The 46,929-nt window shown below is 66.1% G+C and carries 49 protein-coding genes, 4 tRNA genes, 1 other RNA gene and 1 pseudogene (1 of these 55 only partly in view); 27 read left to right on the top strand and 28 right to left on the bottom strand.

Annotation, left to right across the window (positions count from 1 at the left end):
• Positions 1-699: the 3' portion of a 16S rRNA (cytosine(967)-C(5))-methyltransferase gene (locus KBZ14_RS06575; protein ID WP_399219603.1), read on the top strand. 657 nt of this gene lie to the left of the window's left edge; only the last 699 of its 1,356 coding nucleotides appear in the window; its start codon lies beyond the left edge, outside the window; it ends in the stop codon at positions 697-699.
• Here KBZ14_RS06575 and KBZ14_RS06580 read toward each other — a convergent pair.
• The 3 genes from KBZ14_RS06580 to petP are packed head-to-tail and all read right to left on the bottom strand — an operon-like array spanning position 696 to position 4,005.
• On the bottom strand, positions 696-2,792 hold the full coding sequence (locus KBZ14_RS06580; RefSeq protein ID WP_399210702.1) for a transglycosylase domain-containing protein: 2,097 nt from the start codon (positions 2,790-2,792) through the stop codon (positions 696-698). The genes KBZ14_RS06575 and KBZ14_RS06580 overlap by 4 nt on opposite strands.
• On the bottom strand, positions 2,789-3,736 hold the full coding sequence (gene chlG / locus KBZ14_RS06585) for a chlorophyll synthase ChlG (protein ID WP_399210732.1): 948 nt from the start codon (positions 3,734-3,736) through the stop codon (positions 2,789-2,791). Before chlG ends, KBZ14_RS06580 begins: the two co-directional genes overlap by 4 nt.
• 56 nt (positions 3,737-3,792) lie before the next feature.
• Positions 3,793-4,005, bottom strand: coding sequence for a cytochrome b6f subunit PetP (petP, locus tag KBZ14_RS06590; protein ID WP_255117524.1), 213 nt, complete (start codon positions 4,003-4,005; stop codon positions 3,793-3,795).
• A 56-nt stretch (positions 4,006-4,061) separates the two neighbouring features.
• Between petP and hisF the strand changes: the two genes are divergently transcribed.
• The 4 genes from hisF (at position 4,062) to glyQ (ending at position 6,950) form a co-directional block, all read left to right on the top strand.
• The gene (gene hisF, locus KBZ14_RS06595; RefSeq protein ID WP_255117525.1) at positions 4,062-4,853 is read left to right on the top strand and encodes an imidazole glycerol phosphate synthase subunit HisF; all 792 of its coding nucleotides are present in this window, start codon (positions 4,062-4,064) and stop codon (positions 4,851-4,853) included.
• A gap of 65 nt (positions 4,854-4,918) precedes the next feature.
• Positions 4,919-5,245 (top strand): hypothetical protein, encoded by a 327-nt coding sequence (locus tag KBZ14_RS06600; RefSeq protein ID WP_255117526.1) that lies wholly within the window; start codon positions 4,919-4,921, stop codon positions 5,243-5,245.
• Entirely contained in the window at positions 5,220-5,936 is a 717-nt protein-coding gene (ubiE, locus tag KBZ14_RS06605) for a bifunctional demethylmenaquinone methyltransferase/2-methoxy-6-polyprenyl-1,4-benzoquinol methylase UbiE (protein WP_255117527.1), read from the top strand. Before KBZ14_RS06600 ends, ubiE begins: the two co-directional genes overlap by 26 nt.
• A gap of 150 nt (positions 5,937-6,086) precedes the next feature.
• Positions 6,087-6,950 (top strand): glycine--tRNA ligase subunit alpha, encoded by an 864-nt coding sequence (gene glyQ / locus KBZ14_RS06610; RefSeq protein ID WP_255117528.1) that lies wholly within the window; start codon positions 6,087-6,089, stop codon positions 6,948-6,950.
• Here the strand turns inward: glyQ and KBZ14_RS06615 are convergent.
• Positions 6,947-7,594: a LysM peptidoglycan-binding domain-containing protein gene (locus KBZ14_RS06615; protein WP_255117529.1), complete on the bottom strand. Its 648-nt coding sequence runs from the start codon at positions 7,592-7,594 to the stop codon at positions 6,947-6,949. The two genes, glyQ and KBZ14_RS06615, sit on opposite strands and share 4 nt — an antisense overlap.
• Before the next feature lie 58 nt (positions 7,595-7,652).
• Here KBZ14_RS06615 and KBZ14_RS06620 point away from each other — a divergent pair, with 58 nt between their 5' ends.
• From KBZ14_RS06620 to KBZ14_RS06630, 3 genes and pseudogenes are all read left to right on the top strand, one after another.
• Positions 7,653-9,641 (top strand): ComEC/Rec2 family competence protein, encoded by a 1,989-nt coding sequence (locus tag KBZ14_RS06620; protein ID WP_255117530.1) that lies wholly within the window; start codon positions 7,653-7,655, stop codon positions 9,639-9,641.
• A 37-nt stretch (positions 9,642-9,678) separates the two neighbouring features.
• A tRNA-Ser gene (locus KBZ14_RS06625) sits at positions 9,679-9,763 on the top strand.
• 377 nt (positions 9,764-10,140) lie between these two features.
• Positions 10,141-11,070: pseudogene (locus KBZ14_RS06630) on the top strand (IS5 family transposase); the annotation flags it as partial.
• Positions 11,071-11,318: 248 nt separating this feature from the next.
• Here KBZ14_RS06630 and KBZ14_RS15980 read toward each other — a convergent pair.
• On the bottom strand, positions 11,319-11,399 hold the full coding sequence (locus tag KBZ14_RS15980) for a hypothetical protein (RefSeq protein WP_488657335.1): 81 nt from the start codon (positions 11,397-11,399) through the stop codon (positions 11,319-11,321).
• Positions 11,400-13,558: 2,159 nt separating this feature from the next.
• Here KBZ14_RS15980 and KBZ14_RS06635 point away from each other — a divergent pair.
• The gene (locus KBZ14_RS06635) at positions 13,559-13,762 is read left to right on the top strand and encodes a hypothetical protein (protein ID WP_255117531.1); all 204 of its coding nucleotides are present in this window, start codon (positions 13,559-13,561) and stop codon (positions 13,760-13,762) included.
• A gap of 179 nt (positions 13,763-13,941) precedes the next feature.
• Here the strand turns inward: KBZ14_RS06635 and KBZ14_RS15985 are convergent, their stop codons facing one another.
• Positions 13,942-14,112: a hypothetical protein gene (locus KBZ14_RS15985; RefSeq protein WP_488657334.1), complete on the bottom strand. Its 171-nt coding sequence runs from the start codon at positions 14,110-14,112 to the stop codon at positions 13,942-13,944.
• 62 nt (positions 14,113-14,174) lie between these two features.
• Positions 14,175-14,474 carry a DUF8643 family protein gene (locus KBZ14_RS06640; RefSeq protein ID WP_255117532.1) on the bottom strand — a complete coding sequence of 100 codons (300 nt, stop codon included), beginning with the start codon at positions 14,472-14,474 and terminating at the stop codon, positions 14,175-14,177.
• Between KBZ14_RS06640 and KBZ14_RS15930 the strand changes: the two genes are divergently transcribed.
• On the top strand, positions 14,361-14,807 hold the full coding sequence (locus KBZ14_RS15930) for a ribbon-helix-helix domain-containing protein (protein WP_399219605.1): 447 nt from the start codon (positions 14,361-14,363) through the stop codon (positions 14,805-14,807). The two genes, KBZ14_RS06640 and KBZ14_RS15930, sit on opposite strands and share 114 nt — an antisense overlap.
• On the opposite strand, the gene KBZ14_RS06645 is transcribed toward KBZ14_RS15930, so the two are convergent.
• From KBZ14_RS06645 to KBZ14_RS06655, 3 genes are all read right to left on the bottom strand, one after another.
• Entirely contained in the window at positions 14,712-15,005 is a 294-nt protein-coding gene (locus tag KBZ14_RS06645; RefSeq protein ID WP_255117533.1) for a hypothetical protein, read from the bottom strand. The genes KBZ14_RS15930 and KBZ14_RS06645 overlap by 96 nt on opposite strands.
• Positions 15,006-15,239: 234 nt before the next feature.
• Positions 15,240-15,650: a low affinity iron permease family protein gene (locus KBZ14_RS06650; RefSeq protein ID WP_255117534.1), complete on the bottom strand. Its 411-nt coding sequence runs from the start codon at positions 15,648-15,650 to the stop codon at positions 15,240-15,242.
• A 35-nt stretch (positions 15,651-15,685) separates the two neighbouring features.
• On the bottom strand, positions 15,686-15,928 hold the full coding sequence (locus tag KBZ14_RS06655) for a DUF8674 family protein (protein WP_255117535.1): 243 nt from the start codon (positions 15,926-15,928) through the stop codon (positions 15,686-15,688).
• 116 nt (positions 15,929-16,044) lie between these two features.
• On the opposite strand from KBZ14_RS06655, the gene KBZ14_RS06660 reads away from it, so the two are divergent.
• Together KBZ14_RS06660 and KBZ14_RS06665 are read left to right on the top strand one after the other, a co-directional pair.
• Positions 16,045-17,241 (top strand): glycosyltransferase, encoded by a 1,197-nt coding sequence (locus tag KBZ14_RS06660; RefSeq protein WP_255117536.1) that lies wholly within the window; start codon positions 16,045-16,047, stop codon positions 17,239-17,241.
• Positions 17,242-17,317: 76 nt separating this feature from the next.
• The gene (locus KBZ14_RS06665) at positions 17,318-18,001 is read left to right on the top strand and encodes an undecaprenyl-phosphate galactose phosphotransferase family protein (RefSeq protein WP_255117537.1); all 684 of its coding nucleotides are present in this window, start codon (positions 17,318-17,320) and stop codon (positions 17,999-18,001) included.
• On the opposite strand, the gene cbiB is transcribed toward KBZ14_RS06665, so the two are convergent.
• The 5 genes from cbiB to KBZ14_RS06690 form a co-directional block, all read right to left on the bottom strand.
• On the bottom strand, positions 17,995-18,987 hold the full coding sequence (cbiB, locus tag KBZ14_RS06670; protein WP_399210730.1) for an adenosylcobinamide-phosphate synthase CbiB: 993 nt from the start codon (positions 18,985-18,987) through the stop codon (positions 17,995-17,997). The two genes, KBZ14_RS06665 and cbiB, sit on opposite strands and share 7 nt — an antisense overlap.
• 49 nt (positions 18,988-19,036) lie before the next feature.
• Positions 19,037-20,032, bottom strand: a complete 996-nt coding sequence (ilvC, locus tag KBZ14_RS06675) for a ketol-acid reductoisomerase (protein ID WP_255117539.1) — start codon at positions 20,030-20,032, stop codon at positions 19,037-19,039.
• Between the two features lie 61 nt (positions 20,033-20,093).
• The gene (locus KBZ14_RS06680; RefSeq protein WP_255117540.1) at positions 20,094-20,696 is read right to left on the bottom strand and encodes an ATP-dependent Clp protease proteolytic subunit; all 603 of its coding nucleotides are present in this window, start codon (positions 20,694-20,696) and stop codon (positions 20,094-20,096) included.
• A gap of 36 nt (positions 20,697-20,732) precedes the next feature.
• On the bottom strand, positions 20,733-21,440 hold the full coding sequence (locus tag KBZ14_RS06685) for an ATP-dependent Clp protease proteolytic subunit (RefSeq protein ID WP_255117541.1): 708 nt from the start codon (positions 21,438-21,440) through the stop codon (positions 20,733-20,735).
• Between the two features lie 31 nt (positions 21,441-21,471).
• Positions 21,472-22,665 (bottom strand): PIN/TRAM domain-containing protein, encoded by a 1,194-nt coding sequence (locus KBZ14_RS06690; RefSeq protein WP_255117542.1) that lies wholly within the window; start codon positions 22,663-22,665, stop codon positions 21,472-21,474.
• Here KBZ14_RS06690 and hemW point away from each other — a divergent pair.
• Positions 22,664-23,989 carry a radical SAM family heme chaperone HemW gene (gene hemW, locus KBZ14_RS06695; RefSeq protein ID WP_255117543.1) on the top strand — a complete coding sequence of 442 codons (1,326 nt, stop codon included), beginning with the start codon at positions 22,664-22,666 and terminating at the stop codon, positions 23,987-23,989. The genes KBZ14_RS06690 and hemW overlap by 2 nt on opposite strands.
• On the opposite strand, the gene panB is transcribed toward hemW, so the two are convergent.
• Positions 23,910-24,728 carry a 3-methyl-2-oxobutanoate hydroxymethyltransferase gene (panB, locus tag KBZ14_RS06700; RefSeq protein ID WP_255117544.1) on the bottom strand — a complete coding sequence of 273 codons (819 nt, stop codon included), beginning with the start codon at positions 24,726-24,728 and terminating at the stop codon, positions 23,910-23,912. The genes hemW and panB overlap by 80 nt on opposite strands.
• A gap of 45 nt (positions 24,729-24,773) precedes the next feature.
• On the opposite strand from panB, the gene ffs reads away from it, so the two are divergent.
• Positions 24,774-24,870: signal recognition particle sRNA small type (gene ffs / locus KBZ14_RS06705), an RNA gene on the top strand.
• A 91-nt stretch (positions 24,871-24,961) separates the two neighbouring features.
• Here the strand turns inward: ffs and ftsZ are convergent.
• The 5 genes from ftsZ to miaB form a co-directional block, all read right to left on the bottom strand.
• The gene (gene ftsZ / locus KBZ14_RS06710) at positions 24,962-26,080 is read right to left on the bottom strand and encodes a cell division protein FtsZ (protein WP_255117545.1); all 1,119 of its coding nucleotides are present in this window, start codon (positions 26,078-26,080) and stop codon (positions 24,962-24,964) included.
• Between the two features lie 128 nt (positions 26,081-26,208).
• Positions 26,209-27,063 carry a cell division protein FtsQ/DivIB gene (locus tag KBZ14_RS06715; protein WP_255117546.1) on the bottom strand — a complete coding sequence of 285 codons (855 nt, stop codon included), beginning with the start codon at positions 27,061-27,063 and terminating at the stop codon, positions 26,209-26,211.
• Entirely contained in the window at positions 27,060-27,470 is a 411-nt protein-coding gene (locus tag KBZ14_RS06720) for a hypothetical protein (RefSeq protein ID WP_255117547.1), read from the bottom strand. Before KBZ14_RS06720 ends, KBZ14_RS06715 begins: the two co-directional genes overlap by 4 nt.
• Positions 27,467-28,558, bottom strand: a complete 1,092-nt coding sequence (locus KBZ14_RS06725) for a D-alanine--D-alanine ligase family protein (protein ID WP_255117548.1) — start codon at positions 28,556-28,558, stop codon at positions 27,467-27,469. The genes KBZ14_RS06720 and KBZ14_RS06725 overlap by 4 nt, the downstream gene beginning before the upstream one ends.
• Before the next feature lie 74 nt (positions 28,559-28,632).
• Complete coding sequence (gene miaB / locus KBZ14_RS06730) at positions 28,633-30,042, bottom strand: tRNA (N6-isopentenyl adenosine(37)-C2)-methylthiotransferase MiaB (RefSeq protein WP_255117549.1); 1,410 nt, start codon at positions 30,040-30,042, stop codon at positions 28,633-28,635.
• Between the two features lie 134 nt (positions 30,043-30,176).
• Between miaB and KBZ14_RS06735 the strand changes: the two genes are divergently transcribed.
• The gene (locus tag KBZ14_RS06735) at positions 30,177-31,247 is read left to right on the top strand and encodes a dipeptide epimerase (protein ID WP_255117550.1); all 1,071 of its coding nucleotides are present in this window, start codon (positions 30,177-30,179) and stop codon (positions 31,245-31,247) included.
• A complete protein-coding gene (locus KBZ14_RS06740; RefSeq protein WP_255117551.1) occupies positions 31,247-32,311 on the top strand; it encodes an N-acetyltransferase DgcN family protein in 1,065 nt (354 codons plus the stop codon). The genes KBZ14_RS06735 and KBZ14_RS06740 overlap by 1 nt, the downstream gene beginning before the upstream one ends.
• 50 nt (positions 32,312-32,361) lie before the next feature.
• Here KBZ14_RS06740 and KBZ14_RS06745 read toward each other — a convergent pair.
• Positions 32,362-32,434 (bottom strand) — tRNA-His (locus KBZ14_RS06745).
• A gap of 40 nt (positions 32,435-32,474) precedes the next feature.
• Here KBZ14_RS06745 and KBZ14_RS06750 point away from each other — a divergent pair.
• The 3 genes from KBZ14_RS06750 to KBZ14_RS06760 are packed head-to-tail and all read left to right on the top strand — an operon-like array spanning position 32,475 to position 35,574.
• Positions 32,475-32,891 carry a DUF4359 domain-containing protein gene (locus KBZ14_RS06750; protein ID WP_255117552.1) on the top strand — a complete coding sequence of 139 codons (417 nt, stop codon included), beginning with the start codon at positions 32,475-32,477 and terminating at the stop codon, positions 32,889-32,891.
• Positions 32,892-32,899: 8 nt separating this feature from the next.
• Positions 32,900-34,171, top strand: coding sequence for an amidohydrolase family protein (locus tag KBZ14_RS06755; RefSeq protein ID WP_255117553.1), 1,272 nt, complete (start codon positions 32,900-32,902; stop codon positions 34,169-34,171).
• A complete protein-coding gene (locus tag KBZ14_RS06760) occupies positions 34,171-35,574 on the top strand; it encodes an FAD-binding oxidoreductase (RefSeq protein WP_255117554.1) in 1,404 nt (467 codons plus the stop codon). Before KBZ14_RS06755 ends, KBZ14_RS06760 begins: the two co-directional genes overlap by 1 nt.
• On the opposite strand, the gene KBZ14_RS06765 is transcribed toward KBZ14_RS06760, so the two are convergent.
• The 5 genes from KBZ14_RS06765 to murA all read right to left on the bottom strand — a co-directional run bounded on the left by KBZ14_RS06765 (position 35,571) and on the right by murA (position 39,987).
• Positions 35,571-36,113, bottom strand: a complete 543-nt coding sequence (locus tag KBZ14_RS06765; protein WP_255117555.1) for a pentapeptide repeat-containing protein — start codon at positions 36,111-36,113, stop codon at positions 35,571-35,573. The genes KBZ14_RS06760 and KBZ14_RS06765 overlap by 4 nt on opposite strands.
• Before the next feature lie 25 nt (positions 36,114-36,138).
• On the bottom strand, positions 36,139-37,365 hold the full coding sequence (locus KBZ14_RS06770; protein ID WP_255117556.1) for a bifunctional folylpolyglutamate synthase/dihydrofolate synthase: 1,227 nt from the start codon (positions 37,363-37,365) through the stop codon (positions 36,139-36,141).
• Entirely contained in the window at positions 37,335-38,549 is a 1,215-nt protein-coding gene (locus KBZ14_RS06775) for an aspartate aminotransferase family protein (RefSeq protein WP_255117570.1), read from the bottom strand. The genes KBZ14_RS06770 and KBZ14_RS06775 overlap by 31 nt, the downstream gene beginning before the upstream one ends.
• 41 nt (positions 38,550-38,590) lie before the next feature.
• A tRNA-Leu gene (locus KBZ14_RS06780) sits at positions 38,591-38,672 on the bottom strand.
• Positions 38,673-38,691: 19 nt separating this feature from the next.
• Positions 38,692-39,987, bottom strand: a complete 1,296-nt coding sequence (gene murA, locus KBZ14_RS06785; RefSeq protein ID WP_255117557.1) for a UDP-N-acetylglucosamine 1-carboxyvinyltransferase — start codon at positions 39,985-39,987, stop codon at positions 38,692-38,694.
• 176 nt (positions 39,988-40,163) lie between these two features.
• Between murA and KBZ14_RS06790 the strand changes: the two genes are divergently transcribed.
• From KBZ14_RS06790 to trpC, 5 genes are all read left to right on the top strand, one after another.
• Positions 40,164-40,247, top strand: a tRNA-Leu gene (locus KBZ14_RS06790).
• 96 nt (positions 40,248-40,343) lie between these two features.
• Positions 40,344-40,592: a DUF8653 family protein gene (locus KBZ14_RS06795; protein ID WP_255117558.1), complete on the top strand. Its 249-nt coding sequence runs from the start codon at positions 40,344-40,346 to the stop codon at positions 40,590-40,592.
• On the top strand, positions 40,567-41,418 hold the full coding sequence (locus KBZ14_RS06800) for a TrmH family RNA methyltransferase (protein ID WP_255117559.1): 852 nt from the start codon (positions 40,567-40,569) through the stop codon (positions 41,416-41,418). The genes KBZ14_RS06795 and KBZ14_RS06800 overlap by 26 nt, the downstream gene beginning before the upstream one ends.
• A 73-nt stretch (positions 41,419-41,491) precedes the next feature.
• Entirely contained in the window at positions 41,492-42,931 is a 1,440-nt protein-coding gene (lpdA, locus tag KBZ14_RS06805) for a dihydrolipoyl dehydrogenase (protein WP_255117560.1), read from the top strand.
• 1 nt (position 42,932) lies between these two features.
• Positions 42,933-43,817 carry an indole-3-glycerol phosphate synthase TrpC gene (gene trpC, locus KBZ14_RS06810; protein ID WP_255117561.1) on the top strand — a complete coding sequence of 295 codons (885 nt, stop codon included), beginning with the start codon at positions 42,933-42,935 and terminating at the stop codon, positions 43,815-43,817.
• 97 nt (positions 43,818-43,914) lie between these two features.
• Here trpC and rpsD read toward each other — a convergent pair whose 3' ends face one another.
• On the bottom strand, positions 43,915-44,523 hold the full coding sequence (rpsD, locus tag KBZ14_RS06815) for a 30S ribosomal protein S4 (protein WP_255117562.1): 609 nt from the start codon (positions 44,521-44,523) through the stop codon (positions 43,915-43,917).
• A gap of 96 nt (positions 44,524-44,619) precedes the next feature.
• On the opposite strand from rpsD, the gene yidD reads away from it, so the two are divergent.
• From yidD to KBZ14_RS06830, 3 genes are read left to right on the top strand one after another with little or no spacing between them, the layout of a single operon-like run.
• On the top strand, positions 44,620-44,844 hold the full coding sequence (gene yidD / locus KBZ14_RS06820; protein WP_255117563.1) for a membrane protein insertion efficiency factor YidD: 225 nt from the start codon (positions 44,620-44,622) through the stop codon (positions 44,842-44,844).
• The gene (locus KBZ14_RS06825; RefSeq protein WP_255117564.1) at positions 44,844-45,125 is read left to right on the top strand and encodes a glutaredoxin family protein; all 282 of its coding nucleotides are present in this window, start codon (positions 44,844-44,846) and stop codon (positions 45,123-45,125) included. The genes yidD and KBZ14_RS06825 overlap by 1 nt, the downstream gene beginning before the upstream one ends.
• A gap of 30 nt (positions 45,126-45,155) precedes the next feature.
• Positions 45,156-46,673, top strand: a complete 1,518-nt coding sequence (locus tag KBZ14_RS06830; RefSeq protein ID WP_255117565.1) for a UDP-N-acetylmuramoyl-L-alanyl-D-glutamate--2,6-diaminopimelate ligase — start codon at positions 45,156-45,158, stop codon at positions 46,671-46,673.
• The last annotated feature ends 256 nt before the right edge of the window (positions 46,674-46,929 follow it).

Here is a 46,929-nt window from a genome sequence, read left to right on the forward strand (position 1 = left end):
GTGGCGGCCGAGCCGATCGAGCATCTGCCCATGGGGATCAGCCTCACGGGCCGCAGCGGTGATCTGCGCCAGTTGCCGGGCTACGAGCAGGGCCACTGGTGCGTGCAGGACCGGGCGGCTCAGCGCATTGCCCCGCTGCTGGATCCGCAGCCAGGTGAGCGCATCCTTGATGCCTGCGCAGCCCCGGGTGGCAAGAGCACCCATCTGGCCGAGCTGATGAACAACGAGGGCACCGTGGTGGCCCTGGATCGCGCTGAAGCGCGGCTGCGACGGGTAGCCCGCAACAGTGAGCGGCTGGGCCTTCCCTGCATCCACCCCCGCCACGGTGATGCCGCCACCCTGGTGGAGCGTATGCCGGAGTGGCGGGGCAGCTTCGATCGCATCCTGGTGGATGCCCCCTGCTCAGGTCTGGGCACCCTGGCGCGCCATGCCGATGCCCGCTGGCGCATCGAGCCGACGGCCATTGATGGGTTGGTGCTGTTGCAGCGGCAGCTGCTGGAGGGATTGCTGCCTCTGCTCAAGCCCGGCGGGCGGCTGGTGTATGCCACCTGCACGGTGCATCCCCGCGAAAACAGCGAGGTGATCGCCGCATTCCTGGCGGACCATCCCAGCTGGACACTGCTGGAGAACTGGCAGCTCTGGCCGGGATCCTCATCGGGCGGCGATGGCTTTTTTGCGGCGGCCCTCGCGGCTGGTTAGGGCAACGGGGGTGGCGGAGCCACGGGCGGCGGCGGTACCGGAGGTGCGGCCACTGGTACCGGTGGTGGCGAGGCCGGCGTTGCCGGTGCCGACTGAACGGGTGCGGGAGTTACGGCGCTCGGCGGTGTGCCCCTTGTGTTGCCTGGTGCCGGTGCTGTTGGCTCTGTCCGCGCGCCGGAGTCAAGCGGCTGCCCTTGCCATTCGTTGGGCCGGCGGATGTCGGCCTCTGGGTTGGCCCCAGTTTGCCTCCGCGGCTTGAGCGAGAGGGGGTTGAACTTGCCGGTGAGCACGGGCTTGGGCGGGAACTGGCGCACCGGCAGGTCTTGGGTGATCGGTGCCATGTAGGCCTGCCAGGCGGCCACGGCTGTGGCGCTGGTGCTGTTGGTGGTGCGGCTGTTGTCGTACCCCAGCCACAGGGCGGTGGTGAGCTGGGGGATCGAGCCGATGAACCACAGGTCGCGCCCCCCCTCGGAGGTGCCGGTTTTGCCGGCTACGGGGCGGTTGGGCAGGGCAGCACCGGCACCGGTGCCACCCCGCACCACCTGCTCCAGCATCCAAACCATGGCGTCGGCGATGTCGCTGGGCACCACCCTGCGGCCCGTATCGCCATCCACGCGGCGGCTCCACAGCAGGTCACCGTTGGGGCCGAGGATGTCCTCGAACGGCGTGGGTTTCACATACACGCCCCGGTTCGTGATGCCGGCGTAGGCGGCCGCCATGTCCAGTACCGTCTGCTCGGTGGCGCCCACCGCCAGGGGGTAGAAGCGCCCCAGCTCGCGGCTGATACCAAGGCTCTGTGCGGTGGCAATCACCTTGTCGAAGCCGAGTTTCTGCAACAGATCCACGGCCACGGTGTTGAGCGAGTTCTGCAGCGCCACCCACATGGGCACGCTGCCCATGTAGCGACCACCGAAGTTCTTGGGGCAGTAGCCGGCGAAGCAGCGGGCGGAATCCCGCATGATGTCTTCGGGTTTCATGCTCTCTTTCAGGGCCGTGAGATAGATAAACAGCTTGAACGTGGAGCCGGGTGAGCGCAGGGCCTGAACGGCCCGGTTGAACTGGCTGGTTTCAAAGTCATTGCCGCCCACCATGGCCCGCACCAGCCCGGTGCCGGGCTCCATGGACACGATCGCGCCCTCCATGTCGCCTGGGGCGTAGGCATCGATGGTTTTCTGAGCCTGCTCCTGCCAGCTGAGATTGAGGCTGGTGCGGATGGTGAGGCCGCCCACTTCCAGTTCCTCAGGGTTCAGTACCTTGGGCAGCTCCTGGGCCACCCAGCTCGTGAAGTAGGGGGCACGGCTGGTCCAATACTTGGGTTCAGCCGGTTTCAGCTGCAGGGGCGCGGCATTGGCCTGCTCCTGTTGGAGATCGTCGATGAAGCCGGCTTCGCGCATGCGCCGCAGCACCGTGGCCCGGCGCTCCAGTGCCAGATCGGGATTCACCAGCGGTGAATACACCGAGGGTGCCGGCGGCAGCCCGGCGATCAGGGCCGCTTCAGGCAGGGTGAGTTGCGCTGGTGTCTTGGAGAAATAGATCCAGGCCGCATCGGCCACGCCGTAGGCGCTGGAGCCTAGATACACAACATTGAGGTATTCCTCAAGGATCTGTTGCTTGCTGAGCTGGCGTTCCAGCTTCCCGGCCAGGGCGGCCTCCTTCAGCTTGCGGATGATGGTGCGGTCCTGGCTCAGGAACACCGTGCGGGCCAGCTGTTGGGTGATTGTGCTGGCGCCCTCCTCAACGGAGCCCTGTCTGAGGTTGCGCAGCATCGCCCGGGCGATGCCCGTGGGATCGATGCCGTCGTGTTGATAGAAGCGACGATCTTCGGCGGCGATGAAGGCCCGCTCCACCAGCTGCGGCATCTGGCCACTGGCCACTTTCTCGCGGGTGGCAGGGCCAAGCTTCTGAATGACCTGGCCATCGGCCGATAGCACCGTCACGGTGCCCGGCCGGTTGTACGCCTTCAATCGCTGCACATTGGGGAGCAGGGCATCACTTGCCTGCACCAGCAACAACTGAGCCCCAGCCACAACAACACCTGCGCCAGCACCGATCAGGCCTGCGATTAGCAGATGGCGGCGGCGCCGTTGTCTCACATCGTCAGGGGCAAGGCGCCTGCGGAGGTCACCAAGTCACTGTGGCCAATGGCAAGGGCTGTCACGAGCATTCCCAGCACCAGGAATGGCTGGGCGCTGGCCTGGTATTTCACATCGAAGGCAACGGGATCCCGTAGTAACCAGATGTCTTGAAAGGTGATCTGGGGAATGATCAACAGCACCAGTAGCACCGCGGCGAAATGCTGACCGATCGCGATCAGCACGGCAACCATGGCGAGTTGGAAAAGATCGATCATTCCGGCACTGATCCAGCTCGCTGTCTCGATGCCGAAGGCCACTGGCAGGCTCTGCAGCCCGAGGGCCCGATCCCCTTCCACGCTCTTGAAATCATTCACCACCGCAATGCCTAGGCCCGCCAGGGAGTAGGCCAGCGTCAGCAAGGCCGTGGTCCAGGTGAGCTGCCCGAACAGGGCTTGACCGGCCCACCAGGGCAGGGCGATGTAGCTGGCGCCGAGGGCGTAGTTGCCCAACCAGCCATTCTGCTTGAGTTTTAGCGGTGGCGCTGAATAGATGAAGCTCACGAAGGAGCCCCCCAGGGCCAGCAGGAACAGAACCGGCGTGGCGTGGCCGGCCCAGACATCGAGGCCATAGGCCACACCGAGGCCGGCGAGCAGTAGCACCCAGATCTGCACTTTAACCTGCCAGAGCGGAATCGCACCGGAGGGAATGGGCCGGTAGGGCTCGTTGATCGCGTCAATCTCGCGGTCGTAGTAGTCGTTGATGGTCTGGGTGTAGCCCGCCAGTAGGGGGCCGCTCATCAGCATGCAGGCGATCGAAGCGCCCACTTCCGGAAGGGTCCAGTGGAAGTTGCCGGAGGCCGCAGCACCGCAGAGCACTCCCCAGATCAGGGGAATCCAGGTCACCGGTTTCATGAGCTGAAGCCGGATCTTCCAAATGTTGGAGGTGCCGCTGGCACCTTTCATGCCCAGCAGCTGGCGGGCCCCACCACCCGAGGCGGCGGTGGGATTAGGGGAATCGCTCACGCTGCGGTGATCTCGTCGTCGAAGAACCAGGTGGTGGTCCCGTTGGCGAGCTCCACCACCACGCCGATGCCCTTGCCGTCGGTCACCTTGAAGTCCTTCACCGTGCCGGTGGCGTCGGCCTGGAGGGCCGTCACCAGATCAGCGGGAATGCGGTCGCGCACCCGGGTGACCCGCACCTTCGAGCCGATGGTGATGGCAGCCTGGGACATGTCCGGCGCAACTAGAAAAGTGGCGCAAGGCTAACCCGCTGCCAGCCCGTTCTTCCATGGTCGCCAAACGGATCATTCCCTGTCTTGATGTGGCCGATGGCCGGGTGGTGAAGGGGGTCAATTTCGTGGGCCTGCGCGATGCCGGTGACCCGGTGGAGCTGGCCTGTCGCTACAGCGCTTCCGGGGCCGATGAGCTGGTGTTTCTGGACATCGCCGCCAGCCACCAGGGCCGCGGCACCCTGGTGGAGCTGGTGCAGCGCACCGCTGAGGCGGTGACGATCCCCTTCACTGTTGGGGGGGGGATCAGCAGCGTGGAGGGCATCACCGAGCTGCTGCGGGCCGGTGCCGACAAGGTGAGCCTCAACTCCTCGGCCGTGCGCGATCCCGGCCTGGTAGCCAGGGGGGCCGAGCGCTTCGGCTGCCAGTGCATCGTGGTGGCCATTGATGCCCGTCGCCGCGAGGGGTCAGAGCCCGGCTGGGACGTGTATGTGAAGGGAGGGCGCGAGAACACAGGACTCGATGCGGTGGCCTGGGCCCAGCGGGTGGTGGCCCTGGGCGCCGGAGAGATCCTGCTCACCTCCATGGACGGCGATGGCACCCAGGCGGGTTACGAGCTCAACCTCACCCGTGCGGTGGCGGAAGCCGTGGAGGTGCCGGTGATTGCCTCCGGTGGGGCTGGCAGCATCGACCACATCGCCCAGGCGCTCCAACACGGCAAGGCGTCCGCGGCGCTGCTGGCGTCGTTGCTGCACGACGGCGTGTTGACGGTGGAACAGATCAAGGCCGACTTGCTCGGCCGTGGCCTGAACCTGCGTCCGCTGGATCCGGGGCTGCAAGCGGTGGGCTGAGTCGCGTCTGCCCGTTACCTCCCGTTACATTGGGCTCAGTTTCACCCGCTGCTTCAGCCCTGGCCGTGCCGGCGTTGCTCCAGACCCACTCCACTGCCTTGGCCGTTGTCCTGGTGGTCACCGTGGTGGCGATGGTGGCCTGGGCTTTGCAGCTGATGCAGGCCGCTGTCGACCGCAAGGAGTTCTCGCTCATGCTGGCCGGCTGCATGGTGTGTTCGGCCGCAGTGGGTCTGGCCACGGTGATGCTGATCACCTTCACCAGTGCCGATCGGCTCCAGGCCCAGGGCTATTTGAGTGGTGGTGAATCAGGCGCAGTGGAGTTGGCCTCGGGGGGTGTCAGTCTCGATTCCATTTCCCTCCCCTGGGATGCCAGCTTCCATTCGTCCCGGTGATCCCGATCAGGTCCGTGATCTATTCGATCAGATCGCTCCTGCCTACGACCGCCTCAACGACACCTTGAGCCTCGGCCTCCATCGCCTCTGGAAGCGCCAGGCGGTGGCGTGGCTAGACCCCGCCCCTGGCCAGAGGCTTCTGGACCTGTGCTGCGGTACCGGAGACCTGGCCCTAGTGCTGGCCCAAAAAGTGCGCCCCGGCGGGTTGGTGCTGGGCCTGGATGCGGCGGCGGCGCCCCTTGGTCAGGCCCGGCGCCGGGCCGCCAGTCAGCCCTGGTTGCCGCTGGAGTTTCGCCAGGGTGATGCCCAGGCCACCGGCTTGGCGGCGGGCTGGGCCGATGGCGCTGTGATGGCCTACGGACTGCGCAATCTCCAGGATCCCGCCGCGGGGTTGCAGGAGCTGCGGCGGCTGCTCAAGCCCGGCGCCCGGGCAGCGGTACTTGATTTCAACCGCCCCGTCGATGGGGCTGGCTTCACGGCGGGTTTCCAGCGGTTCTACCTGCGGCAGCTGGTGGTGCCCTTAGCCCGTAGGGCGGGTCTGGAGCCCCAGTACGCCTATCTGGAGGAGAGTCTGCGGCGCTTCCCCACGGGAGCACAGCAGGAGCAGCTGGCCCAGTCTGCCGGCTTCGCCCAGGCTCGCCACCGCCGGTTGGCTGCTGGGCAGATGGGCCTGCTGCAACTGGTGGCTTGAGGGGCGGGGCCTTGGGGCTTGGCGGGGTGGCGCTCCAGCACTCTCCTGAAACCTGCGCAGCCTGTACGGATTTCAGGAGGCGCCTCGGCAGACCCTCTCCGCTCCGGACCCGCCGCCATCGACAATGGCGCCACGAGCGGCCAGCCCCCAGTGCATTTTCAGGACATCATCCAGACCCTTAACCGCTTCTGGGCCGAGCGGGGCTGCCTGATCCTGCAGCCCTACGACACCGAAAAGGGCGCTGGCACCATGAGCCCCCACACGGTGCTGCGGGCGATCGGGCCGGAGCCCTGGGCTGTGGCTTACCCCGAGCCCTGCCGCCGGCCCACGGATGGCCGCTATGGCGATAACCCCAACCGGGCCCAGCACTATTTCCAGTACCAGGTGCTGATCAAGCCCAGTCCTGATGCCATCCAGGAGACCTATCTGGCTTCGCTGGAAGCCCTCGGCATCCAAGCCAAGGACCATGACATTCGCTTCGTGGAGGACAACTGGGAATCCCCCACCCTCGGCGCCTGGGGCGTGGGCTGGGAGGTGTGGCTCGATGGCATGGAAGTGACCCAGTTCACCTACTTCCAGCAATGCGGCGGCCTCGATTGCCGGCCGGTGTCGATCGAGATCACCTATGGCCTGGAACGCCTGGCCATGTACCTGCAGGACGTGGAGAGCATCTGGGACCTCAGCTGGGACGGCAACCGCTCCTACGGCGACATCTGGCTGCCCTTTGAAAAGGGCCAGTGCACTTATAACTTCGAGGCCTCAAACCCCGAACGGCTCAAACAGCTGTTTGCCATTTATGAGGCCGAGGCCGCCGATCTGGTGGCCCAGAAGCTGCCCGCCCCAGCCCTGGACTTTGTACTCAAGTGCAGCCACACCTTCAACCTGCTGGAGGCTCGCGGTGTGATCTCGGTGACCGAGCGCACCGCCACCATCGGCCGCATCCGCAACCTCGCCCGCCAAGTGGCTGAAGCCTGGCTGGCCGAGCGTGAGGCCCTGGGTTTCCCCCTGCTCTAAGGCGCGGGCGGTACGGGCACGGCGGGTCCATCGAGGGTGTTGCTGCAGAGGTCGAGCACGATCCGCTGGGGAACGGAACCCGGTAGGGGTGTTTCCCATGGCTGCCATTGGCCATTGATGCGCCAGGTTTGGCGCAGGCTCTCGCACTGCACCGCCACGGCGGAGGCGGCTGATCCACGCACGCCGAGGTCGGCCGCGGATGCTTTCACCAGCGTGATGCGCACACCGCCGGGGTGGAGTTTCCAGCCGGCCCAGTCCACCGCCGTGGTGTTGAACCATTTCCAGCGAGCCTGGCCCGAGAGCTCCCGCAGTTCAAGCTCGGCCCGGTCTCTGCGTTCGGCTGGGCTCAGCAGCAGGGCCGCGGAGGCATCACCGCTGCTACCTGGGGGTGGCGGTGGCGCCAGTTCCGCTGTCGGTTTGCCGGGCAGCGTGAGGATCTGACCCACCTGCAGCAGGGTTGGGTCCTTGATGCCGTTGATGCGGATCAAGGCCTCAAGGCTCACCCCATGCCGGATGGCGAGTTGCTCCAGCGTGTCGCCCTCCGCCACGGCGATGCTGCTGGCCCGGGCTGCGGGGTACGGGGCCAGCAGAACAGCGCTCAGCACCAGGCAGCTCAGCAGTCCAGGGGTGGCGGAGTGGCGCACGGTAGTGGGGAGCGCGGCCGAACCCTAGGGGAACCCTCAGGGCACCGCCTGGCCATCCATGCCCGCTGCCCTGGTGTCCCTGCTGGTGATCGCCCTGGCCATCGGGGTGCTGCCCCTCCCCTGGCCTCTGCAGTGGGCGGCTCTGGTGGGTCTGCTTCTGCTGGCGGTGCTATTGGCTCGCCGCTGGGGGCTGGTTCTGCTGTTGGTGCTGCCCATCCTGTTCGGCTGGGGACTGCTGGCCCAGCCCCAGGCAGGACCTACCGATCCCGTGCGTCTGATTCCGGCGGGTGCGGTTTCGGCGCCCGTGCAGGTGCGCGGCCAGCTGCTCTCGGATCCCACGCTCGACCCCTCAGGTGCCAGCTGCCGGGTTGTGCTGCAGAGCAGGGCGGGTCGCACGGAGCTGCGCTTTCAGCCCTGCCCGCGGCTCCAGCAGGGCTGGCGGCTGCAGGTGAGTGGGGTCCTGGGGCGTCCACGGGCGGCGGCCCATCCCTTGCTTTCTGGCTCGGCCGAACGCTTGGCCCGGCAGGGGGTGTGGAGCCAGTTGCGCGTGCAGCAGTGGCAGGTGTTGGAGCGTCCGGCTACGCCCATGGCCGATCTGCGCCGTCGCATGGCGGCCGCCCTGTTGGCGGTGGGGGGGGCGGATGCAGGCGGGGTGCTGGCCGCGCTGGTGTTGGGCAGTGCCGTGGTGCCAGTTCCCATGGCAGTGCGCGAGGCCTTTCGGGTGGCGGGGCTCTCCCACGCCCTGGCGGCCAGCGGTTTTCATCTCACCGTGTTGCTTGGCGCTGTGATGGCCCTTGGCCGCTCCGCACCGAAGCCCGTGCGCTGGCTGCTCGCCCTGGGGGCGATGCTGTTGTTCCTGCTGTTGGCCGGGCCGCAGCCCTCCGTGGTGCGGGCTGTGCTGATGGGGGCCGTTGCCTTTGTGGTGCAGGAGAGCGGCCGGCGTGCCAGGCCCCTCGGCGTGTTGTTGCTTTGCCTGCTGCTGATCCTGCTGGTAGCGCCTGCCTGGCTCCTGGACGTGGGCTTTCAGCTCAGCGTGGCCGCCACCGCTGGCCTGATGCTCACGGCGCGGCCGCTGGAGCAGGCCCTGGCGCGGTGGCCGTGGCCCACCTGGGCAGCGGCAGGCATCGCCGTGCCCTTGGCCGCGTCCCTCTGGACCTTGCCCCTGCAGTTGCTGCATTTCGGCGCCCTGCCCCTCTATGCCGTGCCCGCGAATCTGGTGGTGGCGCCACTGCTGTCGCCCCTCACCCTCGGGGCGATGGCCATGGCGGTGGCGGCTGTCACGTTCACACCGTTGGTGACGCTGCTGGGCTGGGCGCTGGTGCCCCTCACCCGGATGTTCCTCTGGTTGGCGGCGTTCTTCTCAAGCCTGCCTATGGCCCAGTGGCAGCTGGGCAAGGTACAGCCGTTGTTGGTACTGGTGTTTGGCCTGGGGCTGTTGCCATGGCTGTTGCTGGAGCAGGCCTGCGGCCGCCGCTGGCGCTCCTGGGGGATGGCAGCGATGGCGGCCGTGATGGCGGTGCACCTGGGGTTGCTGCATGGCGATCAGCTGTTGCTGGTGCGCGAGGCGCCGCGGGATTGGCTCGTGGCGCGCCATGGCGGCCGGGCAGCTCTGATCACCAGCGCCGCCGATGGCCTCAGCTGCAGCCGGGCGCGTCAGCTGGCCGTGGGTTTGGGTATCCAGCGTTACGACTGGGCTTTGCTGCTCGATCCCGTGGCCGCCGAGGGGGCCAGTTGCTGGCAGGCGCTCACCCCCACCCTGGTCGAGGGGCTGCAGCTGGGGCAGCGGCTGGCCAGCCCTGGCCTGCAGGTGGAGCCTTTGGCGGAGGACAGCCAGGCGCTGCTGTTGCAAGCTGGCCGCCTGCAGTGGGGATTGCTGCCGGATCGTCAGGCCTGGTGGAGCTGGCAGCGTCAGCCGCAGCGGAGGGTGGATGGCCTGTGGCTGGGATTTGAGCCGGGCCGCCGCGAGCGCCAGGCCCTTCCATCACTGCCAGCCAACCGCCTGTGGTTCCCTGCTGCCGGTTCACCCAGCGGTTGGCGCCAGGCCTGAAGCCTGCCCCTCCATCCGTACACTGGATGGGTCTCCTGGAGAGGTGGCTGAGTGGTCGAAAGCGAACGACTCGAAATCGTTTGAAGGGAAACCTTCCGTGGGTTCGAATCCCACCCTCTCCGTATCAAGCACGTCCCACGAGGACTACTCAAGTCCCACTTCCCTTGCGGCAGTGGGATTTTTGCTATGCGGACGGCCTGGGTTTGTCCACCGCTGATTCATGGTGTCTGCACCTTGTGCTGTTGGATTGCCTTGATGGCATCACGGGTGTGGTTTAGGGGAAGGGATGTCAGTACTTCGGAATGGATTTCGCGAGTCTTCCAATTCTGGTTCTTTTGATCTAGGGAGACTCTGGAGAACCAGCACCTTTCGCGGGAGAATGATCCTGTGATCGCAGGCCAGAACTGGGGTGATGGGCAGCAAGTAACTCGGCTTCTCGGATTACGAGCTCACCACCGCCCCTACCTCGACCAACGGTCGAGCGTGGCGGAGCCACTAGAAGCAGACCAAACGGGAGACGTTTCTCTCTGAGATGGAGGCGGTGGTGCCCTGGCAGGCGCTGATCGAGCTAATCGAGCCCCACGACCCCAAAGCGAGTCAGAAAGGAGGCCGGCCTCCCTATCCACTGGCCACGATGCTGCGGGTTCATCTCCTGCAGCAGTGGTCTTCGCTCAGCGACCCGGCGATGGAAGAGGCCCTGATCGAGGTGCCCAGCATGCGCTGTTTTGCTGGCATCGAGCTGATCAGTGACCGGATCCCTGATGAGACGACGATCCTGACCTTCCGCCACCTGCTGGAGAAGCACGATCTAGGGGAGCAGATCTTTGAGACTGTCAAAACCCACCTCAGTGCTCGGGGCATGACGATGCGGCAGGGCACGATCGTGGATGCCACCTTGATCGCGGCGCCCAGCTCCACCAAGAACAAAGAGGGGAAGCGGGATCCGGAGATGCACCAGACCAAGAAGGGCAACCAGTGGTACTACGGGATGAAAGTCCATATCGGTGTCGACAAGGACTCCGGCCTGATCCATTCAGTCGTCACCACAGCCGCCAACGTGCACGACCTCACCCCAGCGGCTGAGCCGTTGCATGGCGATGAGGAGGTTGTTTACGGCGATGCCGGCTACCCAGGCATCGCCAAAAGACATGAGCTGGCGGGCCATGCAACAACATTCCGAGTGGCGATGCGGCCGGGGAAACGCCGAGCACTGCCGGATATACCTGAGGGCCGGTTGGAGGATCTGGTCGAAACCGCCAAGGCCCACATCCGCTCAAAAGTGGAGCACCCATTCCGGGTGATCAAACAGCAATTCGGATTTCAGAACACCCGGCTGCGCGGCCTGGCCAAGAACAGCTGCAAGATGCATGTGCTGGCAGCCTTGACGAATCTGTTCCTGGCGCGGCGGCAGTTGCTAGCGACAGTCTGAGTATGGGAATGGTGTGTCTAAACGCCCTAAATCAGCCTCAGAAATCAGTTAAAAGAGGCTGAGAATGAGCCCATAGAGCCGCCAAGGCATGGTCTCAGACGCAGATCAGGGCCAAAAGCAGCATGGCCGATCTCAGCGGCTGCTCATGCCCCTGTTGCCCAGAAATTTCCTAGTTCTCTTTGGCGCACGATGGTTCCAGCAGCTTATGCATAGTGATGACTCTCTTATCCCCGCTGCCGACTCTTTGCTCAGATTCGCTCCAAGGACCGACGGAACTCATTATCCTTCATCGGCCGTGCCAGGTTGTGCTTGCGGATGGTACTGCTGATCCACTAGACCTGAAGACCGCCAAAGGCAAGAGCGAGCAGTCCCAGTTGCAGGTGTCCCCAGGTTGAGACATCCATGACTCACGAAACATCCTCAGTTCGTAGAATCTATTTCTCCCCCTGCTCTGCGTGAGGTCCTAATGCCTCTACTGCCCCGCTGGCGTTTCATGACCGATGAGGCAAAGGCGCTCACCAAGCGAACGGCCATCTCTGCTGTGGTCGTGTTAGCCGCCCTAGTGCTGCTAAGGGCTCTGCTGCCTTGGGTTGTGGTTGCCGTGATCGCCTGGTGGATTTGGAAGGCGGTTAGCAAGTAACCGGCAGTTGGCTTTGGATGTCCTTGCCCGATCTCCGGCCCGACTTGTTCGGGATCCCAGTGGAGGAATTCCGTGGCCATTCCTACGTCTCGTCCATGCCTTGGAACTTCTTCGGGTGGTCATCGCATAACGCCCTTGTTGCCTCCCGCCATTGGGCGGAAGGCCTTGTGGCATAACAGGATGTCGGACTGCTCTCAGGACTGGCTGGCGCAGACGCGCATCTCAATAGGTGGTGTCGCCAGGGCATTGGATTGTTGCCGTTTTGGCGATGGCATCACGGGTCGGCAGTAGCGGGGCGCCAAGGAGAAGAAGCAGTTGTTTTCGTACTGCGAGACCTGTCAAGGTGGAGGGTTGGTGGGTGCTGTGTCGTAGCGCACTTGCTTCAGTGCCCCTTGCCAGAATGGTGACGCTGCTTCCTTCCAGCTCGGAACACCGCAAGGCCGGGGGCAGTACCCCGTCTTGTTCATGGCAGCTCCAGGGAGGGCTCGATCATCAAGGCTCCCCAGGGTGCCAAGCAGGGATCCGCTGCTGTCTCTGCAATGGCCATTCGCGTTGATAGGGCTGGTGCGGTGACGTATCACATCCCCGCTTGCGTTGGCCTCAACCGCACTGCCACGCCTGTGAAGAGTGATGGAGCAGGCCCCTGGGCGGGCGCCCCTCGCTGCAAGCTGGAAGAGATCCTTAAGGTTTTGCTGTGTTCGGTTCCTGGTCCAGCAAGTGCTCCAATTGCGCCAACTACTCGGGATCCCAGCAGTCGTGTGGGTTCTGTCGGGTTTGGGGCGCGGTGGTGCTTCCGGATTCGAACCTCACCAGGCAGTGCCCTCATTGGGCTAGTCGGGAAGCAGTCAGGGTTGCTTCCGCTTGAGCGACCGATCCCTAGGACGACCATCTGACTAAGCGATCTGCTTCGGACCTTTTCCTCTTCGTGATCATCGTAGTCGCCAATGCTGTCGGGGATTTACCACCCACTCTGGTGCTCAATGGCTGCAAGCCATCCCTGCTGTTCATGCCGCTGTCGATGATGTTGTTGGATTGCTGAGGTTCCACTCGCTGACAGGGTGAACTGCCTAAGTGGTGTTGGGGTGGTGTTTTTAAGTTTCCATTGCAATCGCTGCCTCGGCCCTTCTACTTGATTGGGTACCTGATGTGTAAATAGCAAGATCGGCAGTCCTTACGCGTAGGGCGGTGAGGACAAGGTCGCCAATTCCCAGGTCTGATTCTGCTGATATTGAATGCGTTCCTTAGGGTGATGAAGCGCTCTTCAGTCAGAATCGATATCTGCTCAGTCGCTGAACAGGCGAGTTGCAATCAGTTTGGGCATCAGCGTTGCGCAGAGCCCCTCAAGCCTCGGCAGGTGTGAAGAAATGCCCGCTTCGTGAGGACATGTGTCCCGCCCTGGCGGTTTATTCGTGATTCCTTTAGAAATGAGGGAGTAGTCGGAGTTGTTCTGAGAATCACTATTTTCCCGTCCTTGTTGGCGCTGGTGGCCCTGTTTGGTTTCCTCTTGTTGGAGCTTGTACTGCAGGTCATTGCCTGATTTCCCTGCCTTGCCGCAATAGTCGTTGCGGTGGCACCAGTCAGTGGCAGAGGAGCCGTCGTCACAAAAAAACCAATCGATTCGTCTTGCTGTTGTCTGCTTGATCTTGTTTTGCTGATCTTGTCTGTACTACTGCCATTGTCCAGAGGATTGCTGATTGCCCAAGGAAAGGGGCGCAAAACAGCGCGTTACGGCTCCTCTCTCGTAGCCCAGCTGTGGTGGATGCCGTGATTCCAGCGCTTCTGCTCTGATGTGCGGTGAAGCATGATGGCATCATTCACTGGCTGTTGCTCCCATCTGATTGACCTGATATGACGTTCACGATCTACACCCACGACTCCTGGGGGCTTGTCACTGTTGGCCACTATCAGTCCCTTGATCAGGCAAGAGAGGTATTCCATGCTCTCTGCAACGACCCTTGGTACAAAGACGATGGAACCGTCAAGGGCTTGGAGTTGATGCAAAACGTAGAGGAGGGAGCTGGCTTGAGAATCGACTGGTTTGCGTTTCAGTAGGCCTGAGCCTTTTGGGCAATCGCCTTGTCCTTCTCATCTGCAGCAACGTTGCACTTGGTCCCTATTGGAATTAACGCCTATAAAAAAGCGGACCCGTCCAGGACCCGCTCGATGACCAGCATTATTCTATGAACTTGTGTGAAGGTACCGTGGGGTCTTGGGCTTGCGGGCTTGAGGTTTCAGCTCCTCCCTTGATCTCGCTGCCAGGTTTGCTCCAGTGCCTCTCTGAAGGTTTCAGTGCTACTGGAGGTTCCCAGGGGTTTCCGCCGGAACGCCGTGGTGAGCCGCCAAAACTTGGTGCCAGCCGCCAGCGCAAACACCAGCCATGGCACGAGAATCCAGAATTGCATGATGTTGATTGATTGTGCCGGGCCTGAACTTCAGGTGTGGCCGGTATGAGGCCTGCTAGTCATTAGTAATTATCGCCGTATTTCACTTCGGTGCTGGCATTCATCAGTTCCACTGTGGTTTGATAGCCTTTGGCCACGGTCAATTCATGTTGAATGCCGATGTCCCTGAGAGCATCTATGTCGAATTGCGGGGCGGTGATCCAGCTGAAGCCCTTGCCGAAGGTGTTGTCTGGATTCACGACATACCAGTGACAGGCTGTATCCGGAACGGACACAGAGCATTTGGTCCAGTCATTGTCCCATTGCGGGACCTGGACGAAGGACAGGGCCGCAAAGAGGAGGCCAAAAATATTGAGAAACATGGGACGCTTTGGGAATCTTTACAAAATCTATCATGGGTTTTGGTTTTTGATGTTTTGTGCGTTTCCCCTGGTCTGGCCATTGCGGGCCGGTCTGGGGCGGGCGCTGCGACCTGCGGCAGGTTGCGGCAGAGTGCGCTGACATGCGGTGTTGGGTTGGTCGATCCTGCCTTTTTGCTTGATCCATCTCGGTTCCCGCGGCGCCTGGATCTGGATCTGTCGGATCAGGCGGTGGAGCGTTTACAGCGTCTCAGCGCCAGCACGGGCAGGTCGGTCTCCGACCTCGCCGCCGATCTTCTTCAGCAGGCCCTTGCCGACATGCCGTCCGATCCCTGAATGGCTTGGGCCGGGCCCGTCAGCGCGCTCAGGCGCTGTGGCGAGGCCCTGCGGGCCGGTGCTGATCTTGGGGGCTCTGATCTCCTCGATCAGCTCGTCGCTCTCCTCTAGGCCCTGCTCGATCAGATGGGCCGCTGGGTTACTCAGGGGAGAGTCCTGCACGGTGGCTGCGCTGCTCCAGTGCCAGACACGTGGCATAGGGAAGGATCACGGATATCCTTTTGGGGCTTCTGCTCTGGGCCCTGAGGGGTGAGCCGCAGAGGCGTTGTCAGTCGCATAGTCCATGCGAATTCCGTCTGGTGGATAGGTTCATTTTGCTTCGGTGTTGGGTCGGTTGCAGCCTGCTCCTGGTAACGATTTGCGTTCTTGTTCGAAGCATCAGGGCGTCGTGTGGCCTGGCTTCGTCGTCATGACTTCTGCGGATCCCCTGGTTCACACCTCGGGGCTGTCTGTGTCTTCCCAGCCCTGCAGGATGGCTTGCTGTGCATCCCGGGCTAGGGCTTCGTAGCGATCCCTGAATGCATCCAGCTGCATGTCTGTGCGCTCCTCAAGGTCGAGCAGGGCGTTGTGCGCACCTTTGGTGGCTCGGATCAATTCGTCCAGCTTGATCTGCACGGCTTCCGTATCCCGGTTCTGCGTGTGCTGGATCAGAAACACCATCAGGAAGGTGATGATCGTAGTAGCCGTATTGATGGCCAGCTGCCACGTGTCGCTGTAGTGGAAGAGGGGGCCTGTGGCCAGCCAGAGCAACACCGTGCCGCAGGCCAGCATGAAGGTGCCCGATTTTCCCGTTGTTCGAGCTGCAATCTTCGAGAGCGTGCCGTACCAGGTCTTGGATTCCATGGTTCCTGCATCAATCTGCTCAGCCTTGGTTGGCCTCAGCTGTGGAAGAGCAGCACCAGGCCCTTGCTCACCTGGTGAAATTCTCGTTCCTCGCGGCTTAGGTCGAGGCCCACTTCCAGGCCCTCTTTAAGGGCGTTGTCGTAGGGCGGTGGCGTGGGGGGGTGACCCTCGATCCACAGGGCCGCAATCCCCACTGGCGTGGCATGCCAGCTGAAGCAGGATGTCTGTCCGATTGACGGCTCTTCGAGCGCGTCCTCCAAGAGCTCGCGGATCGGCATGGCTGGCTAACGCTGCCAACAGCATCGGGAGCCAGGCCGCAGGCGGCAATCAGCTGAGAGTTTTTGTGATCTCACGAGCAAGCTTTCTTCAAGAGCTGCCTTCTACGCTGGCCTCCATGCCTGCCCTCCCCGGCCCGATTGCCCTCGTGCACGAGTGGTTCACGCCGCGGTCCGTGGGTGGCGCCGAGTTGGTGGTTCGTGAGCTGGATCCCTTGCTCGACCAGCCCCAGCTGTTTGCCTTGGTGGATGGCGAAAGCCGCCATACCGGCAGCTGGCTGCAGGGGCGCAGCATCCGCACCAGCTTCATCCAGCGACTGCCGGCTGGGGTGACTCATGTGCAGCAGTACCTGCCGCTGTTGCCCCTGGCGATTGAGCAGCTCGACCTGGCCGACTATCCCTTGGTGGTGAGTAGCAGTCATCTGGTGGCCAAGGGGGTGCTCACCAGCCCCGATCAATGCCACGTCAGCTACGTGCACACCCCTGTGCGCTATGCCTGGGATCAGATGCACGCCTACCTGCGCCAGTCGGCCCTGGGCCGCAGTGGCTTGGGCCCTTTCATTCGCTGGCAGCTTCATGCCTTGCGCCAGTGGGATCTGGCCAGTAGCCGGCGGCCCGATCAGCTGGTGGCCAATTCCCGCTTCACGGCCCAGCGGATTCAGCGCTATTGGGGCCGGGAGGCCGCGGTGGTGCATCCACCCGTAGCCGTGGATCGTTTCCGCTGGGATCAGCCCCGCGACGACGTGTACCTCTGCCTCTGCCGCCTGGTGCCCTACAAGCGGGTGGATCTGGTGGTTGAGGCCTTCAACCGCACGGGCTTGCCATTGCTGGTGGTGGGGGATGGCCCCGAGCGGGCCCGGCTGGAGGCCATGGCCAAGCCCAACGTGCAGCTCTTAGGGCGGCTGAACCAGGAGCAGGTCAGTGCGCTGATGAGCCGTTGCCGTGCCTACGTGTACGCCGGCCTCGAGGATTTCGGCATTGCACCGGTAGAGGCCATGGCCGCCGGGGCCCCCGTGATTGGCCTGGCCCAGGGTGGGCTGCTGGACACCGTCCGCTGCCTGAGCAGTGGCTGTTCCCAACCCACGGGTCTGCTGTTTCCCCACCAGAGCGTGGCGTCGCTGGTGGCTGCGCTCGAGCACTTCCACCAGCAACGCCTGTGGCACGACCTGCCGGCCGAGGGGCTGCGGGCCTGGGCGGAGCAATTCGCCCCTCACCACTTCCGCGCGCGCATGGCGGTTGTGATCGAGCGTGCCTGGGCCTTGCATCAGCGGGAGCTGCAGGCGAGATCCCAGCCCCTGTCTGTGCCTCTGGGGTGAGTGACCTCCTCCACCTCGGCCCAGGAGTGGCCTGCTTCTTTAATTGGGTTCAGAACCGCTTCTGAGCCAGGGCCGTTTGTCTGCTGCCGCCGCCATTCCGGCTGAGTCAACCGCCAGCACCCTTCTGGCTGCCCAGTCGAAGCGAGGGCGCATGCTCAAGCGGGCCGGCGATATTTTCTTTGCGCTGCTTGTGCTCAGCCTGGGCTCGCCGCTGTTCCTGCTTCTGGCGCTCTTGGTGAAACTGAGTTCCAAGGGCTCGGTGTTCTACAGCCAGCGTCGGATTGGGCGCGGCTACAAGGGCTTTGGCTGCCTCAAGTTCCGCACCATGCGGAAGGACGCGGACCGGGTGCTGGCCTCTGTGCTCGCCTCCAACCCCGCTCTGAAGCAGGAGTTCGAGCGTGATTTCAAGCTCAAGAACGACCCGCGCATCACCCCCATCGGGAAGTTCCTGCGCCGCTCCAGCCTTGATGAACTCCCCCAGTTCATCAATGTGCTCAAAGGTCAGATGAGTGTGGTGGGTCCGAGGCCGATTGTGTGGGATGAGCTGGAACGCTATGGCCGTGCCATGGATGAGGTGCTCGCCGTGCGGCCTGGCCTCACCGGCCTGTGGCAGGTTTCTGGCCGCAACAACCTCAGTTACGAGACCCGGGTGCGCCTGGATCTCCGCTACGCCCGCAGCCGCAATGTCTGGTTGGATCTGCGCATCATCCTGCGCACGGTAGGGGTGATCCTGCTGCCCATGGACCGCGGCGCCTACTGAGCGCTCGCCGCTAGCAGCAGAGCCACCGCCAGCCACACCACCTGCAGGCGTGTGCTGAGCTGCAGCATCTGCTCCACACTGGCGGCCGTGGGAGCTGGCCAGCCCTGGGCGAGCAGGGGCTTGGCTTTGCGTTGATGGCCGTAGCGGTTCCAGCCACCCAGTTGCACTCCCACGGCATGGGCGTAGGCGGCCTGGGACACACCGGCATTCGGCGATGGGTCCGGGGCACCATCGGCCAGGGCCAGGCGGAACAGCCGCAAACACCCCACCGGCCCCCGCCCGGCCACTAGCGGCAGCCCTAGGGCCACCAGCCGGCAGGGCAGCCAGGTCAGCAGGTCGTCGAGTCGGGCGCCGGCGGTGCCCAACCACTCCAGCCGGCCGCGCCGGTAGCCGAGCATTGAATCGAGGGTGCTGGCGGCCTTGAAGGCCCAGGCCAGGGCCAGAGGGTGGCCCACGGCAGCCCCCACCACCATCCAGAACAGGGGCGCGAACAGGCCGTCTACGGCATTTTCACTGGCGGTTTCCGCCGTTGCTCGCAGAATCTCCGGAGCATCGAGTTCCGCGGTGTCGCGGCCCACAATCCAGGCCAGGCGCCGGCGCGCCTCGGCCAGATCCGGCAGGGCCGCCAGCACCTCCCGGGCCGCCTGCTCCAGGCTGCGGCCCGCCAGGGCACTGGCCAGGCCGATCAGCAGCAGCGCCAGCGCTGGAAGGCGCAGGGGCAGCGGCCCTTGGCGGGCCCACCATTCCAGGCTCCAGCCCGCCATGGCACTGCCGCCCACCAGCAGCAGCGTGATCAGGCCGCCGGCCAGGCGCAGCTTCCAGGGGGTATCGCCCGCCCAGGCCTCGGCGCCTCGGCGCAGGGCGGTGATCAGCCAGCCCATCACCACCACCGGATGCAGACACCAGCGTGGGTCCCCCACCAGGCGGTCGAGGCCGCAGGCCAGCGCCACCAGCAGGGTGGCCAGCAAAAAGGGGTGAACCCCCATGGAGTCCACCCCTGAGATCAGATCCGGCATGGGGGCCGCAGAGCTGGGATCAGGCCGCCTTCAGCCAGCTGAACATCGAGCGCAGACCCTTGCCCACCTGTTCAATCGGGTGCTGGGCATCGCGCTCGCGGATCTTGGCCATCTCCGGCTTGCCGGCCTCGCACTCGGCCACAAAGTTGCGGGCGAAGGTGCCGTCCTGGATGTCGGTCAGGATGCGCTTCATCTCGGCCTTGGTGTCGGCGGTGATCAGGCGCGGGCCGCTCACATAGTCGCCGTACTCGGCGGTGTTGGAGATCGAATCGCGCATGGCGGTGAGGCCGCCCTTCACCATCAGATCCACGATCAGCTTCACCTCATGCAGGCACTCGAAGTAGGCCAGCTCGGGCTGATAGCCGGCTTCCACCAGGGTTTCAAAGCCGGCCTTCACCAGCTCGGACAGACCGCCACACAGCACGGCCTGCTCGCCAAACAGGTCGGTTTCGGTTTCTTCCTTGAAGTTGGTTTCAAGGATGCCGGCGCGGGTGCCGCCGATGCCCTTGGCGTAGGCCATGGCCAGTTCACGGGCCTTGCCGCTGGCGTCTTGGTGGATGGCGAACAGGGCGGGCACACCCATGCCGTTCTGGTATTCCCAGCGCACGGTGTGGCCGGGGCCCTTGGGCGCGATCATCACCACGTCCACATCGGCGGGGGGCTTGATCAGCTCGAAGCGGATGTTGAAGCCGTGGGCGAAGCTCAGCACCTTGCCAGCGCTCAGGTGCGGCGCAATTTCTTTGTCGTAAACCGCTTTCTGGAACTCATCGGGCAGCAGCACCATGATCCAGTCGGCCTTGGCCGACGCATCGGCCACGCTCAGCACTTCGAGGCCGTCAGCCTTGGCCTTCTCGGCGGAGCGGCTGCCCTCGTAGAGGCCCACCACCACGTTCACGCCGCTGTCCTTGAGGTTCAGGGCGTGGGCATGGCCCTGGCTGCCATAGCCAATGATGGCCACCGTCTTCCCGTTCAGCAGGCTGAGATCGGCGTCGGTGTCGTAATAGAGCTTGGCCATCCGGGCTTTCGCGAGCAGGGCAAAGAGTGAGCTTACGAAAGCGCCTTGCCGGTCCTCTAGCTCAGGCCTCGGTGGGGTGGGCAATCACCCGGTCGATCAGGCCATACTGCACCGCCTCGGCGGCGCTCATGAAGTAGTCGCGGTCGGTGTCCTTCTCGATCTTCGGCAGGGGCTGCCCGGTCATGTCGGCCATGCTCTGGTTGAGCATGTCCTTGATGCGCAGGATCTCGCGGGCTTCGATTTCGATGTCCGAGGCCTGGCGCTGGCTGGTGCCGCCCAGGGGCTGGTGGATCATGATCCGGCTGTGGGGCAGGGCCAGCCGCTTGCCCTTGGTGCCGGCGCCCAGCAGGAAGGCGCCCATGGAGGCCGCCAGGCCCACGCAGATGGTCACCACGTCGCTCTTGACGTACTGGATCGTGTCGTAGATAGCCAGGCCGGCGGTCACCGAGCCGCCTGGGGAGTTGATGTACAGGTAGATCGGCTTGGAGCTGTCCTCCGAGTCGAGGTAGAGCATCTGCGCCACCAGGCTGTTGGCGATGGCGTCGTTCACCTCGGAGCCCAGGAACAGGATCCGCTCCACGCCCAGGCGTGTGTAGATGTCAACCCAGCGCTCGTACTGGCTGCCGGGGAGGCGGTAGGGAACGCTGGGGGTGCCGATGGGCATGGCGGGATCGCGAGGGGGGCTGGCTGAAGGGTGGGTTTAGCTGATGCCGGGGTTGCCGGGGCTCACGCCGCCGGCCGCCGCCGTCAGGGCGCCGGGCAGCTGCTTCTGGCTGGTGAGAACCCGGTCGATCAGGCCATACTCCACCGCCTCGGCGGCGGTGAGATAGGTCATGCGGTCCGAGTCCTTGGAGAGCTGCTCCACGCTGCGGCCGGTGTTGATCGAGAGCATCTCGAGCATGGTCTGCTTGTTGTGCAGAACTTCCTTGGCCCGGATCTGGATGTCGCTGGCCTGGCCGCGGGCGCCGCTGCGGGGCTGGTGCAGCACGATCGAGGCATGGGGTAGGGCGGCGCGGTGGCCCTTGGTGCCCGCGCTCAGGATCATCGCGGCCGTGCCCATGGCCTGGCCGATGCAGATGGTGTGCACCGGCGGCTTCACGTAGCGCAGGGTGTCGGCGATGGCGAAGGCTTCGGTTTCGAAACCGATGGCATCGCCTGAGTACCAGCTGGTGCCTGTGGAGTTGATGTAGAAGAAGATCGGCTTCTCTGGGTTGTCGAACTCCAGGTAGAGCAGCTGGGCAATGATCAGCTCAGTCACGTCGATGCCCATCTGCCGCTTGGCGTCGTCGTCGCTGAACAGCGGCAGGCCCAAGTACACGATGCGCTCCTTGAGCAGAAGCGAGGGCAGGTCGGGTGGCGGGGTGCGCATCACGGCGGAATCGCCGTAGTAGGGGGCTGACGCCGACATCCGCGGATCACTGCAGGCCTGAACCGGGAGCCTAGCGGGGGTTTGCAGCGTCCTGATCGCCCTTGGCAGGCCGTTTGGGGGCGGATTTCCCCTTGGTGTTGCGGGTTGGATTGGCTGGGGTGGGCCGCGGCGGCGCGCCAGCTTCCGCGGCTTCGGCTTCATCGCCTCCCAACTTGGCGAACACCATGCGGCCCGTCGGGGTCTGCAGGGCGCCGGTCACGATCACCGTGAGGCGCTCGCCGGTTCGGCCGTGGCCGCCCTCCACCACCACCATCGTGCCGTCCTCCAGGTAGCCCACACCCTGGGTTGATTCCTTGCCATCACGCACGATCTTGAGGTTGAGATCGTCGCCCGGTTGCACCTCCGGACGCAGGGCGATGACCAGCTCGCTCAGGTTGAGCACTTTGAGCTCCTGCACCTCGGCCACCTTGGCCAGGTTGTAGTCCGCCGTGAGCAAGGTGCCGCCGGTGTCGGCGGTGAGCTTGAGCAGTTTGTCGTCCACCCCGTTGCCCTCGTAGCGGGTGGTGTTCACCACCAACCGCCGGCCGTAGCGCTCCCGCAACTCACTCAGCAGCTTCAGGCCGCGGCGGCCCTTGCCGCGCTTTTCGGTGTTGCCCGAATCGGCCAGGGCCTGCAGCTCGTCGATCACGCTCTGGGCCACGATCACCTGGCCCTCCAGTAGGCCGGAATTGAGCAGGCCGCGGATGCGGCCGTCAATGATCACGCTGGTATCGAGGATCTTGGCGCTGGCCGGCATCAGCACCCCATCGGCCACCAGCAGAGCTTCGGTGCTGTTGGGGTTGAACAGGCGGAGCAGGGTGCGGCCGTGCACCTCAGCCAGGTTGTAGCCCGACACCCCGAAGAACACGTTGGCAGCCACGGCTGCCAAGGGTTTCACCAGCACCAGCTCCCAGGGCAGGGAGAGGAACAGGATTGGCGAGATCAGCAGATTGGCCACCAGTAGGCCCAGGATCAGGCCCACGGCACGGCTCACCAGCAAGTCGGTGGGCATGGTGCGCACCTGCTGCATCAGCCGTCGCCGCAGCTGCTGGAACACCACGCCGGCTAGCAGCCCCGCCAGGGCACCGGCACCGCCCAGGATCCAGCTGAGCCGCTCCAGGTTCTGGATGCGGATTAGCTGCTGCTCTGGCAGCAGGTCCACGCCGAGCCAGCCGGCGGCCGCCCCCGACACCACGAACAGCACCAGGATGAGGGTGTCCACCATGTCCGGTGCTGTGGCTGCAACGCGCTTCGAAGACGCAGCATGCCGGATCCCGGGCCCTTTGGCCGAGGGAGGTAACCGGCCGTTTCCTCAAACGGTTGCCCCGGTTTGGCCGCCCCGCAGTGCCTACCTGCACATTCCCTTCTGCCATCGGCGCTGCTTCTACTGCGACTTCCCGGTGGTGCCCCTCGGCGACCATGCCGATGGCGAGCGCTCCGGTTCGATCGCGGCCTATCTGGAGCTCTTGCAGGCTGAGATCGCAGCAGCCCCCGCTGGTCCGCCCCTCTCCACGGTGTACGTGGGAGGCGGCACGCCCTCGATGCTCACCCCCCCCCAGCTGCAAGGGCTGTTGGCCGCCCTGCGGCGCCGCTACGGCCTGGCCCCGGGCGCCGAGGTGAGCCTGGAGATGGACCCTGCCAGCTTCGATCAGCAGCGCCTGGCTGGCTACCTGGCCGCGGGGGTGACCCGGGTGAGCCTGGGGGGGCAAAGCTTCGACGACGCTGTGCTGGCCAGCCTCGGCCGGCGCCATCGCCGCGACGATCTGCTCCAGGCCGCCCAGTGGCTGGCGGCAGCGCGGCAGCGGGGCGCCTTGGCCAGTTGGAGCCTGGATCTGATCCAGGGGTTGCCGGGGCAGACCTTGGCCCACTGGGAGCAGCAGCTGCAACAGGCCGTGGCTCTGGCGCCGCCCCACCTTTCGGTGTACGACCTGATCGTGGAGCCCGGCACGGTGTTTGAGCGCCTGGAATCTCGGGGAGCGTTGCAGCTGCCGGAGGCCGATCTCGGTGCCGATCTGATGGAGTGCACGGCCCAACGCCTGGCCGCGGCTGGCTATGGCCACTATGAGATCTCCAATTACGCCCAGCCGGGCCATGCCTCCCGCCATAACCGCGTGTATTGGAGCGGTGCTGGCTGGTGGGGGTTCGGCATGGGGGCCACCTCAGCCCCCTGGGGAACGCGGCTGGCGCGGCCCCGCACCCGAGAGGCCTACGCCGCCTGGCTGGCGGCGCTGCAGGTGGGCCGCAGCGGCGAATGCCAGGAGCCCGATGCGGCGATGCCTTTCGATGAGCTGGTGCTGGTGGGCTTGCGGCGCCGGGAGGGGGTGGATCTCGAGGCGTTGGCCCTGCAGGCGGGTTTGCCGGCTCCTGATCTGCAGGGCCTCCAGGCCCGCTGGCAGCCCTTTCTGCAGCAGGGCTGGCTGCGGCGGGAAGGGCACCGTTGGCGCCTCACCGACCCGGAGGGTCTAGCCCTCAGCAATGCGGTGCTGCGGGAGCTGGTGCACTGGTGGGAGCAGCGGGATGGGGTCTCAGATCGGCTACCCAGCCGCTGAGGGCCTCCACACACAGCTGGCGCCCCTGGAACAGGGGTGGGCAGAAGGGGGGCTGGCGCTCGGTGAGGCCCAGCAGGTCGGCGGTGACGCGCACCTGGCCGTCGCAGTCCTCGCCGGCGCCGATGCCGATCACTGGGATGCGCAGGTCGTGCCGCAGGCTGCTGGCCAGGGCCGCGGGCACGTGTTCGAGTACTAGGGCAAAGCAGCCAGCGGCCTGCAGGTCGGCGGCTGCACGCCGCAGGCGCTCCTGGCTGATGGGGTCGTTGGCTTGGCGGCGATAGCCGAGACGATGAACGGATTGTGGGGTGAGGCCCAGGTGGCCCATCACCGGGATGCCGGTGCGTACCAGCCGGTCCACCACCGTCACGATCTCGGGTTCCCCTCCCTCGAGCTTCACGGCCGCAGCGGGACTGTCCTTCAGCACCTGTCCGGCGGCTGCCACGGCGTCATCCAGGCCGCACTGGTAGCTGAGGAAGGGCAGATCGGTCACGATCAGAGGCTGCTGGCCGGGTGGCTGGCGCAGCCCCCGGCCGACGGCGCGGGTGTGGAGGATCATCTCCTCGAGGGTCACCGGCAGCGTGGTGGCATGGCCCAGCACCACCATGGCCAGGGAGTCGCCCACCAGGATCACATCGGCGCCCGCGGCTTCCACCAGGGCGGCGGAGAGGGCATCCCAGGCGGTGAGCACGGCGATGGGCCGGCCTTCCTGCTTGTGGCTGAGCAGATCCGCAGGACGCAAGGGCCGAACGCCTCAGAGCTGAAGGCCCATTGCTAGCATCAAACCGACTCGGACCCACGCGGCCCGGACGCCTAAATCTGGTCAGGACCGGAAGGGAGCAGCCACACGGGATGCTCCGGGCAGGCGTGGACTCCGGGTCACCACCTTCAGTCTGCAGTTAGAACCCCACGCAAGTCCCCAGAGAGGAGCCTGCGTGGGGTTTTGTCTGGCCTGGCTTGCCGAAATGGCCTGGCTCAGCTGTTCTGTTGGCGGTTCAGCAGGAACGAGGGGATGGCGGCGCCCGGCTGGTCGCTGTCGCTGGCGGTGTTGCTTAAGCCGTTGGCAAAGCTCTCAAGGCGACGCTCGGGTCGGTAGGGGCCACCACCCTCGAAGCCGGTGGCGATCACCGTCACATGGATCTCGCCCTCCAGGCGCTCGTCCACCACGGCGCCTACAATGATGTTGGCCTCAGGATCCACTACGTCGTAGATCACTTCCGAGGCGGTGGTCATGTCCTCGAGGGTCATGTCCTTGCCGCCGCTGATGTTGATCACGCAGCCCTTGGCGCCATCGATGCGGGCGGCCTCCAGCAGGGGGCTACTGATGGCGGCCTGGGCGGCCTCCGTGGCCCGGGAGCGTCCCGAACCCACTCCCAGGCCCAGCAGGGCGGTGCCGGCGTCGGTCATCACCGAGCGCACGTCCGCGAAGTCCACGTTCACCAGGCCTGGCCTGGTGATGATGTCGCTGATGCCCTTCACCCCCATGCGCAGCACGTCGTCGGCGGCGCGGAAGGCCTCCTGGAGGGGGGCACCGGCGATGGCATCCCGCAGGCGGTCGTTGGGGATCACGATCAATGTGTCCACGTGCTCGGAGAGGCGGGCGATACCCTCCTCGGCTTGGCGCATGCGGCGGCGACCTTCAAAGCTGAAGGGCTTGGTGACGATGCCCACGGTGAGGGCACCGCATTCCTTGGCCACTTCGGCCACCACCGGCGCCGCGCCTGTGCCGGTGCCACCGCCCATGCCGGCGGCGATGAACACCAGGTCGGCGCCCTGAAGGGTCTGGGCCAGATCGGCCCGGGATTCCTCTGCCGCCTTCTGGCCAATCGCTGGGTTGCCGCCAGCCCCCAGGCCCCTGGTGAGTTTCTGGCCCAGCTGCACCCTCTGTTTGGCGGACGACTGGATCAGGGCCTGGGCATCGGTGTTGAGCACCCGGTAGCCCACTCCCTGTAGATCGGAGGCAATCATGCGATTCACGGCATTGCTGCCGCCGCCGCCCACGCCGATCACCTCAATGCGGGCCGATTGGCTTGGAACGATGCCGCCGGCTCCATTGCTGGATGCAGGGATTGGGCCTTCGTGGGCGATCTCCATAGAAGATCCAATTCCGTTCATGCTGGGCTGCATTATGTCCTTGGAAGGGTCCAATCAGGACCAGTTGTGTGAGCACTTTTGCGTTGTTTTTCCAGGACCGCAACACCCTGTCACCATTTGCCGGCTTGTTAGTCGCGGCTCGCGGTGGCCGGTTGAGGGGCCTGGGGCCGGGGTTTACCTGGCAGGCCCAGCTCGGGTTGCTCCGGGTCGCTCAGGTCAATCGATTGCACTTTGAGCCCCTGCATCCGCTGGGGTAACCGGCTGGAGAGGTGTTGCAGCACCTCAAGTCTGCGGGGCAGGCGCTCATCCGGCGGGCCCAGATGAACCTCCCCTAGGGCAGCGGTGCGTAGCCAGAGGCTGCCGCCGGGCTCGAAGCGCACCTCCTGCAACGGGCTGCCAACCTGATCGTGTTTGGCGAGCACTAGGGCGAGCGGTGCCCGCAGCCGTTCCTGCCAGCCGGTGACCCGCAGCTGGGGTGTAGTGCCTGTGGTGCGGATGCGCTGCTGGCGGTTGGTCATCCAGTTGCCCAGGCGATCCACGTAACCCAGTTCACTGCCTTTGCCCGTGCGGCGCTGGGCTTGGGCCACGGCTTCGCGGTCTACCAGCTGGATACGCAGCCGCGGCGGCAGCATCAGCCGGCTCACCTGCACCCGTTCCACCGGCAGGGCTGCGGCTAGTTGAGCGCTCAGTTGTTGGGGTTTCACGCTCAACAGCTGTAGGGGAAAGCGCAGATGTCCCTCGCGGATCACCTGGTCGCGATGCACCAAGCGGGTGCCGCTGATCTCCACCTGCATCGGGCTGCGCAGCACCCAGCCTTCCCGCAGCAGGAACCAGCCCAGGGCTCCAGCGGTGCTGCTCAGCACCGCAATGCGCCAGAGGTTCTTGAGGCGCTCGTTGCGGCGTTGCTGGCGTAGTTGACGCCGTCGTTCGGCTCCCAGGGAGCCTGGCCGGTCACCGTCGTTGGAGGCGCGGGCCTGGCTCACAGCTCGCAACGCGAGCGCGCCATCAGTTCGGCCATCCAGCGGCGGGCCCGACCGGCATCGGAAAAGGGAAGATCTTTCTGCTGGCCGCCTCCCACCAGGCGCAGTCGGCAGGCACCCTGGGCCTCTTCGGTGAGGGGGGCTTCTCCGGATCCGAGGGCCAGCAGTTCAACCAGCTCAAGGCTCTTCACCGCAAAGCTGTCCTTGGTGGTGAGCTTGCCGGATTCGAACACGCTCCAGCTCACCACGCCGTCCAACAGGCGCGCACCGCCGCAGTCGTCGAGTTTGGCTAGCTCAGAGCCCTCGGCCCAGGCCCGGAACAGCCGCTGGCGGCGGCGTTCGAGCCAGCCCAGGGCTGTGATCAAGGGGAAGACCACCAGCAGTGGTAGCCACAGCAGGCCATGACTCATGCGGCTTCCGCCCTCCCATGCACTGTTTCGCCCGATTCTTGCGCCAGTTCCACCAGCTGGTGCACCAGCTCCTCAACTGGTAACCCCGTGGCTTCCCAGAGCATGGGGTACATGCTCTGGCTGGTGAAGCCCGGCAGGGTGTTGATCTCGTTGAGCCAGAGGTGGCCCGTGGCTTCCGCGTAGAAGAAATCCACGCGGGAGAGGCCCTCCGCTGCCACGGCGCGACAGGCGGCGATGGCCATGCTGCGTGCCTGGTCGGCGATGGCGGCCGGCACCACTGCCGGAATCACCGTGTGGCTTTTGCCCTCGCTGTATTTGGTCTCGTAGTCGTACCAGTCGGCGTCAAAGCAGATTTCGCCCAGCACGGAGGCCCGCATCTGGCGGCGTCCCAGCACGGCGCACTCCAGTTCACGGGCCTGCACCCCCTGTTCCACCACCATGCGGTGGTCGTGGCTGGCGGCTTCCTGCAGGCCGGTCAGCAGTTCGTTGCGGTTGGTGGCCTTGCTGATGCCCACCGAAGAGCCCAGATTCGCCGGTTTGATGAAGCAGGGGTAGCCCAGTTGCTGCTCCAGCCGGCTCAGGAGCGGCTCGGGGTTGCCCTGCAGTTCAGCGGCGTCCACACAGGCGTAAGGCACCTGGGGTAGACCGGCGGCGGCGAAGGCGGCCTTCATGGCCTGTTTGTCCATGCCCACGGCCGAGCCCAGCACCCCGGACCCCACAAAGGGCACCTGCATCAGGCTGAACAGGCCCTGAATGGTGCCGTCTTCACCGTTGGGGCCATGCAGCACTGGCACCCACACCTGCACGTCCAGGGAACCTTCGGGGAAGCCCTGAAAGCCTGGCCGCAGGGGAGCTGCCGGCAGATCCGCCGCCGTGGCCGGTATGCCCTTGGCCAGCACCGCATCGGCCACCGCAGGCGGCCACCAGTGCCCCTGCTGATCGATGTAGAAACAGCTCACCCGGTAGCGCGCGCCATTGGCACCGCGGCGCAGGGCCGTAACCACCGTGTTGGCCGATCGAATCGACACGGCATGCTCCCCGGAGACCCCCCCGAACACCAGACCGAGGTGGGTGGGGGATGGGCTCATGGCGCAGGGTGTAGAGGGGCCAAACGTATCAGCGATTCGGGTTTGAACCAGGGACTGTGGGGCGGGAACGGCCCTCAGGCCACCGCCACGCCGCTCAGGGAAAAGGGACGCACCGCCTCAATACGCACCGCCGCCAGATCGCCGGCCTGCCAGGCCCCACCATCGGCCTTGGGGGCGGGGAAGAAGGTGAGCCGATTGGTGCGGGTGCGCCCCATCACCTGCTGGGGATCCTTGGGATTGATGCCCTCCACCAGGATCTCTTCGATCCGGCCGGCGTAGCGGGCGCTGCGCTCCCGGGCGGTGCGCTCCACCAGGGCGTTGATCTCCTGCAGGCGCTCCACCTTCACCTCCTCGCTCAGTTGGCCCGGCCAATCGGCGGCAGGGGTGTTGGGCCGCGGCGAGTAGGCGGCGGTGTTCACCGCATCAAAGCCGAGCTCCTCGATCAGGGCGAGGGTGCGGCGGTATTGGGCATCGGTTTCACCGGGGAAGGCCACGATCACATCGGCACTGATCGAGGCATCGGGCATGCGCTCGCGGATGCGCTCCACGATGCGGCGGTAGCGATCCACCGTGTAGCCCCGCGCCATGGCCTTGAGCACGTCGTCATCACCGCTCTGGAAGGGCACGTGGAAGTGCTCGCACACCTTGGGCAGGTCGGCGCAGGCGTCGATCAGCCGCTCGGTGAAGTAGCGGGGGTGGCTGGTGGCGAAGCGGATCCGCTCAATCCCCGCCACGTCATGCACGTGATGGAGCAGGTCGGTGAGGGTGTGGGCGCGGCGGCCTTCGGGGGTGATGCCGGGCAGGTCGCGGCCGTAGGCATCGATGTTCTGGCCCAGCAGGGTGATCTCCTTGAACCCCTGGGCCGCCAGCCCTTCCATCTCCAGCTTGATGGCCTCAGGCAGGCGCGATTGCTCCTGGCCCCGCACCGAGGGCACCACGCAGTAGGTGCAGCGCTCGTTGCAGCCGTAGATCACATTCACCCAGCCGCAGATGCTGCTGTCGCGCCGGGCGGTGGTGATGTCTTCGAGGATGTGGTGCTCCTCGGTGGCCACCACCTGCTGGCCCTGCTCCACCTGGGCCAGCAGCACATCGAGCCGGTTGGCGTGCTGGGGGCCCATCACCAGATCCAGCTCCGGTACCCGCCGCAGCAGGGATTCCCCCTCCTGCTGGGCCACGCAGCCCGCCACGACCAGGGTGAGGTTGGGGTTGGTGCGCTTCCGTTGCGCCTGGCGCCCGAGGTAGCTGTAAACCTTCTGCTCAGCGTTGTCGCGGATCGTGCAGGTGTTGTAGAGCACCAGATCGGCACTGTGCTCGTCGTGGCCGGCCCGATAGCCCATCGATTCGAGGATCCCGGCCATCCGCTCGGAATCCGCCTTGTTCATCTGGCAGCCGAAGGTGGTGATCCAGTAGCTGCCGCGCCTGGCCGCTGTGGCAGGGGCAGAGCTTGGGCTCGTGCTGCTGGTGCTGATCGTGGAGGCCGTCATCCGATCAGTTTCGGCCATCGGGTTCCCGGGATGGTGCTGGAGGCCGGGGCTCGCTCGTGAACAGCGTCCTGAAAGCTGTACAGGTTGTACGGCTCTCAGGAGGCGTGCCAGCTTGAGACCAGCGCCCCAGCCCCATGCGCCTGCGTCTGCGCCGCTTCCAGCTCACCAAGGCCGTGCCCCTGGCCATCAGCCGTGGCACCACTGCAGCGGTGGAGCATCTGCTGGTCACCATCGAGCACGGCGGGTTGATCGGCGTCGGTGAAACCGGCGGCTTTGACACCGGCCACCGCCACTACGCCACGGAGGCCATCGCGGCGGAGCTGGAAGCTCTCGCTCCCCGGCTGGACGCCCTCAGTCCCCAGCCCCTGCAGGCGCTTGAGCCTCTTCTGAAGGCCCTCAGTCCCCCCGCCCGCTGCGGCGTGGACCTGGCCCTGCACGATTGGTGGGGGCAGCGCCTGGGGCAGCCGCTATGGAGGCTCTGGGGGCTGGATCCAGGAGCCTGTGCCGCCACCAGCGTGACCCTGGGGCTCGGGCAGCCCTCGGCTGTGCTGGCGCGGCTCGAGCGCTGGTGGCAGCAGCTTCCCGCCACCCGCATCAAGCTCAAGCTTGGTAGTCCCGATGGGGTTGCGCACGATCGCACCCTGGTGCTGGCGGTGCGGCAGGCCCTCGGCCCCGCCCATGAGTTGCAGGTGGATGCCAACGGCGGATGGGATCTGGCTACGGCCCAGCAGATGATTCCCTGGCTGGCCCAGCAGGGTGTGGTGCTGGTGGAGCAGCCCCTGGCCCCCCGCAACGACCCAGCCGCCGATACGGCCGGTTTCGCCGCCCTGCGGGGACTGGCCTCGATTCCCGTGGTGGCCGATGAGAGCTGTTGGGATCTGGCCGATCTGATGCGTCTGGCCCCCCACGTGGATGGCATCAACATCAAGTTAGTGAAGAGCGGTGGCCTCAGCGAGGCCCTGCTGATGGCCCGCACAGCCCGGCGTCTGGGCCTGGGGGTGATGGTGGGCTGCTACTCCGACAGCACCCTGCTGAACAGCGCTGCCGCCCAGCTGTTGCCCCTGGTGCGCTGGCCCGATCTCGACAGCCATCTCAACCTGCTGGACGACCCGTTCACCGGCGCCGAGCTGGTGGGCGACCTGTTGCGGCCCAGTGATCGCCCGGGCCTGGGCGTGGTGGGCCTTCCCCCTGAGGACCCCTGCTGATGCTCACGGCCGACGCCCCGCTGGTGCTGCTGCAGCACGGCGGCCTCGACAACCTCTCCGGCAAGACCGGACTGGCGATGCTGCGCTACCGCCATGGCCCGATCGTGGCGGTGATTGATCCCGCCCACGCCGGCTGCTCCCTGGAGGCCATCACGGGGATTCCCAGGGTGGTGCCCGTGGTGGCCTCGATGGCGGAAGCCCTGGCCTACGGCCCCCAGGTGGCCGTGGTGGGTCTGGCTCCCTCGGGCGGGCGGCTGCCCCTGGAGATGCGGGCCGATGTGGTGGCGGGCCTGCAGGCGGGTTTGAACCTGGCCAGCGGCCTGCATAGCCGCCTGGGGGACGATCCCGCCTTTGCCGCAGCCCGGCAGGCGGGGGCCTGGATCTGGGATCTGCGCGAGGAGCCGGAGGGCCTCGAGGTGGCCGCGGCCCGCTGTGCGGCACTGCCCTGCCGGCGGGTGCTGGCGGTGGGCTCGGATATGGCCGTGGGAAAGATGAGCGCCTGCCTGGAGCTGTTGGCTGCCGCCCGGCGGCGCGGGCTGGATGCCCGTTTCGTGGGCACCGGCCAGGCCGGGATCCTGATCAGCGGCCAGGGGGTGGCCCTCGATGCGGTGCGGGTGGACTACGCCGCTGGTGCGGTGGAGCAGGCGGTGCTCCAGGCCGCGGCCGGCGCTGGGCCGGAGGCCCTGGTGCTGGTGGAGGGGCAGGGATCCCTCTGTCATCCCGGTTCCACCGCCACCCTGCCGTTGATCCGAGGCAGCCAGCCCACGGATCTGCTGTTGGTGCACCGCGCTGGCCAGGGCCATGTGCGCACCCGCCCCGGCACGGTGCCGGTGGCGATCCCTCCGCTACCGGAGGTGATTGCCGCCAATGAGGCGGTGGCCTCCCTGGGCCGACCCGATGGCCTGCGGCCGCGGGTGCGGGCCATTGCGGTGAACAGCGCGAACTTGGAGCCGCGTGCCGCAGCGTCTGCCCTGGCCCAGATCCGCGCCGACACCGGGCTTGTGTGTGTGGATCCCGTGCGCGAGGGAGCTGATCGGTTGCTCCAGGCCCTGATTCAGCCCTGAACGAACCAAACCCCCGACTGCTGCAAGAGCGGCCGGGGGTTCAGAAAAGGGGCGAGCGAGGGGACTTGAACCCCCGAATGGCGGAATCACAATCCGCTGCCTTAACCACTTGGCTACGCCCGCCAGGGCTCCGGCATCCTATCAAGGCGTCTTCCTCTTCCCCATGGTGTTCGCTCGCCGTTCTTCCTGGTGGGCCTGGTTGGCTGCGGTGGCGACCGCAGGAGCTGCCTTGGTGTGGAGCAACCCGGGTCCGGCGGAGTTTGAGGCCTTCGCCGGTGAGCGTCTGGTGGATCTCGCGTCCGGGGAGCTGTGTGGCAGCCAGGGCCTGCCGATGGCCATTCAGTTGCTGGTGCGGGATTGCCCCCAGTTGGTGCGCAGCCAGCGGGCTGTTCTGGGGGCGCTGGCCAGCCGTGGAACCCGCCGCTTCAATCTCGGCCTGTTCAGCCTTTACGTCACAGAGGTGGGAGGCCAGGCGTTGCTGCCCGGTTTGCGGGTGCCCCACTACCGCACCCTCACCCTCGCTGGTGCCGGGCAGCTGCTGCTGCTGGCCTCCAGTGATAGCCAGGAACTCGGCCGCTAATGGTGCCGATGTCACCCCCGGCTCCCCTGCGGTTGCGGCTGCCCCGGGTGCTGCTGGATCCGCAGCAACAGGACCTGCCCTGCGGCGATCAGGAGGGCCTGCTCACGGTGGAGCTGAGCCTCGCCGAGGGGCGGATCGCTCGCATCCAGCCCAGTCCTGGTGCGGACGCACCGCTGGCGCTCACGCCCCTGGTGGATCCCCATGTACACCTTGATAAGGCCTTCAGCTGGTCGGCTTTTCCCAACCCCAGCGGCACGATGGCGTCCGCCCTGGCGGCCAACCTGCGCGAGGGGGAGCGGCGCACCCGTGAGCAGGTGCTGGAGCGGGGCGAGCGGGCCCTGGAGCAGGCCTGGCGCTATGGGCTGCGGGCCCTGCGCAGCCACGTGGACAGCGGGGGGGCAGGGTCCGAGCCCGGTTGGGAGGCCCTGCTGGAGCTGCGCGAACGCTGGCGGGGCCGGGTGGAGCTGCAGTTGGTGGCGCTGGTGCCGCTGTCGGTGTGGTCTACCGCGATGGGCCGGCAGTTGGCGGCTCGGGTGGCGGCTGCCGGTGGGCTCCTCGGTGGGGTGCTTGGGCCCCCGTTTCCCCCGGGGGCGGAGGCTGCAGGGGAGCTGCTGGCCCTATTGCAGCTGGCGGATCGCCTGGGCTGCGGGGTGGATCTGCATGTGGACGAGGGCGGCGACCAGTGGGGTCATGGCGTGGGCCTGCTCACCTCTCTGTTGGAGAGCCATGGGGTGGCCATCCCCGTGACCTGCAGCCACAGCAGCAGCATGGCTCTGTTGCCGGAGCCCCTCCAGCGCAAGCTGGCCGAGCGCATGGCTGCCGTTGGGCTGGCGGTGGTGGCGCTGCCCAGCACGAACTTCTGGCTGCTCGGCCGCCGCCACGGCCTCACCGCGGCCCAACGGCCAGTGGCGCCAGTGCAGCTGTTGCAGCAGGCTGGAGTGGCGGTAGCCCTCGGCGCTGACAACGTGCAGGATCCCTGGTTTCCGGGAGGCGATTTCGATCCCCTCGAGCTCTTGCGGTTGGCGGGCCCCAGCGTGCATCTGGCCCCCTGGCAGCGCCAGGGCCTGATGCCCTTCACCAGCGTGCCGGCACGGTTGCTGGGGCTTCCGTGGGATGGGGTGGTGCGCCAGGGGGCACCGGCGGATCTGGTGGTGCTGGCGGCTTCCACCTGGAGTGAGCTCTTGGCCCGGACGCCCCAGCGCCGCGTGCTGCGGGCTGGGCAGTGGTTGCCACCCCCCCTGGCTCAGCAGCCCGATGCTCGCCTCGCCGCGCTTCCCTGATGGTCCTCATACCGTCCTTGCCCACCGCGCTCCCCCAGCCCCTGAGCCCCCCCGCCTCCGATGCCCAGCTGGAGGCCCTGGCGACCGATCTGCTGGCCGCGGGGCTCGCCCCCCTGCGCCAGAGCGCCCAACTGGAGGCCCTCTCAGCGGACGCCTTTGTGTATTCGCCGGTGCTGGCCCCCCTGTTGCAGGGTCTGCGGGCCCAGATGGGCGTGCGGGTGAGCAGCAGCGAGCAGGTGCTACGGGTGGCCGCGGCCTGCGCTCGCCATGGCGTGAGCCTCACGTTGCGGGGTGCGGGCACCGGCAACTACGGCCAGTGCGTGCCCCTGGCGGGAGGCCTGGTGGTGGACCTCACGGGCATGAATCGCCTGCTCCAGCTCGATGCCGCCACAGGGGTGTTTAGCGCTGAGCCGGGCATCCTGCTGGCCGATCTCGACCAGCAGCTGCAGGCCCATGGCCGCGCCCTGCGGCTGCTGCCCAGCACGGTGCGCAGCGCCAGCCTGGGGGGGTTCATCGCTGGCGGATCGGGCGGCATCGGCTCGCTGCGCTGGGGCTTCCTGCGGGATCCCGGGCATTTGCTGGGGCTGGAGATGGTGACCCTGGAACCCCAGCCTCGGCTGCTGCAGTTGGATGCCGCCGGCGCCCGGCCGCTGAACCACGCCTACGGCACCAACGGCATCGTGACCGCCCTCACCATGGCCAGCACCGCTGCGGTGGCCTGGGAGCAGCTGGTGTTGGAGTTTGCCCACTGGGATCAGGCCCTGGCTGCGGCCCAGGCGCTGCCGGCCTCGGCCCTGCAGCTCAATGCCCTGTGCCTGCTGGAGGCTGCGGTGGCGGCCCAGCTTCCCTGGCCCCAGGGCTGCCCTGAGGCCGATGGCCGCAGCCACCGGCTGCTGCTACTAGCGGCCCCCGATGCGCTGCTGGCCCTGCCGGCGCTGCTCACGGAGCAGGGCGGCGCCCTGGTGTGGCAGGCGCCCCAGGGCCAGAGCCGTGGCATCCCCTTGCGGGAGCTCACCTGGAACCACACCACCCTGCATGTGCGCAGCCGCGACCCCGGCTTCACCTACCTGCAGCTGCTGTTGCCCCAGCCCGAGGCACCGGCCCTGGCGGCCCTGCGGCAGCGTTGGGGCGCCGACCTGCTCTGGCACCTGGAGGCCGTGCGCAGCATGGGGAGCCAACGGCTGGCCTGTCTGCCCCTGGTGCGCTGGCGTGGGGCTGAGGCGCTGCAAGCCCTGATCGATCACTGCTGCGCCCTGGGCTGCGTGCTCTTCAACCCCCACGTGTTCAACGTGGAGGACGGCGGCCTCGGCGTGGTGGATGCCGATCAGGTGGCCGCCAAGGCGGCCTACGACCCCGCCGGCTTGCTCAATCCCGGCAAGCTGCGGGGCTGGTTGGAGCGTTAACAGCCCAGGCTGGACCGAGTGTCGGCGCCGGTGATCGGGTTGGTGCCGCTGGCGCTCTGGCAGAGCAGGCGCTGATCCACTCGGTCCAGCAGGGCATCCGTGAAATCGGCGTTCTCCACGTTGGCGCCCGTGAAACTGCCCCCCGAGGCGATCGCCCCCACCAGCACCGCGCCCCGCAGGTCGGTGTGGCTCATGTCGGTGCGGTCCATCAGGGCATCGGAGAGGTCGGCGCCGGCGAAGTTGGCCTCCGGGAAGGCCCCCTGGGTGAGGATCGCCCCGTGCAGGTTGGCGCCGGCGAAGTTGGCTCCCTTGCCCACGGCTCCGGCGAAGGAGGTGTTGGCGAGCTGCTGGCCGGAAAAGTCGTTGCCGCTCTGGTTGGTGAGGGTGTAATCCACCGTGTCCTGGAACAGGGCCCGATCCTGCAGGCCCACACCGGTGGAGGTGTCGAGGGCGAGGGCCGGAGCGATGGGCAGGCCGGCCAGGCTGCTCAGCACCAGGAACAGGCTCACGGCCAGGGCCAGCAGGCTGGATCGCACCATGGAGGCTGCGGCAAGAGGGCTGGGTTCAGTCTGGCGCGGGATCCAGCAGGGGCAGAACCTCGGCCACGAGATAGAGGGAGCCGGCCACCACCGGCAGGGCTTGCGATTGCACCAGCCAGCTGAGATCGGCGGCCAGATCGCCGCTGCCAGCGGCGATCTCCACGGCCTCAGGCCCTAGGGCCTGCAGGGCCTCGCGCAATGCGCTGGCACTCCAGCTGGGATGGTCCTGCAGCGGCACCACGCGCACCGCGTCACCGGCCCGCAGCAGCCTTCGCAGCAGATCCGGGGCGTCCTTGTGGCGTTGGCTGCCGATCAACCAGCGGCGGGGGCCCGGGTCATCCAGCTCCCTGCGCAAGGCCTCGGCCGCTGGGGGGTTGTGGGCACCGTCCACCATCAGAGGTTGGCCTTGAAAGCGGCGATGCTCCAGCCGGCCGGGCCAGCGGGCCTGGGCCAGACCCTGCAAGATGGCGGCCTCATCGATGGCCCAGCCCTGCTCCGCCAGGGCCTGAGCGGCCCCCACGGCCACGGCGGCGTTATAGCGCTGCAGCTCGCCTCGAAGCCCTAGCAGCGGGCCTCCGGCGCTGGCGGCAGTCAAGGGCTCCACCCAGCGCAGCGTGCACTGGCGTGCCTGGGCTACTTGGCGCAGCACAGCCTCGGCCTCAGGCGCCTGGGGCCCGCTCACCGCGATGGCGCCTGTGTGAAGCACCCCGGCCTTCTCGCCAGCAATGGCGGCCAGGGTGCTGCCCAGGTGTTCGGTGTGATCCATGCCGATGGCGGCCAAGGCCAGCACCTGCCGGTTCGAATGGGTGGTGGTGGCATCAAGACGGCCCCCCAGTCCCACCTCCAGCACCGCTAGCTCCACCCCCGCCTCCGCGAAGGCCACAAAGGCCGCAGCGGTGATCAGCTCAAACGGCGTGAGCTCGTGGCGCAGGGCCAGGGCCTGCATCCCGGCCAGATGCTCCCGCAACAGCTCGACTCCAATTAGGCCATCGGGCAGGCGGATGCGCTCACACCAGCTCAGCAGATGGGGGGAGGTGTAGAGCCCGGTGCGCAGGCCGGCGGCCGTGCCGATGCGCTCCAGCATCGTGCTGATGGAGCCCTTCCCGTTGGTGCCAGCCACCTGCACGGCCGCGAACTGCTCTTCGGGGTGGCCCAACTCCGCCAGGGCGTTCTGCAACCGTTTCAGCCCCAGGTCAACGCCCCGGTTGCTGAAGGGGGCGATCAGGTCGCCGAAGGGGTCGGGCGTTGGCATGCCAAAAGGGCCCGCTCCAGGCGTGCAATGGCCTCGCGGATGTGGCGGGGCTGGATGGTGAGCGGGGGCACGAAGCGCACCACGCTGGGCCCTGCGGGCACCAGCAGCAGCCCCTCGGCCATGGCCGCTTTCACCACATCGATGGCGGCGGGGCCATCACTGCGCAGCACTAGGCCCTGCAGCAGCCCCCAGCCCCGGGCGGTTTCGGCGATGCTGGGATGGCGAGCGGCCAGCTGAGTGAGTTGCTCCTGCAGCAGGGACCCCATGGCGGCCACGTGGGCCGGCAGCTGGCGGCGGGTGAGTTCCTCGGCCACGGTGAGCCCTGCTCGGCAGGCCAGAGGGTTGCCGCCGAAGGTGCTGGCGTGTTCCCCGGGCTTCAGATGATCCACGCGGGATTTCACCGCCAGGGCCCCGATTGGCATGCCTCCCCCCAGGCCCTTGGCCAGGGTGAGGGCATCAGGCTCCACGCCCAGTTTCTGGTACCCCCAGAGGCAGCCGGTGCGGCCCACGCCCACCTGCACCTCATCGAAGATCAGCAGGATGTTCTTCTGATTGCAGAGTTCACGCACCCGCCGGAAGAAGGCTGGATCGCCGGGGTTCACGCCGCCCTCGCCCTGCAGGGGTTCGAGCATCACGGCCGCCACCCGGGGGCCATTCGCCTCACAGCTGTGTAGTAGGGCCTCGAATGCTGTGGTGTCGTTGTAGGGGAAGTAGCGAAAGCCCTGCACCATGGGCTCGAAGCCCTGGTGGTACTTGGGCTGCCCGGTGGCGGTGACGGCCGCCAGGGTGCGGCCGTGGAAGCTGGCTTCAGCGGTGAGGATCAGGGGGCCATGGTCGCTGCTGCCGCCGATACCCCGCATGGTGTGGCCGTGCTTGCGGGCCAGCTTGATGGCGGCCTCGTTAGCCTCCGCGCCGGAATTGCAGAAGAACACCTTGTCGGTGCAGCTGTTGGCGGTGATCCAGGCCGCCAGGCGCTCCTGTTCGGGGATGCGGTAGAGATTCGAAACATGCTGTAGCTGCCGCAGCTGCTGGCCCATGGCCTTGCGCATGGCCCGGCTGCTGTGGCCGAGGGTGCACACCGCAATCCCGGCCACGCAGTCGAGGTAGCGCTTGCCGTTGCTGTCCCACACCCAGACCCCCTTGCCGCGCACCAGCTCGAGCGGAAAGCGCCCGTAGGTGTTCATCACGGCCGTCTCAGCCGGAGCCCGTTGCGGAGGGGCTGTGATGGGAGCGGTGGGACTCGAACCCACATGCCCGAAGGCGCTCGATTTTGAGTCGAGTCCGTCTACCAATTCCGGCACGCTCCCGCACGCCGACTCTAAAGGTTCAGCCCACGCGGCGAATCGATGCGCCAACGGCGTTGAGCTTGCCCTCGAAATCGGCATAGCCACGATCCAGGAATTCCAGGCCCTGCACGGTGGTGATGCCGTCTGCCGCCAGACCGGCCAGCACCATGGCGGCGGCGGCCCTCAGGTCGCTGCCCTGCACCGGCGCGCCGCTGAGGCGGCTCACGCCCTCCACGAAGGCGGTGTTGCCTTGCATGCGGATGGCGGCGCCCATGCGCTGAAGCTCGGCCACATGCTGCAGGCGGTTTTCGAAGATGTTCTCGGTGATCACGCTGGTGCCCTGGGCGGTGGCCAGCAGGCTCATGAAGGGCGCCTGTAGATCGGTGGGGAAGCCGGGGAAGGGCTGCGTGCGCAGATCCACGGCCTTGATCTGGCTGGCGTTGATGGTGAGGCCGGTGCCGTCGGCCTCCAGACGACAGCCCACTTCTTCAAGCTTGGTGAGCACTGCGCCGAGGTGTTCAGGTATCACCGGGGCCACCCGCAGGGTGGAGCGGGTGATGGCGGCGGCCAGTAGGAAGGTGCCCGCTTCGATGCGGTCGGGGATCACCGCGTAGTCGGCGCTGTGGAGCCGCTCTACCCCCACGATCGTGATGGTGGGGGTCCCAGCACCGCGCACCTTGGCGCCCATGGCCAGCAACAGGCCGGCCAGGTCCACCACTTCGGGTTCCAAGGCGGCATTCTCGATCACCGTCTCGCCATCGGCAAGGGCGGCGGCCATCATTAGCGTTTCCGTGGCTCCAACGCTGGGGCAATCCAGGTGGATGCGGCCGCCGGTGAGGCGATGCCCCCGTCCAGGCACCACCGCGGACACCACACCGTGCTCGATGGTGACCTGGGCGCCGAGTGCCTTCAGGCCTTTCACGTGTTCCACCACGGGGCGGGTGCCGATCTGACAGCCACCAGGCAGGGGAACGCGGGCAATGCCCAGGCGTGCCAGCAGCGGACCAATGCAGAAGAAGCTGGCCCGGAGGCTGTTCACCAGCTCGTAGGGAGGAGCTGATTGGTTCAGGCCCGAGCCATCCATCTCAACGCTGTCGCTGCCTCGGCGCACCCCAACCCCCAGAGAAGCGAGGATCTCGGCCATGCCCTGAATGTCCGTCAGAGGCGGCACGTTGCGCAGACGTAACGGCTCTTCCGTGAGCAGACAGGCCGCCATGAGCACTAAGGCCGAATTCTTGGCGCCACTCACCCGTAGCTCTCCCGCGAGGGTGCGGCCTCCTGCAATCTCAAGTTGAGGCGTGAGAATCTGCTGAGACGGGGCTACGGTCACTGTCATGGCGTCTTGCTGCCCGTCTTATGGGGCCCCATCTTGACGACGAAGCCTGAGACCGTCTAGACGGCCGGCCCCTGAACTGGCTTGTCCTGCCCCTGCTGTGCCCGGTGGGCCGATGGGGTACATTTTCGAAGTCGCGAGAGCGGCACGCCTCAAGTCGCTCAACGGCGGCTCGCTATGCGGATGTGGCGGAATTGGTAGACGCGCTAGTTTCAGGTACTAGTGGCAGCAATGTCGTGGGAGTTCAAGTCTCCCCATCCGCACTGATCTACCGGATCAAAAAGCTCCCCTCTCCTGCAGATGGGGAGCTTTTTATTGCCAAATTGACCACAGTCAACGATCTCTCTCCGCCTCTCTCCATGCTCGTTCTCAAGATCAGCAATGCCCCTGAAGTCGTGGCCTCCAAGCTGGGTAAGTTCCTCGAGGCCCTAACCCCCGACTCCTTCGACCAAGCCACCATTGAGGATGTGCTGATCAAGGAGTTGATCAAGAACCTGGCCGCCGAGGGGCTCAAGGGCGAGGTGGCGGCCGTGAAAGGTCTGGATCTGCAGGACAGCAAGCTGGTGATCGAAGAGACGTTGCATGTGCGCCGCCATCAACAGTTCTGATCCGCGCCGCTTGCCGCTGGAGCCCATTACCAGCCGACGCAACCCGCTGGTGGGGCGTTTTCGGGCCCTGCACCAGGCCAAGGGGCGGCGTGAGCAGGGACTGTTGCTGTTGGAGGGCACCCACCTGCTGCAGGAACTGCTGAAGCGGCAGTTGGCACCGGCCCAGCTCCTGGCCACCCCGGCCTGGATGGCCTGTCATGGCGATCTCTGGGAGCGCTTACCCGTGGCGGTGCAGCCGGTGGGTGAGGAGGTGCTGGCAGCCGTGGCCAGCACGGAGAATCCCGATGGCGTGGTGATGAGCCTGCCTGCAGCGGCGTTGCCCCAGGTTCAGGGTCCAGCTGATTTCGTGTTGGCCCTCGATCAGCTCCAGGATCCCGGCAACCTCGGCACCTTGCTGCGGACGGCCCTGGCGGCCGGCGTGCAACAGGTGTGGCAGGGGGGCGGTGCCGATCCCCATCAGCCCAAGGTGATGCGGTCTGCGGCCGGTGCTGCCCTGGCTTTGCCCCTGGCCAGGGAGCTGGAGCGCAACGGACTGATCGCTCGCCTGGAGCAGGCCCGCGCGGCGGGCCATCAGCTGGTGGCCACCCTGGTGGCTTCGGGACCTTCCTCCCCGTTTGAGCCGGTGCCCTACTGGCAGCTGGATTGGACCCGTCCCACCGTGCTGCTGCTGGGCAATGAAGGTGCGGGGCTGCACCCGGAGCTGGCTGCCCTGGCCACCCATCGGGTCACCATTCCCCACAGCGCTGCGGTGGAATCGCTGAACGTGGCGGTGTCGGCAGGGCCCTTGCTGCTGGAGCGCTGGCGTCAGCACCACGGGCCCGGCTGATCGGTTGGCTGTTGGGCTCCTGAAATCAGGGCCTGCGGCAGGAGAGAATGCCCCCCAACTGAGCACGGCCACGGTGAGCGACGCGACTTTCGATTACGACGTCATCGTGATCGGTGCCGGCTACGGCGGGTTCGACGCCGCCAAGCACGCGGCCGACCACGGCCTGCGCACGGCGATCATCGAATCCCGGGACATGGGTGGCACCTGTGTGAACCGGGGGTGTGTGCCCTCCAAGGCCTTGCTGGCTGCCAGCGGCCGCGTGCGCGAGCTGGCCGATGCCGAGCACCTCAAGGGCTTCGGCATTCATGCCGCCCCAGTGCGCTTTGAGCGCCAGAAGATCGCCGACCACGCCAATCAGCTGGTGGCCACGATTCGCGCCAATCTCACCAAGACCCTGGAGCGCGCCGGCGTCACCATCATTCGCGGTATGGGCAGGCTCGAGGGCAGCCAGCGGGTGGGTGTGCGCGAGATCAGTGGAGTGGATCGCGTTCTGAGCGCCCGCGAGGTGATCCTGGCCACCGGCTCGGATCCGTTTGTGCCCCCTGGCATCGAGACCGATGGCCGCACGGTGTTCACCAGCGACGAGGCCATCAGCCTGGAATGGCTGCCCCGCTGGATCGCCATCATCGGCAGCGGCTACATCGGCTTGGAATTCGCGGATGTGTATACGGCCCTCGGCTGTGAGGTGACCATGATCGAGGCCCTGGATCGGGTGCTGCCCACCTTCGATCCCGACATCGCCAAGATCGCCGCCCGCAACCTGATTGACGGCCGTGATATCGACGCCCGCTCCGGCGTATTGGCCCGCAAGATCACCCCCGGGGCGCCGGTGCAGATCGAGCTGGCCGACATGACCACCAAGGAGTTGGTGGAAACCCTGGAGGTGGATGCGGTGCTGGTGGCCACCGGCCGGGTGCCGTCCAGTAAGGGGTTGAATCTGGAGTCCTGCGGCATCGAAACCAACCGCGGCTTCATTCCCGTGGACGACCAGATGCGCGTGTTGGTGAACGGAGCTCCGGTGGCGCATCTCTGGGCCGTGGGCGATGTGACCGGCAAGATGATGCTGGCCCACACCGCTGCCGCCCAGGGCGCCGTGGCCGTGGACAACATTCTTGGACACCCCCGCAGCATTGATTACCGCTCGATTCCGGCGGCCACCTTCACCCATCCGGAAATCAGCTCCGTGGGCCTGAGCGAAGCTGATGCCAAGGCCCAGGCTGCCCAGGATGGGTTTGAGCTGGGCACGGTGCGTAGCTACTTCAAGGCCAACACCAAGGCCCTGGCTGAGCTCGAAAGTGATGGCCTGATGAAGCTGCTGTTCAACAAGACCACTGGTGAGGTGCTCGGCGCCCACATCTATGGCCTCCACGCCGCCGATTTGATCCAGGAGATTGCCAATGCGGTGGCCCGCCGCCAGAGCGTGAAGCAGCTGGCCAACGAGGTGCACACGCACCCCACCCTCAGCGAGCTGGTGGAAGTGGCCTACAAGCAAGCTGCAGCCGTGGTGGCCTGAAATGGAAATTCGTCGCCGTCCCCCCAATCCAGCCGTGAAGGTGGCGTTCCTGGAGTACGCCATCCCCCACGAGGATGCCGAACCGCGCCACATCCTGGAAAAGATTGTCTGGGAGAAGGATCGGGAAGTGGCCTCCGCCCGGGAGCGCGTCACCCTGGCGCAACTCAAGAAGCAGGTGGCCGAACTGCCGGCCCCCCGCGATTTCGTGGCGGCATTGAAGGCGTCCTGCCGGAAACCTGCCGTGATCGCCGAGGTGAAGAAGGCCAGCCCCAGCAAGGGTGTGATCCGGGAGAATTTCGATCCCGAGGCCATTGCCAAGGGCTATGCCGCCGGTGGGGCCAGCTGTCTCTCGGTGCTCACCGACAAGCAGTTTTTCCAGGGCGGCTTTGAGGTGCTGGTGCAGGTGCGCCAGGCTGTGGAGCTGCCCCTGCTTTGCAAGGACTTCATCCTCAGCCCCTATCAGCTGTACCAGGCCCGCGCCGCCGGTGCCGATGCGGCCCTGCTGATCGCCGCGATCCTCACCGACCAAGACCTGGCCTACCTGCTCAAGGTGGCCGGCAGCCTGGGGCTCACAGTGCTGGTGGAAGTGCACGACGCCGAGGAACTGGAGCGGGTGCTGGCGCTCGAGGGGGTGCAGCTGATCGGCATCAACAACCGCAACCTCGCCACGTTCCACACGGATCTGGCTACCACCGAACAACTCACCGCCCGCTATGGCGAGCAGATTCGCGCCAAGGGCTGCCTGCTTGTGAGTGAGTCGGGTCTGTTCAGCCGCGATGATCTCGATCGGGTGCAGAGTGCCGGCGCTGATGCGGTGCTGGTGGGCGAATCGCTGATGCGTCAGAACGATGTGACGGCGGCCCTCGAACGCTTGATCAGCGGCTGAGGGCCAGGCTCCGGGCTGTCGCTGGTGTGCTGCGCATAAAAAAGCCCCCGCCGTAGCGGGGGCTGCAGGAGCTGAGCTTGAAGGTGTTCCCAGGGGATCACACTTTGCGGGAGTAGAACTCCACCACCAGCAGTTCGTTGATCTCGAGGGCGACCCACTCGCGCTCGCACTTGCTGATCACCTTGGCGACCTGCTTGTTCTTGTCGAGCTCGAGGTGGGGGGGGATATTGGCCAGGCCTGGGAATTCCAGGTTGGTTTCAGCCAGTTTCTTGCTCTGCTTGCGCTCACGGATGGCGACCACATCGCCGGCCTTGCACTGGTAGCTGGGGATGTCCACGACGCGGCCGTTCACGGTCACGTGGCCATGGTTCACCAGCTGACGGGCACCGGGAACGGTGGGGCCGAAGCCGAGGCGGAAACAGACGTTGTCGAGACGGTTCTCGAGCAGTTTCAGCAGGTTGGTTCCGGTGGAACCCTCCTGGGCGCGGGCTTTCTTCACGTAGCGAACCAGCTGACGTTCAGAAATGCCGTAGTTGAAGCGAAGCTTCTGCTTCTCTTCCAGGCGGATGGCGTATTCGGAGCGCTTGCGACGGGCTTGGCCGTGCTGACCGGGGGGATAAGACCGCTTGGCGGACTTACGGGTGAGACCGGGAAGGTCTCCCAAGCGCCGCGTAATCCTCAGACGAGGGCCGCGGTAGCGAGACATGGAGAACGGGTATCGAGTTGATGCCGGTGCGGCTGGCCTGAGAGCATGGACACTCCCAGACCTTGGCCACGCCAGCAGGCGATCTTATCGGTTGGCATGACCCGCATCCTCCAGACGCTGCTGCTGGCCTTGATCGGCTTTTACCGCCAGTGGATCTCGCCGCTGCTGGGCCCCCGTTGCCGCTTCATTCCAAGCTGCAGCGCCTACGGCCTGGAGGCCATCGAGCGCCATGGGCCATGGCGTGGTGGCTGGCTCACCGCTAGGCGCCTCTTGCGCTGCCACCCCTTCACGCCCTGTGGCTGCGATCCGGTGCCCGATTGATGGCTCAGCCGCAACTGTTGCTCTACAGCCGCCAGGGCTGCTGCCTCTGTGAGGGTCTGGCGGAGCGCCTGCACGCCCTGCCAGGGGGTGTAGAGCTGGAGGTAATTGATGTGGATCGCGATCCCGGGCTGCAGCAGCGCTACGGCCTCGAGGTGCCGGTATTGGTGCTGCGCCATGCCGATGGCGCACTGCAGGAGCTGCCGCGGGTGTCACCACGGCTGGGGGGGGACGGCCTGGCGGTTTGGTTGCAGAGGAACGGATTTCCTGGCCAGGCGGCTTAGAACGGGCCCACTTCTGTTCACCGCTGGTCCATGACCCAGCTGCTCCATCCCCTGTTGCGCCAGGTGGGCCTGGCGGTGCCGCCGGCCCTTGAGAACAGTGCAGTGCAGAGTCTGAGCTGCGATTCCAGGCGCGTGGGCCAGGGCACCCTGTTCGTGGGTCTGCCCGGCACGGTTGTGGATGGCGGCAGCTTCTGGCCAGAGGCAGTGGCGGCCGGCGCTGTGGCGGTGGTGATCGGCCCGGCGGCAGCGGCGGCGCGGCCCCCGGCTGTTGGCGATCCCGTGCTGGTGGTGAGTGATCCCGTGGCACGCTGGGCCGGTCTGCTGGCGGCTGAGTTCTGGCAGAACCCCAGCCAGCGGTTGCGCTTGATCGGTGTGACCGGCACCAACGGCAAAACCACCACCACCCATCTGATCGAGCATCTGATCGGTTGTTGTGGCACCCCTGCGGCTCTGTTCGGCACCCTGGTGAACCGCTGGCCGGGTCAGAGCGTCACCGCCCAGCACACCACGGCCTTTGCCGATGTGCTCCAGGCCCAGCTGGCCAAGGCCGCCGAGGCGGGAGCCCAGATCGGGGCCATGGAGGTGAGTTCCCATGCTCTGGATCAGCAGCGCATCAGTGGCTGCCAGTTCGCCGGGGCGATTTTCACCAACCTCACCCAGGACCACCTCGATTACCACGCCTCGATGGAGGCCTATTTCGAGGCCAAAGCCAAGTTGTTCCAGGCGCCTTTGCTGGAGCCTGATGCCGCCGCTGTGGTGAATGTGGATGATCCCTGGGGCACGCGCCTGGCCGAACGGCTCGGTGCCCAGTGCTGGCGCAGTTCCCTCGAGCCGGGCAGCACCGCTGAACTGCGCATGGAGCAGCTGGTGTTCAGCGCCGATGGCGTCAGCGGCATCCTGGTGAGTCCGATGGGGTCGGGGGCGTTCCGCTCTCCCCTGCTGGGCCGCTTCAACCTGATGAATCAGTTGCAGGCGGTGGGCAGCCTGCTGCAGCAGGGGCTTCCCCTGGCGATGCTGCTGGAGGGGCTGGCCAGTTTTCGTGGTGTGCCGGGCCGGATGGAGCGGGTCACCGCCGGCCGGCCAGGGGATGGCGCCGCCGCTCAGCCTGCGGTGCTGGTGGATTACGCCCACACTCCCGATGGCTTGAATAGTGCCCTCAATGCCTGCCGGCCCTTCGCCCAAGGCCAGCTGATCTGTGTGTTCGGTTGCGGCGGTGACCGCGATCGCGGCAAACGACCGCAGATGGGGGCCATCGCCGCCCGCCTGGCGGATCGCGTGGTGGTGACCTCCGACAACCCTCGGACGGAGGACCCCGCCCAGATCCTGGCGGATGTGGTGGCTGGCATTCCCGCCGATACCGCTCTGGTGGTGGAAGCCGATCGGGCCGCCGCCATTGCTGCCGCCATTGCCCAGGCCGCTCCGGGGGATCTGGTGCTGATCGCCGGCAAGGGCCATGAGGACTACCAGATCCTCGGCACCCGGCGGGTTCATTTCGACGACCGCGAGGAGGCCGAAAAGGCGCTGCGCACGCGCCTGGCCCAGGGCTGAGCTGGGCGGTTGCAATGTACAAAATCCCCACGATTGTGCAAAACGTGCACTGTTGGTCGTTGGGATGTGTGCCGTTGGAGGGTGTGGCTTGACGCTTCGTTTCGAGATGTTGTGAGCCTGAGGACTGTTCTCTAGGGAAGCTCTGGAAAACCCCAGCGATCCACGGGACAATGGTGCTGTGATCACAGGCCAGGACTGGATTGATGGGTGGCAAGCAGCTCGGCTTCTCGGACTACGAGCTGACGACGGCCAAAAA

Origin of the sequence: Synechococcus sp. HJ21-Hayes (genome assembly GCF_024345835.1) — a bacterium.
GTDB lineage: Bacteria > Cyanobacteriota > Cyanobacteriia > PCC-6307 > Cyanobiaceae > Vulcanococcus.

Bases quoted from the DNA above. Each gene is read 5' to 3' on its own strand.
- chlG (WP_399210732.1), bottom strand. From the start codon at position 3,736: ATGAAAGGTGCCAGCGGCACCTCCAACATTTGGAAGATCCGGCTTCAG.
- petP (WP_255117524.1), bottom strand. From the start codon at position 4,005: ATGTCCCAGGCTGCCATCACCATCGGCTCGAAGGTGCGGGTCACCCGG.
- hisF (WP_255117525.1), top strand. From the start codon at position 4,062: ATGGTCGCCAAACGGATCATTCCCTGTCTTGATGTGGCCGATGGCCGG.
- ubiE (WP_255117527.1), top strand. From the start codon at position 5,220: ATGCCAGCTTCCATTCGTCCCGGTGATCCCGATCAGGTCCGTGATCTA.
- KBZ14_RS06620 (WP_255117530.1), top strand. From the start codon at position 7,653: ATGCCCGCTGCCCTGGTGTCCCTGCTGGTGATCGCCCTGGCCATCGGG.
- KBZ14_RS06635 (WP_255117531.1), top strand. From the start codon at position 13,559: ATGACGTTCACGATCTACACCCACGACTCCTGGGGGCTTGTCACTGTT.
- KBZ14_RS15985 (WP_488657334.1), bottom strand. From the start codon at position 14,112: ATGCAATTCTGGATTCTCGTGCCATGGCTGGTGTTTGCGCTGGCGGCT.
- KBZ14_RS06640 (WP_255117532.1), bottom strand. From the start codon at position 14,474: ATGTTTCTCAATATTTTTGGCCTCCTCTTTGCGGCCCTGTCCTTCGTC.
- KBZ14_RS06645 (WP_255117533.1), bottom strand. From the start codon at position 15,005: ATGCCACGTGTCTGGCACTGGAGCAGCGCAGCCACCGTGCAGGACTCT.
- KBZ14_RS06650 (WP_255117534.1), bottom strand. From the start codon at position 15,650: ATGGAATCCAAGACCTGGTACGGCACGCTCTCGAAGATTGCAGCTCGA.
- KBZ14_RS06655 (WP_255117535.1), bottom strand. From the start codon at position 15,928: ATGCCGATCCGCGAGCTCTTGGAGGACGCGCTCGAAGAGCCGTCAATC.
- KBZ14_RS06660 (WP_255117536.1), top strand. From the start codon at position 16,045: ATGCCTGCCCTCCCCGGCCCGATTGCCCTCGTGCACGAGTGGTTCACG.
- cbiB (WP_399210730.1), bottom strand. From the start codon at position 18,987: ATGGGGGTTCACCCCTTTTTGCTGGCCACCCTGCTGGTGGCGCTGGCC.
- ilvC (WP_255117539.1), bottom strand. From the start codon at position 20,032: ATGGCCAAGCTCTATTACGACACCGACGCCGATCTCAGCCTGCTGAAC.
- KBZ14_RS06680 (WP_255117540.1), bottom strand. From the start codon at position 20,696: ATGCCCATCGGCACCCCCAGCGTTCCCTACCGCCTCCCCGGCAGCCAG.
- KBZ14_RS06685 (WP_255117541.1), bottom strand. From the start codon at position 21,440: ATGTCGGCGTCAGCCCCCTACTACGGCGATTCCGCCGTGATGCGCACC.
- hemW (WP_255117543.1), top strand. From the start codon at position 22,664: ATGTCCGGTGCTGTGGCTGCAACGCGCTTCGAAGACGCAGCATGCCGG.
- KBZ14_RS06690 (WP_255117542.1), bottom strand. From the start codon at position 22,665: ATGGTGGACACCCTCATCCTGGTGCTGTTCGTGGTGTCGGGGGCGGCC.
- ftsZ (WP_255117545.1), bottom strand. From the start codon at position 26,080: ATGGAGATCGCCCACGAAGGCCCAATCCCTGCATCCAGCAATGGAGCC.
- KBZ14_RS06720 (WP_255117547.1), bottom strand. From the start codon at position 27,470: ATGAGTCATGGCCTGCTGTGGCTACCACTGCTGGTGGTCTTCCCCTTG.
- KBZ14_RS06725 (WP_255117548.1), bottom strand. From the start codon at position 28,558: ATGAGCCCATCCCCCACCCACCTCGGTCTGGTGTTCGGGGGGGTCTCC.
- miaB (WP_255117549.1), bottom strand. From the start codon at position 30,042: ATGACGGCCTCCACGATCAGCACCAGCAGCACGAGCCCAAGCTCTGCC.
- KBZ14_RS06735 (WP_255117550.1), top strand. From the start codon at position 30,177: ATGCGCCTGCGTCTGCGCCGCTTCCAGCTCACCAAGGCCGTGCCCCTG.
- KBZ14_RS06740 (WP_255117551.1), top strand. From the start codon at position 31,247: ATGCTCACGGCCGACGCCCCGCTGGTGCTGCTGCAGCACGGCGGCCTC.
- KBZ14_RS06750 (WP_255117552.1), top strand. From the start codon at position 32,475: ATGGTGTTCGCTCGCCGTTCTTCCTGGTGGGCCTGGTTGGCTGCGGTG.
- KBZ14_RS06755 (WP_255117553.1), top strand. From the start codon at position 32,900: ATGTCACCCCCGGCTCCCCTGCGGTTGCGGCTGCCCCGGGTGCTGCTG.
- KBZ14_RS06760 (WP_255117554.1), top strand. From the start codon at position 34,171: ATGGTCCTCATACCGTCCTTGCCCACCGCGCTCCCCCAGCCCCTGAGC.
- KBZ14_RS06765 (WP_255117555.1), bottom strand. From the start codon at position 36,113: ATGGTGCGATCCAGCCTGCTGGCCCTGGCCGTGAGCCTGTTCCTGGTG.
- KBZ14_RS06770 (WP_255117556.1), bottom strand. From the start codon at position 37,365: ATGCCAACGCCCGACCCCTTCGGCGACCTGATCGCCCCCTTCAGCAAC.
- KBZ14_RS06775 (WP_255117570.1), bottom strand. From the start codon at position 38,549: ATGAACACCTACGGGCGCTTTCCGCTCGAGCTGGTGCGCGGCAAGGGG.
- murA (WP_255117557.1), bottom strand. From the start codon at position 39,987: ATGACAGTGACCGTAGCCCCGTCTCAGCAGATTCTCACGCCTCAACTT.
- KBZ14_RS06795 (WP_255117558.1), top strand. From the start codon at position 40,344: ATGCTCGTTCTCAAGATCAGCAATGCCCCTGAAGTCGTGGCCTCCAAG.
- KBZ14_RS06800 (WP_255117559.1), top strand. From the start codon at position 40,567: ATGTGCGCCGCCATCAACAGTTCTGATCCGCGCCGCTTGCCGCTGGAG.
- trpC (WP_255117561.1), top strand. From the start codon at position 42,933: ATGGAAATTCGTCGCCGTCCCCCCAATCCAGCCGTGAAGGTGGCGTTC.
- rpsD (WP_255117562.1), bottom strand. From the start codon at position 44,523: ATGTCTCGCTACCGCGGCCCTCGTCTGAGGATTACGCGGCGCTTGGGA.
- yidD (WP_255117563.1), top strand. From the start codon at position 44,620: ATGACCCGCATCCTCCAGACGCTGCTGCTGGCCTTGATCGGCTTTTAC.
- KBZ14_RS06825 (WP_255117564.1), top strand. From the start codon at position 44,844: ATGGCTCAGCCGCAACTGTTGCTCTACAGCCGCCAGGGCTGCTGCCTC.
- KBZ14_RS06830 (WP_255117565.1), top strand. From the start codon at position 45,156: ATGACCCAGCTGCTCCATCCCCTGTTGCGCCAGGTGGGCCTGGCGGTG.